The 41,972-nt window shown below is 46.5% G+C and carries 48 protein-coding genes and 1 other annotated feature (1 of these 49 only partly in view); of the genes, 3 read left to right on the forward strand and 45 right to left on the reverse strand.

Going from position 1 to position 41,972, the window contains the following annotated elements; genetic code table 11:
• The 18 genes from trpA to mtrB form a co-directional block, all read right to left on the reverse strand.
• Positions 1-232, reverse strand: the 5' portion of a protein-coding gene (gene trpA, locus ACTHPG_RS13320; RefSeq protein WP_440389876.1) for a tryptophan synthase subunit alpha. It extends 575 nt beyond the left edge of the window; the window shows 232 of its 807 coding nt (coding positions 1-232); it begins with the start codon at positions 230-232; the stop codon falls past the left edge of the window.
• Positions 229-1,428, reverse strand: a complete 1,200-nt coding sequence (gene trpB, locus ACTHPG_RS13325) for a tryptophan synthase subunit beta (RefSeq protein WP_440389877.1) — start codon at positions 1,426-1,428, stop codon at positions 229-231. Before trpB ends, trpA begins: the two co-directional genes overlap by 4 nt.
• Positions 1,425-2,126, reverse strand: coding sequence for a phosphoribosylanthranilate isomerase (locus ACTHPG_RS13330; RefSeq protein WP_440389878.1), 702 nt, complete (start codon positions 2,124-2,126; stop codon positions 1,425-1,427). Before ACTHPG_RS13330 ends, trpB begins: the two co-directional genes overlap by 4 nt.
• 35 nt (positions 2,127-2,161) lie before the next feature.
• Positions 2,162-2,950, reverse strand: a complete 789-nt coding sequence (gene trpC, locus ACTHPG_RS13335) for an indole-3-glycerol phosphate synthase TrpC (RefSeq protein WP_440389879.1) — start codon at positions 2,948-2,950, stop codon at positions 2,162-2,164.
• Positions 2,940-3,980 carry an anthranilate phosphoribosyltransferase gene (gene trpD, locus ACTHPG_RS13340; protein WP_440390243.1) on the reverse strand — a complete coding sequence of 347 codons (1,041 nt, stop codon included), beginning with the start codon at positions 3,978-3,980 and terminating at the stop codon, positions 2,940-2,942. Before trpD ends, trpC begins: the two co-directional genes overlap by 11 nt.
• Positions 3,981-4,048: 68 nt before the next feature.
• A complete protein-coding gene (gene trpE, locus ACTHPG_RS13345) occupies positions 4,049-5,617 on the reverse strand; it encodes an anthranilate synthase component I (protein ID WP_440389881.1) in 1,569 nt (522 codons plus the stop codon).
• Between the two features lie 499 nt (positions 5,618-6,116).
• Complete coding sequence (gene aroH / locus ACTHPG_RS13350) at positions 6,117-6,494, reverse strand: chorismate mutase (protein WP_036607677.1); 378 nt, start codon at positions 6,492-6,494, stop codon at positions 6,117-6,119.
• Positions 6,495-6,499: 5 nt separating this feature from the next.
• The gene (gene aroB / locus ACTHPG_RS13355; protein ID WP_440389882.1) at positions 6,500-7,594 is read right to left on the reverse strand and encodes a 3-dehydroquinate synthase; all 1,095 of its coding nucleotides are present in this window, start codon (positions 7,592-7,594) and stop codon (positions 6,500-6,502) included.
• A 1-nt stretch (position 7,595) separates the two neighbouring features.
• Positions 7,596-8,765: a chorismate synthase gene (aroC, locus tag ACTHPG_RS13360; protein WP_017687707.1), complete on the reverse strand. Its 1,170-nt coding sequence runs from the start codon at positions 8,763-8,765 to the stop codon at positions 7,596-7,598.
• A gap of 178 nt (positions 8,766-8,943) precedes the next feature.
• Complete coding sequence (locus tag ACTHPG_RS13365) at positions 8,944-9,738, reverse strand: CheR family methyltransferase (protein WP_339307322.1); 795 nt, start codon at positions 9,736-9,738, stop codon at positions 8,944-8,946.
• Between the two features lie 25 nt (positions 9,739-9,763).
• Positions 9,764-10,207 carry a nucleoside-diphosphate kinase gene (gene ndk / locus ACTHPG_RS13370; protein ID WP_017687704.1) on the reverse strand — a complete coding sequence of 148 codons (444 nt, stop codon included), beginning with the start codon at positions 10,205-10,207 and terminating at the stop codon, positions 9,764-9,766.
• Positions 10,208-10,361: 154 nt separating this feature from the next.
• Entirely contained in the window at positions 10,362-11,336 is a 975-nt protein-coding gene (locus ACTHPG_RS13375) for a polyprenyl synthetase family protein (protein ID WP_017687703.1), read from the reverse strand.
• 344 nt (positions 11,337-11,680) lie between these two features.
• Positions 11,681-12,301, reverse strand: a complete 621-nt coding sequence (locus ACTHPG_RS13380; protein ID WP_440389884.1) for a UbiX family flavin prenyltransferase — start codon at positions 12,299-12,301, stop codon at positions 11,681-11,683.
• Positions 12,302-13,168: a UbiA-like polyprenyltransferase gene (locus ACTHPG_RS13385; RefSeq protein WP_440389885.1), complete on the reverse strand. Its 867-nt coding sequence runs from the start codon at positions 13,166-13,168 to the stop codon at positions 12,302-12,304. It lies immediately after the preceding gene.
• On the reverse strand, positions 13,161-13,889 hold the full coding sequence (locus ACTHPG_RS13390) for a demethylmenaquinone methyltransferase (RefSeq protein WP_264927490.1): 729 nt from the start codon (positions 13,887-13,889) through the stop codon (positions 13,161-13,163). Before ACTHPG_RS13390 ends, ACTHPG_RS13385 begins: the two co-directional genes overlap by 8 nt.
• A gap of 15 nt (positions 13,890-13,904) precedes the next feature.
• Entirely contained in the window at positions 13,905-14,768 is an 864-nt protein-coding gene (locus ACTHPG_RS13395; RefSeq protein ID WP_440389886.1) for a heptaprenyl diphosphate synthase component 1, read from the reverse strand.
• 101 nt (positions 14,769-14,869) lie between these two features.
• Positions 14,870-15,421, reverse strand: a complete 552-nt coding sequence (locus ACTHPG_RS13400) for a hypothetical protein (RefSeq protein WP_440389888.1) — start codon at positions 15,419-15,421, stop codon at positions 14,870-14,872.
• Positions 15,422-15,542: 121 nt separating this feature from the next.
• Complete coding sequence (gene mtrB / locus ACTHPG_RS13405) at positions 15,543-15,764, reverse strand: trp RNA-binding attenuation protein MtrB (protein ID WP_017687697.1); 222 nt, start codon at positions 15,762-15,764, stop codon at positions 15,543-15,545.
• A gap of 147 nt (positions 15,765-15,911) precedes the next feature.
• Here mtrB and ACTHPG_RS13410 point away from each other — a divergent pair, with 147 nt between their 5' ends.
• Complete coding sequence (locus ACTHPG_RS13410; RefSeq protein WP_440389890.1) at positions 15,912-16,073, forward strand: hypothetical protein; 162 nt, start codon at positions 15,912-15,914, stop codon at positions 16,071-16,073.
• A 66-nt stretch (positions 16,074-16,139) separates the two neighbouring features.
• Here the strand turns inward: ACTHPG_RS13410 and ACTHPG_RS13415 are convergent, their stop codons facing one another.
• From ACTHPG_RS13415 to ACTHPG_RS13525, 23 genes are all read right to left on the reverse strand, one after another.
• Positions 16,140-16,412, reverse strand: coding sequence for an HU family DNA-binding protein (locus ACTHPG_RS13415; RefSeq protein ID WP_024630670.1), 273 nt, complete (start codon positions 16,410-16,412; stop codon positions 16,140-16,142).
• 216 nt (positions 16,413-16,628) lie between these two features.
• A complete protein-coding gene (locus tag ACTHPG_RS13420) occupies positions 16,629-17,615 on the reverse strand; it encodes an ABC transporter permease (protein WP_062835197.1) in 987 nt (328 codons plus the stop codon).
• Positions 17,612-19,129 carry a sugar ABC transporter ATP-binding protein gene (locus ACTHPG_RS13425; protein ID WP_440389892.1) on the reverse strand — a complete coding sequence of 506 codons (1,518 nt, stop codon included), beginning with the start codon at positions 19,127-19,129 and terminating at the stop codon, positions 17,612-17,614. The genes ACTHPG_RS13420 and ACTHPG_RS13425 overlap by 4 nt, the downstream gene beginning before the upstream one ends.
• 110 nt (positions 19,130-19,239) lie before the next feature.
• Positions 19,240-20,337: a sugar ABC transporter substrate-binding protein gene (locus tag ACTHPG_RS13430; protein ID WP_440389894.1), complete on the reverse strand. Its 1,098-nt coding sequence runs from the start codon at positions 20,335-20,337 to the stop codon at positions 19,240-19,242.
• Between the two features lie 217 nt (positions 20,338-20,554).
• Complete coding sequence (gene spoIVA / locus ACTHPG_RS13435) at positions 20,555-22,033, reverse strand: stage IV sporulation protein A (protein WP_017687692.1); 1,479 nt, start codon at positions 22,031-22,033, stop codon at positions 20,555-20,557.
• A 452-nt stretch (positions 22,034-22,485) separates the two neighbouring features.
• Complete coding sequence (locus tag ACTHPG_RS13440) at positions 22,486-23,265, reverse strand: hypothetical protein (RefSeq protein ID WP_440389897.1); 780 nt, start codon at positions 23,263-23,265, stop codon at positions 22,486-22,488.
• Between the two features lie 46 nt (positions 23,266-23,311).
• Entirely contained in the window at positions 23,312-23,662 is a 351-nt protein-coding gene (locus tag ACTHPG_RS13445; RefSeq protein ID WP_440390244.1) for a 2Fe-2S iron-sulfur cluster-binding protein, read from the reverse strand.
• Between the two features lie 17 nt (positions 23,663-23,679).
• Complete coding sequence (locus ACTHPG_RS13450) at positions 23,680-24,297, reverse strand: hypothetical protein (protein WP_440389899.1); 618 nt, start codon at positions 24,295-24,297, stop codon at positions 23,680-23,682.
• A gap of 83 nt (positions 24,298-24,380) precedes the next feature.
• On the reverse strand, positions 24,381-24,560 hold the full coding sequence (locus ACTHPG_RS13455; RefSeq protein ID WP_036607705.1) for a DUF2768 family protein: 180 nt from the start codon (positions 24,558-24,560) through the stop codon (positions 24,381-24,383).
• Between the two features lie 173 nt (positions 24,561-24,733).
• On the reverse strand, positions 24,734-25,009 hold the full coding sequence (locus tag ACTHPG_RS13460; protein WP_017687687.1) for a stage VI sporulation protein F: 276 nt from the start codon (positions 25,007-25,009) through the stop codon (positions 24,734-24,736).
• A gap of 103 nt (positions 25,010-25,112) precedes the next feature.
• Positions 25,113-26,153 (reverse strand): NAD(P)H-dependent glycerol-3-phosphate dehydrogenase, encoded by a 1,041-nt coding sequence (locus ACTHPG_RS13465; protein ID WP_253438642.1) that lies wholly within the window; start codon positions 26,151-26,153, stop codon positions 25,113-25,115.
• Positions 26,146-26,769, reverse strand: a complete 624-nt coding sequence (plsY, locus tag ACTHPG_RS13470; protein ID WP_076209908.1) for a glycerol-3-phosphate 1-O-acyltransferase PlsY — start codon at positions 26,767-26,769, stop codon at positions 26,146-26,148. Before plsY ends, ACTHPG_RS13465 begins: the two co-directional genes overlap by 8 nt.
• Before the next feature lie 11 nt (positions 26,770-26,780).
• On the reverse strand, positions 26,781-28,103 hold the full coding sequence (der, locus tag ACTHPG_RS13475; RefSeq protein ID WP_440389902.1) for a ribosome biogenesis GTPase Der: 1,323 nt from the start codon (positions 28,101-28,103) through the stop codon (positions 26,781-26,783).
• A 185-nt stretch (positions 28,104-28,288) separates the two neighbouring features.
• On the reverse strand, positions 28,289-29,503 hold the full coding sequence (gene rpsA, locus ACTHPG_RS13480) for a 30S ribosomal protein S1 (protein WP_062835205.1): 1,215 nt from the start codon (positions 29,501-29,503) through the stop codon (positions 28,289-28,291).
• Positions 29,504-29,645: 142 nt separating this feature from the next.
• A complete protein-coding gene (locus tag ACTHPG_RS13485; RefSeq protein WP_433744824.1) occupies positions 29,646-30,233 on the reverse strand; it encodes a lysophospholipid acyltransferase family protein in 588 nt (195 codons plus the stop codon).
• The gene (gene cmk, locus ACTHPG_RS13490; RefSeq protein ID WP_091028913.1) at positions 30,230-30,934 is read right to left on the reverse strand and encodes a (d)CMP kinase; all 705 of its coding nucleotides are present in this window, start codon (positions 30,932-30,934) and stop codon (positions 30,230-30,232) included. The genes ACTHPG_RS13485 and cmk overlap by 4 nt, the downstream gene beginning before the upstream one ends.
• Positions 30,935-31,037: 103 nt before the next feature.
• Positions 31,038-31,262, reverse strand: a complete 225-nt coding sequence (locus ACTHPG_RS13495) for a hypothetical protein (protein ID WP_440389904.1) — start codon at positions 31,260-31,262, stop codon at positions 31,038-31,040.
• Between the two features lie 62 nt (positions 31,263-31,324).
• Positions 31,325-31,978 (reverse strand): flagellar brake protein, encoded by a 654-nt coding sequence (locus ACTHPG_RS13500; RefSeq protein ID WP_440389906.1) that lies wholly within the window; start codon positions 31,976-31,978, stop codon positions 31,325-31,327.
• Between the two features lie 148 nt (positions 31,979-32,126).
• Positions 32,127-33,473, reverse strand: a complete 1,347-nt coding sequence (ypeB, locus tag ACTHPG_RS13505) for a germination protein YpeB (RefSeq protein ID WP_440389908.1) — start codon at positions 33,471-33,473, stop codon at positions 32,127-32,129.
• Positions 33,474-33,594: 121 nt separating this feature from the next.
• Positions 33,595-33,765, reverse strand: coding sequence for a hypothetical protein (locus ACTHPG_RS13510; RefSeq protein WP_165980215.1), 171 nt, complete (start codon positions 33,763-33,765; stop codon positions 33,595-33,597).
• A 113-nt stretch (positions 33,766-33,878) separates the two neighbouring features.
• The gene (gene prsW / locus ACTHPG_RS13515; protein ID WP_440389910.1) at positions 33,879-34,574 is read right to left on the reverse strand and encodes a glutamic-type intramembrane protease PrsW; all 696 of its coding nucleotides are present in this window, start codon (positions 34,572-34,574) and stop codon (positions 33,879-33,881) included.
• 42 nt (positions 34,575-34,616) lie between these two features.
• Positions 34,617-35,231 carry a genetic competence negative regulator gene (locus ACTHPG_RS13520; protein ID WP_076209900.1) on the reverse strand — a complete coding sequence of 205 codons (615 nt, stop codon included), beginning with the start codon at positions 35,229-35,231 and terminating at the stop codon, positions 34,617-34,619.
• A gap of 187 nt (positions 35,232-35,418) precedes the next feature.
• Entirely contained in the window at positions 35,419-35,772 is a 354-nt protein-coding gene (locus tag ACTHPG_RS13525) for a hypothetical protein (protein WP_440389913.1), read from the reverse strand.
• Positions 35,773-35,866: 94 nt separating this feature from the next.
• Here ACTHPG_RS13525 and ACTHPG_RS13530 point away from each other — a divergent pair, with 94 nt between their 5' ends.
• Positions 35,867-36,763 carry a polysaccharide deacetylase family protein gene (locus tag ACTHPG_RS13530; RefSeq protein ID WP_440389915.1) on the forward strand — a complete coding sequence of 299 codons (897 nt, stop codon included), beginning with the start codon at positions 35,867-35,869 and terminating at the stop codon, positions 36,761-36,763.
• A gap of 68 nt (positions 36,764-36,831) precedes the next feature.
• On the opposite strand, the gene ACTHPG_RS13535 is transcribed toward ACTHPG_RS13530, so the two are convergent.
• Genes ACTHPG_RS13535 through ACTHPG_RS13545 form a run of 3 tightly spaced genes read right to left on the reverse strand, consistent with a single transcriptional unit; the run spans position 36,832 to position 38,677 of the window.
• On the reverse strand, positions 36,832-37,608 hold the full coding sequence (locus ACTHPG_RS13535) for a metallophosphoesterase (RefSeq protein ID WP_440389917.1): 777 nt from the start codon (positions 37,606-37,608) through the stop codon (positions 36,832-36,834).
• A gap of 26 nt (positions 37,609-37,634) precedes the next feature.
• On the reverse strand, positions 37,635-38,087 hold the full coding sequence (locus tag ACTHPG_RS13540; protein ID WP_440389918.1) for a hypothetical protein: 453 nt from the start codon (positions 38,085-38,087) through the stop codon (positions 37,635-37,637).
• Complete coding sequence (locus ACTHPG_RS13545) at positions 38,084-38,677, reverse strand: lysostaphin resistance A-like protein (protein WP_440389919.1); 594 nt, start codon at positions 38,675-38,677, stop codon at positions 38,084-38,086. The genes ACTHPG_RS13540 and ACTHPG_RS13545 overlap by 4 nt, the downstream gene beginning before the upstream one ends.
• A 335-nt stretch (positions 38,678-39,012) precedes the next feature.
• Positions 39,013-39,243, forward strand: a binding site (T-box leader).
• 199 nt (positions 39,244-39,442) lie between these two features.
• On the opposite strand from ACTHPG_RS13545, the gene serA reads away from it, so the two are divergent.
• Positions 39,443-41,038, forward strand: coding sequence for a phosphoglycerate dehydrogenase (gene serA / locus ACTHPG_RS13550; protein ID WP_440389921.1), 1,596 nt, complete (start codon positions 39,443-39,445; stop codon positions 41,036-41,038).
• A 64-nt stretch (positions 41,039-41,102) separates the two neighbouring features.
• Here serA and ACTHPG_RS13555 read toward each other — a convergent pair.
• The coding region (locus tag ACTHPG_RS13555; protein ID WP_440389922.1) for a BclA C-terminal domain-containing protein at positions 41,103-41,972 on the reverse strand (870 nt) is incomplete at its 5' end.

A 41,972-nucleotide genomic window follows, 5' to 3' on the forward strand; every position in this document is an offset into this window, starting at 1 on the left:
TCGTAATCTGGCTTTTCAGCGCACGTTCGGAAGCACGCTGAATGACTGGGCCATCTGCCAGTGGATCGGAATAGGGAACACCCAGTTCCAAAATATCCGCTCCCGCCTGTTCAAGCTCTTTGATGATATCAATCGTTGTATCCACATCCGGGTCTCCCACGGTTAAAAATGGAATAAGTGCCGTGCGATTCTGTTGCTTCAATTGCTGGAAGGTCTGGTCCATCAGATTCATCCCAAGTCGCCTCCCGTGTATTTCATAATGGATTCAACGTCTTTGTCTCCACGTCCCGACAGACAAATGACTACAAGATCATCTGCTGTGAGTTCAGGCGCCAGTTTGACAACCTGGGCTACCGCATGTGCTGACTCCAGAGCAGGAATGATTCCTTCCGTCCGACATAGGAGTTGCAGGGCATCCAGTGCTTCCTGGTCCGTGATCGGTACATACTTTGCCCGTTCAATATCCTTGAGATAGGAGTGCTCTGGACCAACACCCGGATAATCAAGTCCGGCCGAGATGGAATGCGCTGGCTGAACCTGTCCATACTCATCCTGCAACAGGTAACTCATAGATCCCTGGAATACACCGTGCGTACCTTTGCTCATCGTCGCCGCATGATACTCGGTATCTACCCCTTTACCTGCAGCTTCAACGCCAACAAGCTTCACATCCTGATCACCGATGAATGGATAGAACATACCAATTGCATTACTTCCTCCACCCACAGCTGCTACAATTACATCCGGCAAACGTCCTTCGATCTCCTGAATCTGACGACGGGTCTCATCACCAATCACACGTTGGAAATTCCGCACCATCATCGGATATGGATGAGGTCCAACCACTGATCCAAGTACATAGAACGTATCCTCCACATTGCTGACCCAGTAGCGAAGCGCTTCATTACCAGCATCCTTCAGTGTCCGTGTTCCGGACGTAACCGGAATCACTTCTGCTCCAAGCAGCTTCATCCGAAATACGTTTAACTGCTGACGCTCTGTATCTTCTTCGCCCATGAATACTTTGCATTCCAGTCCAAGCAATGCGGCTACGGTTGCCGTTGCAACGCCATGTTGACCTGCACCTGTTTCGGCAATAACTTTCTTCTTACCCATCCGTTTGGCAAGCAAACCTTGTCCAATGGCGTTATTAATTTTGTGCGCGCCTGTATGATTGAGATCTTCACGTTTCAGATAAATTTTCGGTCCGCCTAATCGGCGTGACAATTGCTCTGCATGATACAATGGCGTTTCACGTCCAGAATACTCGCTCAGCAAATAGTTCAGTTCCTTATTGAATTCCTCGTCTTCAGAGAAGTGGCTATATGCCTCCTCAAGTTCAATGAGTGCGTTCATTAGTGTCTCAGGTACAAAGCGGCCTCCGAAGTGACCGAAACGCCCGTGTTGATCCGGCAATTGATGTGTCATGCCTGCTTCACCCTTTCTACGAATGCTGTAATTTTGGTCATATCTTTCACACCTTCAGTCTCAACGCCACTGGATACATCGACGCCGAAAGGTGCATATGTCTGTATTAGTTCTTGTACATTGTCCGGGTGCAAACCTCCTGCAACGAACAGAGAGATTCCGCGCTTTTTCGACCATTCAACATAAGCAGGTATTCGCTCCCAGGCAAACGTTTTCCCGGAGCCCCCTCCATATAGAGGATCATGGGTATCGAGCAATATTGCATCCACGAATTTATCATAAGCATCAAGAGTCCTTATGGCTGCATCATCAGCCTCCGGACCCGTTTCATCTTTGGGGAAAGAAAAAACCTTGAATACTTTGGCATTCCACCGCTGCTTCACCTGCCGGCAGAACTCCGCAGTCTCCTGTCCATGTAGCTGGATAACATCCAGGTGAGCAATCTCCATAATGTGTTCCAGCTCTTCCAGCGTAGGATTCACAAATACCCCCGCAAGCTTCGGCCGATCATAGACAGACCATTCGAACAACACCGTTCTTAATGCAGCAGCCTGCTCGGGTTCGATTCGGCGGCGTGATTTGGCAAAAACAACACCAATGTAATCCACAGGCAAGTTTATTATCGATTTTAGCACTTCAACGTCCTGAAGTCCACATATTTTTACGGCCGTTGCCAGCCCGTTTCTCCGTTCTGACATACGATCACCTGTGCCATCGTGTATGGAAGTATTCATCATCTGGGTCCCATCAGATCAGTTACAGCCGCCTCAACATCATCTTTGCGCATGAGATGCTCACCTACGAGAATACCATGAACACCGGCCTGGATCAGAGGTACTGTTGATTCTGGACCATCAATACCACTTTCGCTAATCAGGGTGACGCCACTTGGAATCAATTCCATCAAATCCAGGGTTGTGTTCAGACTGGTTTCGAAAGTTTTCAAATTCCGATTATTGATGCCCACAAGTGTTGCCTGCGGAATTGCCAAGACCTGCTCCAGTTCTGTTCGATCGTGTACTTCAATCAAGGCATCTAGCCCCAAACTTTTGGCGAATTCCAGATATTGACGAATCTGTTCTGGTGTCAGAATGCTGGCAATCAACAGTATCGCGTCCGCACCTATTAATCTGGCCTCGGCAATCTGTCGTTCATCTATAATAAAATCCTTGCGTAATAGCGGAATGTTCACCGCCTGATGAATAGCCTGCAAATACTCGTTGCTCCCTTGAAAATACGACACATCTGTTAATACAGAAATGCAGTCTGCACCCGCTCGCTCATAAGCAGCAGCAATCTCTACCGGATGAAAATCAGGACGAATTAACCCTTTGGATGGCGACGCCTTCTTCACTTCAGCAATAAGGCCTAGGTTGCGATTGCGTCCGCTCGATAGTGCTCGTTCAAACCCCCGGGTTGCGGGTAGTTGTTCGATTTTTTGGATAGCTTCATCCATGCGAAATGTCTGTGCCAGAATTTCAACTTCTTTATGTTTGGTTGCAACGATTCGATCAAGATACATGACTGTACGCCTCCGTTGTATGAATTAACTGTTCAAGCTTCCCGGCAGCTTTGCCCGAATCTACCGCTTCTGCAGCAAGTGTCACCCCTTCCGCAATGCTATCTGCTAGACCAGACACATAGATGCACGCTCCGGCGTTCAACAGAACGACATCACGGTAGGCACTCTGCTCACCCTGGAAGATTCTTTTAATAATTTCGGCATTCCGTGCCGCATCTCCTCCAAGTACCGCTTCGAGCGGATGCAAAGACAAGCCCATATCACGCGGATCAATATCATAGGTGTGCACTTGACCATTGCGAAGTTCAGATACCTGAGTCGGCGCTGAGATACTGATTTCATCCAGACCATCATGGCTGGCTACGACCAACGCTCTTTTGAGACCAAGACGATTCAGTACTTCAGCAATCATCGGCGTCCGGGAACGATCATACAGGCCAAGCAATTGGCGATCTGCTCCTGCAGGATTGGTTAATGGTCCGAGCATATTGAAAATGGTCCGCACCCCCAGTTCTTTTCTCGGTCCCGCCGCATGTCGCATGGAAGGGTGGTATACCTGGGCAAAACAGAAGCAGATTCCGATATCATCCAGACATTGTCTGGCCTGCTCCCCGTTCAGATGGATATTTACACCGAGTGCCTCTAGTACATCCGCACTTCCCGCTTTGCCTGAAGCAGAACGGTTGCCATGTTTGGCGACCCGAACCGAAACAGCCGAAGCAATGATTGCGGATGCAGTGGAAATGTTGAATTTGTGAATTCCCGATCCGCCTGTTCCACACGTGTCCAGCAAACCGCTGCCATCGGTGAGAATTCGTCCGCCCTGACCACGCATGGCTTCAGCAAATCCGGTGATTTCATCCACCGTTTCCCCCTTCATTCGCAGCGCCATTAACAAACCTCCGATTTGAGCCGGCGTTGCCTCACCTCTCATGATCGAATACATCAAATCTCGTGCTTCGGCTTGCTCCAGATGACTGCCCTCCAAAATCTTCGCCAAACCATTCTTCATGCCATCCTCGCGAGTAATCTCAGCCATCGGGGTTACAGGGTTCTCATTCATTATCGGGTTTATGTTCATCTCCGGTCTCTCCTCTCTCAGTTCTTGGCGGCCGCTGGTGTGACAAAGTAGTCTGCATTGGCCAGTCTCAATGTGCTGTTCTTTTCTTTGGCAGGAAACATGGCTTCTGCTGTTCGAATCGCTTTGAGCAATGCTTTAGCTTTATTAACCGTTTCCTCATATTCATTCTCCGGCACAGAATCCCATACGATTCCTGCTCCGGCCTGTACATATGCTTTTCCTTTTTTGAAAATGATCGTACGAATTGTAATACAGGAGTCCATGTTACCCGAGAATCCAAGATATCCAATTGCTCCTGCATAAGCACCACGTGCCTCTTTCTCCAGTTCTGCAATAATCTCCATTGCCCGCAGTTTCGGTGCACCGGATACGGTACCCGCTGGCAAGCATGAGAGGAACGCATCGAAGAAATCTTTGTCTTCTCTAAGCTCGCCTGTCACGTTGGACACCATGTGCATCACGTGAGAATAACGTTCGATCTCCATGAACATGTCACACTTCACACTGCCGAAATTGGATACCCGGCCTAGATCGTTACGGCCCAAATCAACAAGCATCAGATGCTCCGCACGTTCTTTCTCATCCTGGAGCAGATCAGCAGCGTGTGCACGATCTTCCGCTTCTGTTGCTCCTCTTGGACGTGTGCCTGCAATTGGTCGTGTCTCCACACGATTTCCGTCCACCTTGACCAGCGCTTCAGGCGAAGTACCTACGATAATCTCATCATCCATTTTGAGATAGTACATATAAGGTGAGGGATTCAGGGTACGAAGCACACGATACACGTGAAGCGGAGAAACTTCCGTATCAATATGGAAACGCTGGGATAATACCACTTGAAAAATATCACCTGCGCGAATGTAATCTTTGGCTTGCTCCACATTACCGATAAATTGCTCCTTCGTGAGGTTGGAGCGAATATCCCCCAGTTCAATGTCTCCCGGAATGGAACGCGGATTCAGGTTCTCCCCTGGTCCTTGCTGTTGCAAACGTTCTGCAGCCTGCTCCAGCTTCTCCGAAGTCACTGCATACGCTTGACGTATCTCGTCATCCGTTGCACCGTCCTTGATGTGTACATTGCCGACGAGCAGCATCTGCTGCTTCACATGGTCAAACACGATAATCTGGTCACAGAACATAAAGCGAATGTCATCCATATTCAGGTCATCCAGCGCATGAGCTGGAAGTTTCTCATAATAGGACAGCAGATCATATCCGAAGAAACCAATGGCCCCACCTGTGAATGGTGGCAGTTCATCATCTTTGGGACTGCGATACTTACGCAGCAATGCTTTCAGTTCTTCGATCGGTTTCCCTGGCAATTCACGAGTTTTCCCTGCTTCTTCTACAACGATTCGACCCTTCTTGGCCGAGATCATCAGGAACGGATCTGTACCGATGAACGAGTATCTTGCCCACTGGATTCCCCCCTCTACACTTTCCAACAGGAATGCCCTGTCGTTGTCAGCATAACGGCGGAATATTCGAATCGGAGTCTCCATATCTGCCAGAATCCGTTTGACTACCGGAATCAGATTATACTCATTAGACATTTTCAGTACTTGATTAACGTTTGGCGTTATCATCAGATCACGTCCTTTCAGATTTGGTAGAAGAAAAGGTTATATGTACAAAAAAACCTCTACCATCAGGTAGAGGTTGGTTATAAGCTGTATTTAACAGGGTGATGTTTCATAAATAACAAGTCCTTATACTTCGCTCTCGGATTATTCACAGGTCGCTGAATGGATGCATCTCACCTCATCCAGTTTGGGAACATAAATCAGTATACAACACTTCAACTACTTCATCCGATATTCAAAATATGGGAGAGTCATTGATTGTGTAAGTACCAAAATATATCAAAACAAAAAATGTCCTTTGACAAATTTGTTCGCCCTGTTCCTGTTACAACTTCCGTAGCACGACGTACCGTGAATCAGTTGACCGGTTTCTGTTGCACCGGTTACCACCCACTGGACTCTGCTATATACTCAACTAGCTCAGCTGCTCTCAGCTCAATCTCTACTCTACTCAACTGGTTCTCACTATACATCATTATGTTCCGTTTGACAACCCACTTACTTATGAGCCTGAAGGTGTTGCCAAATCCGGACGTAATGCCTGTGCACCGTTCAGATACACATGGTTGATTTCATTCTGAGCTTTGTTCGTATTCACATGTACCATGAAACGAATGCACTGCGCCAAGGCACCTTTAACAGGAACTTCCAGTGCACACATTAGGGGTACGAGCTCCCAGCCATCCAGCTGGCGGATAGCTTTTGCCGGGAAAGCAGCATCCAGATCCCCAGTTAATGTAATCCACACACTGCAGATATCTTCCGGTTGGATCTCATTGCGATCCACGATCTCCTGCAACAATACAGCCGTTTCCTTCAAAATCTGTTCTTCATTGTTCTGCGTGACTGTTGTAGCCCCGCGAATTCCCCGTGTGACCATTGCTGTTATTCTCCCTTCCTGAGCAATTCAATGACGTCCCGAACTGCCGAGACAGGTACGTCCTTCACTATTCTTGCAGCCCCGATCCGATCAGGAACGATAAACACCATATGACCTTCACGGAACTTTTTGTCATGCATCATCGCTTGCATCAATGCATCCGTGTCCAGATGCGCAGGCATCGTTGTAGGAAGGCGGAGTGAACGCAGCATGCGGACTGTATCTGCATAGAGTCCTGCTGGCGCACCAAGCTTCTCACCAAGCAATGCTGAACCAGCCATACCGATGGAAATTGCTTCTCCGTGCAGGAATTCTCCATAACCGGCAATCGCTTCAATGGCATGACCAATCGTATGTCCCAGGTTCAATAACGCACGTTCTCCATTTTCACGTTCGTCTCTGGAAACAATCTCTGCCTTAATACCACACCCGCGCTCCAAGCCGTATTCCAGTGCTTCCGGATTAAGCGCAAGCAACTCTTCCGCATGCTCCTCACACCAATGTGCAAAAGCCTCATCACGGATCAGCCCGTGCTTCAGCATCTCTGACAAACCTGCCGAAACATCTCGTGGCGGCAAAGATTGAAGTGTGTCCACATCATAAAGTACAAGCTCAGGCTGGTGAAATGCACCAATCATATTTTTGGCCAGCGGATGATTGACAGCCACCTTGCCGCCCACACTGCTGTCATGCGCCAAAATCGTCGTAGGTACTTGAACAAACTTGATTCCACGCATATATGTAGCGGCAACAAAGCCAGCCAGATCACCTACGACCCCACCACCTAGGGCCAGAATCGCAGAACTCCGATCCAGTTTGCCTTCGATCGCGACTGTCATCATATCCTGGTATACCGAAAGGGATTTCGATGTTTCACCAGAGGGGACAACCGCCGATACGACTGTATAACCAGCCGTACGCAGCGTTTGCTCCAAACCTGACAAGTATTTGGGAGCTACATTTTCATCTGTAATGATGAGTAACGGACTTTTTTGGGTTAAGCCATATTGCTCAAAATATTGAGGGGCTTGTGCCAATAGGCCGCTACCAATCAGAATCGGATATGAGCGTTCCTCCAACTGTACCGTCAGCTGACGCATATTAGTAATTCTCCAGTTGAGCGTTATAGCTAGCAACGTTAGCACGGATCTCTTCCATGGAATCCCCGCCGAATTTCTCCAGGAATGCCTTGGCAATTTCCCAAGCAACAACATGCTCCATAACCACACTCGCTGCAGGTACAGCACAAGCGTCTGAACGCTCAACCTGAGCCGTAAATGCTTCTTTCGTATCAATATCGACACTTTGCAGTGGCTTATACAGCGTTGGGATTGGCTTCATCACACCACGTACAACCACTGGCATTCCGTTCGTCATACCACCTTCGAACCCACCCAGACGGTTGGTTGCCCGGTGGTAGCCGCGCTCATCCGTATGCATAATTTCATCATGCACCTGTGATCCTCGAATGACTCCGGCTTCGAATCCGATACCAATCTCTACACCTTTGAATGCATTAATGGACATGACCCCTTGAGCGATTCGTGCATCCAGTTTGCGGTCGTATTGAACATAACTCCCCAAACCAATAGGCACACCTTCAACGATACATTCCACGATTCCTCCGATGGAATCGCCTTCTTGTTTAATCTGGTCGATATAGGCTTCCATCTTCTTCTCTGTCTCAGCATCCGTAACACGTACAGAGGAAGCTTCTGTCACCGCGATCAGTTCGTCAATCGGAAGGTCCTGATACGGAGCTTCGATCTCGCCAATACGAAGTACACGTCCAGCTACCTTGATTCCGAATTCTGCCAGGAATTGACGTGCAATGGCACCACAGGCCACACGTACCGTTGTCTCACGTGCACTGGAGCGCTCCAGTACGTTACGCAGGTCTTTGAGATTGTACTTGAGTCCACCGTTCAGATCAGCGTGTCCCGGACGAGGACGATGAACGCGACGTTTCTCTTCGTCACTACCTTCGATCGGCTCAATATTCATAATATTCTGCCAATGTTTCCAGTCATTATTTTGAACAACCAGCGCTACCGGAGCACCTGTTGTATATCCGTGACGGATACCACCAACGAAATTCGCCTGATCCTTCTCGATCTGCATCCGGCGTCCACGGCCATATCCCTTTTGGCGGCGGTGAAGCTGGAAATTCAGTTCTTCAAAATCAATCGTCAAATTACTTGGCAATCCTTCAATAATAGCGGTCAATTGGGGTCCGTGCGTCTCCCCTGCGGTCAAATAGCGTAAACTCATAATACGTTCCCCCTTTAAACTGTTAAACTTCACATTGCTAAAATCCCATAATTTCTTTGCTTATTATAGTATAGCTGACCGGCTTTGACAAGAAAGTCGGCTCTTTCTTGTACTTGCTATACAAATAACCGCCTGAACACATGTACATGTGCTTCAGACGGCTGAACAACCATTATCATTATTTTTTCCGATAGAAGAATGTCTCTGCTGTCTCCAGACCATATTGTCCCGGCGAGAAGATCTGCTCCGTACTGCCTACAAACAAAATACCACCTGGACGCAAACTTGCTGCAAATTTGTGATACAACAGGTTTTTGGCTTCCTCGGTAAAATAGATCATGACATTCCGGCATACAATCAGATCGTATCCATCATCAAAACGGTCCACGAGCAAATTTTGTTTCATGAACTTGATCGAATTCTTGAGTTGCTCATCAATACGGTATACCAAGCCATCCTGCTTGAAGTAACGGTTCGCCGTTTCCTTTGGCACATCCTTAAGTGAGCGTTCCATATAACGCCCTTCCTTGGCTTTGGCCAATGCACCTTCATCCAGATCACTTGCCGTAATCGAGCTTTCTTTCAGAATACCCATCGTGTCCAGAATCATGGCGAGTGTATAAGGCTCTTCTCCTGTTGAACATGCTGCACTCCAGACCTTCACACGGCGCTTGGAGCCCAACAGCTCAGGCAGGATCTCGTCCCGCAGGACTTCCCAACGATTGGGATTACGCCAGAATTCCGACACGTTAATGGTCATACGATCAAGGAACTCGTAAAACAATGATTTATCTTTCTGCATAGCATCAAAAAAGTTAGAAAATGTATGAAACCCGTTTTTGTTGCGAAGTGTGGTCAGCCTTCTTTTCATTTGGCCTTCCTTGTATTGAGCAAGATCAATGCCTGTGCTCTCTTTGATTTTACGAATGAATCCGGTGTAATCCGGGTCTAGTAGTTGTTCTTGCTCCAGCATCGTGTATCACCCTTTTGGCTAATAATTACAACCAGGCTGCGATGCTCTTGTCGTATACCACCAGTTCATCTGAAGCGAAGAAATTGGCTGCTTCACGGGAAGCACTTTCCGGTGAATCTGCCCCATGAATCAGATTATGTGGTGTGTGGCTGGCGAAGTCTCCGCGAATGGTACCCGGAGCCGCTTCCTTCACATTGGTTTTTCCGATGACAATGCGCGCAAGCGCCACAATGTCGTCCCCTTCCCACACCATGGCAAACACAGGCCCTGATGTGATAAAACGAACCAAATCATCGAAAAACGGTTTGCCCTCATGTTCAGCATAATGGCGTTTGGCCTGATCCTCAGACATCTGCACCAATTTGCCTGCCACCAACTTAAATCCTTTGTCTTCCAGACGGCTAATAATACGACCGATCAATCCACGCTGCACACCATCCGGCTTCACCATCAAAAATGTACGATCCATTAGCTCACTCCTCACTCACGGTTCAAAGTTAATCACTATGTAAACGCAATCCCTCTGATTGTAACATACATGTCCAAATCCTCCCAATGAGGAATCTCACAGGTCTGTTCATCTTTGGGTATGAGCAAACTGAGAGTCGAAGGTCATACAATGTTTAATGCGTGCGTTTAACCACAAAATGAGCGATATCACGCAGGTTTTTGGTCGTCTTGATGTTAGGTAGCTGATCGAGAGCATCGAGCGCTTTCTTCATATATCGGTCAGCAAGGGCTTCTGCTTTAGCAATTCCTTGACTTTGGCGAATCATTCCAATGGCATCCGATGCACTTGCCCGCCCTTCTTCATGCTGGACACGGGAAATCTCCTTAAGCAAAGGTTCCCGCAGATCGGATTCTTCTAGGGCATAAAGTACAGGAAGAGTGATATTCCCTTGCTTCATGTCACTGCCAGGTGGTTTGCCGAGTTGTTTCTCGGTACCTACCAGATCAAGTACATCATCTTGAATCTGGAAAGCCATTCCCACATTATATCCATACGTATACAGCAGGGAAGATACATGCTCAGGCGCACGTGTGGCCAATGCCCCTAGCTGACAGCTAACGGCAATCAGAAGTGCCGTTTTGCGGCGAATCCGCAGCAGATAGTTACGAACACTTTGTCCCGTATTGAAAAAGTCGCGAATTTGCTCCATTTCACCAATGGACATCTGTACCATGGCTTTGGCAAGAATACGATGAATAGCTGGATCAGATAATCCGGCAGTCATTTCAAGTGCCTTACCATAGATATAGTCTCCAGTGTACATGGCAATCCGATTATCCCATTTTGACTTCACCGTGGGCTTGCCTCGGCGTGTTTCCGCATTATCAATCACATCATCATGAACGAGGGACGCGGAATGAATGAGCTCCAGTGGAACCGCAACCAGCTTCAGACGTTCAATGTCATATGTACCAAATTTCCCGCCAAGTAACACAAAAACGGGCCGCAACCGTTTTCCTCCTGCTTTGAGCAAATGTAGTGACGTTTCGCTCAGCAGCTTCTGTTCTCCTCGTACACTGCGATACAACTCTTTCTCAATGTAATCCATGTCCTTTTTTAACAACCCGAAAATGTCCAATAGTTTCATTCGTTCACCCGTATCAGCGTATTGTCAGTCCATAAATCCATGCTTACCTTCCCCTCCAGCAAGTCGGGCCTGCAGGCATTACGAAAAACCCGTCTTACCGTTCTTGCTTGTGTTTTTCTATAAGGTAATCTAACGTAATCTTCTTCTCCGAATGTCATGGCCGACACCCGGGAATTAAACTCTGCGACTTGTTCTGAAACAAAATACAGAAGTTGCCGGAGCATGGGTCAAGACTGTGGTTCATGAAGACTCCCCATCAGCACTCACCAATACCCCGGGATTCGGGGGACAAATAAACCGAGTAATACTTTGGCAAAAAAACTGCCTTGTATCGGACTCAGTCATTATCCCCTTTCATCCGGTTCTCCCCATCTTGTAAACAGTTGATGTGGGATGCGCAAGCTATCCAGCACTTTCCCCACCAAAAACAAAATCAACTCATCCATCGTCTGAGGTTTGTAATAAAAAGCAGGCATAGCCGGTATCATCCGTACACCAAGACGAGAAAGCTTCAGCATGTTCTCCAGATGGATTGCATGAAGAGGCGTCTCACGTGGCACGAGAATCAATGTTCTTCCCTCTTTCATCATCACATCGGCTGCCCGGGACATCAGATTATCCGATGATCCCTGCGCGATGGACGAAAGAGTTCCCATAGAACATGGCATGATAATCATGCCGTCGGCCAGATAAGAACCACTTGCAATGGAGGCCCCTATATCATTCACAGGATGATAGATCAGAGAACCGGCGCGGTTGCCGAATTTTTCTTCAAGCACCGCGTCCCGATTCGTCACATCCCAATCCAATTCTTCTTTCAGTACACGCCACCCTGCATTGGATATGACCAGATGAACGTTATATTCCAAATCAAGCAGCGTTTCAATTAATCGAATGCCGTATATGCTGCCACTCGCTCCGGTAATTCCGACAACCAGTCGTTTATTGTCCGGCTGCTGCACCATTTATTTCACCGCCAGATCAATCAGAGTGAACGTAAATACGATTAAACTAAGCAAACTGTTCATGGTAAAAAATGCGGTTTGAACACGGCTCATATCATTAGGCGATACAATATAATGTTGATAGAAAAGAATACCATACGTTACCAACATACCTGCACCATACCACCAGCTCAGATCTGTTATCAACAATAAAACAAGAAAACCAACTGCAGTAATTACATGGAAGAACTTAGCGATCTGCAATGATTTGACCAGGCCAAAACGGGAAGGTATCGAATGAAGGCCTTCTCCTTGATCGAATTCCAGATCCTGACACGCATAGATAATATCAAAGCCCGCTGTCCAGAACACAATCGTAACGTACAGCACAATCGCTGTCCAATCCATCGTACCCGTTACAGCTACCCAGCCACCAAGTGGCGCCAAACCAATCGTCATCCCAAGAACGACATGGCATAACCATGTGAATCGTTTGGTATATGAGTACAGTACAAGCATAAACACAGCAATAGGCAACAGCTGCATGGATAATACATTAAGATTGGATGAGGCCCAGAATAACAATATAAATGAGATAATGACAAATATAACAACTTCCCCATTTTTCAACAGTCCTGCAGGGATTGCTCTCATCGCGGTACGCGGATTTTTGCCATCAATCGCTTGGTCAATAATCCGGTTCAAACCGAATGCTGCACTACGTGCGCCAACCATCGCAAGCAATACCCACATAATCTGCATCCAGCTTGGGAAGGTATCATTCACTACCATGGAGCCGAGAATGGCCCCCATAAATGCAAAGGGTAAAGCAAAAAGCGTGTGTTCAATCTTGATCATTTCTAAAAAGATGCGAATTTTCCTAAACATGCTGATTCTCCTTGGTTCCAATATGCAGTGCCGCGATACCTCCGGTCAGAGGGTAGGCCTGCACTTGCTGTAATCCAGTCTCCGCAAAAATGTCTGCCAGTTCCTTCCTTCCCGGGAAAATGGCAAGTGAGTCCGGCAACCATTTGTACTGCTCAAAACTTTTAGCAAAAACTTTGGCCAGATTCGGTAAAACCTTCTCAAAATAAAAATAATAAATGCCTTTAAACGGCTGCCAAGTTGGCTTGGACAATTCCAGACACACAACCATACCGCCCGGTTTGACCACACGTTTCATTTCAGATAACACTTGTCTGAGATCAGGTACATTGCGAAGACCGAATCCAATGGTCACATAATCAAATGAATTGTCTTCAAAAGGAAGTGACATGGCATTTCCCTGTGTCAGGGTAATCTGCTTCTGACGTTGCACCGCATTAATCTTCGTCTGTCCGACCTCCAGCATGTTACTGCTGAAATCTAGTCCGTGCATGTGCCCGGTTTCACTTGCCTCTGCCATAGCAAGCGTCCAGTCACATGTGCCGCAGCACAAATCAAGACCGGTATCGCCTTTGGACATATTCATCTTTTTCATGGTGAATTTGCGCCAAGCCTTGTGTCTGCGGAAACTTAGAATATCATTCATGACATCATATTTTCCGGCTATACTCTGAAAAACCGAATGGACATATTCTTCTTTCGGTTTGGTCTCTCCGCTCCCCATTCGTCTGTCTCCCCCTCAATCTTCCCTTACTGCCGCATGTGAAGGTTGCAAATATGCCAGGTAAGGCTCAAGAATTGCATGGATCTCATGCAAACCCATCCGCCCTTCCTCGTCTTGCAACAACAGTTGAATGCGGTGTGTACACTCGCGAAGCTTGTCCAGCAAAACCTCGCTAACCCTATGCTTCAGCACCATAGCGTTCCATGCACGTGCATCCGGTTCAGACTGGCGGAGCACATTGCGCTCATCGTCATTACCATGCTCGTAGATGTGCCAGTATGCATAGCTGTGAAGATATTGTTTTTCGTCATTCATCCGCTTCAGTTCTTCCACGATCGTTTCGCACAAACTGAATTCGGTCAACAGGCTGTTCCATAGTGACTCTTCGTTCTCTCGAATCATGCCTGTAAATGAAAGAAACAGCTGCATCCTCAGCTGTACCGTTTCACGCAAGTATTCGTCAGCCGAAACGAGAAGCTTCTTCATCCGTTCATACAGCGTCATCTTGCGTGCGTTCACTTCGGATACAGCACCACTGAGTTTGCCAATCATTTCAATTCTGCCCGCTTGGGCAAGCAATTGATAAAAACGGCTACTTAAATAATCTCCGGCGAGTACATTCAACTGGCGTGAACGCATCTCCTGCTCTCTCCGCTCACCGGAAATGGTATCGATTCGATCATGCGTATCCATGGCCAACTGAACGAGCGAAGTTGCAAGAGCATATAACTCTTGATGCACCTTTTCGTCTGTGCGACCCACAAATACCTGCAACAGACGTGCCCGGCTATCCGGAAATGATGGGATTTCCGTATGTTGTCGAATCATGTCGTAATCCGTATATTTCTTTGCTAGTTGGGGTACGCGATATGAATTCATTCTCAGCCTCCGAGCCTTAACATTGTTAAACCATTTCTGCACTACAATCTTATATATTATAGCATATGTTGATCAGCCACGCACTGAATCCTGCTATTCTATTACCCCTGACTTGTCATTTCGAACTGCTTCTTCCAGAGTTCGGTCTCCATCAAGTGAAACCAATCCTTTAATTCATCTGAAAAGGTTGCACTTTTCCAGTTCCGTAATGTTTCAATCGCATACAGGGGCCACTCTCCACGCCGAATGTCAGCAGCAAGCAACAGATGTCGTTTATGCATCCATTCATCTTCTGCCATCACACGCAGCAGCACCTGATCCACGTTATCGAGACTCCGAAAGCCCAGATCTGCCACAGCTGCCATATTCTCGTAGATTTCAGTGTAACTTGTACCCGTTCCTTTAACTTTGAGGTCCAGCCTCAAAATGGACTGTTTCCATTCCACTCTTGCAATGGGTGTAGAGAGTTTCATGGAGCTTAGCACATCAACGAGATTGTCATTCGTTAGTTGAACTGGATGGTGTGATGCAGAGGCAGGTTGTACGTTTTCCCCACCCCATGTACGCATATGTAAGTTTTGTATCGCAACAAGCAGAAAGACCGCCGCAACCGTTGCCAGCACTGAAGCAGTAACAATCATCCGCGGTTTCATATACGCCTCCCTGCCTTTACCTGTTAGTGTAGTCTGTCCGGTAAAGGCTCATACCTCATTGTACAATGAAAAAAAGCAGGCTATGCCTGCAATCTTCACTTGAATGTACATATTCTGTCCATTACTCCGATTCAATCTGTCCATGCTTGGTTATCAGCGTGGCTTTGCCCCGGATTTTAATAGCTGAAGTATGAGTGGTAAATTGCGCAAACATCACTTCACCCTTGTCCAATTTCTCGGTGTGGTGAAAACGTGTATCCTGACCTCGGGTTAATCCGATCACCTGGACACCATTTTCCTCTGCCTTAATTACAATATAATCATTGCCGGTTGGATGATCCATCACGCATGTCCCCTTCTTTCGTTCGATAGCGTTAATGATGATTAAGATTGTTTCATTTGTCAACCTGCACCTTATACGAATGAACCGCAAGAATCGGCTACCCTCGGGTCATACTAAAGTTGGACAGCCACAGAAAGGAGAATCTACATGAAGTACACCCCTGCCGCACTTACAGACAAGCATATTCAACAGTTAAAAGAAATTGAACAGCATCTGTCTGCAGCTGCTGGCGAAGAACTGATTCTGGTTGCTTATACCGGGCAGCCGGATGCTCCTGAGTACTCGGATAGCCGCAAGGACCTTCGTTAAAGGGCAAAAGAAAAGGCCGTGAACAAGTCACGGTCTTTTTGTCGACATATGGAATATGTAGAAATCTTATTTAATTCCGTCTTTGAGCGCTTTACCTGGTTTGAATGCAGGAATTTTGCTCGCAGGAATTTCGATTTCTTCACCTGTTTGCGGGTTGCGTCCTTTACGTGCGGAGCGCTCGCGAACTTCGAAGTTCCCAAAACCAACCAATTGTACTTTATCTCCGCTTTGAAGAGCCTCAGAGATTGCTTCGAATACGGCATCAACCGCTTTCGTTACATCTTTCTTGGACAATTCAGTTGCTTCAGATACGTGTGTAATCAAGTCTGATTTGTTCATTTGTTTTCACCTCCTGTATCAATGTCCTGAATGTTATACTGTGTTTCCGTTTTATAGCGAAATATACGTTCATACGCAAAAAATCTACGTACATCTTGAGCGCTGAACACAAATCTCCGCCTGCGGTCAACAGTCATTTTCGGCAGAATGTCGTCTGAAACCACGGGCATTTCAGACGCCGAACAAATTTCATACTAATACAGACAGCCCACAATTTCAAGTCCGGTTGCGGTTTAAGACGTAAAATGTAACCGCCAGGGCAAGCACGAGAACCCCACCTTTTACAATATCATGGGTGAAATACTGTACGTTCATCATCGTTAACCCGTTCACAAGAACACCAATCAGAACCGAACCGATGAAGGTTCCGATGACATTCGGTTTACCCGCACCGAACACAGAGAAACCGACAAATACTGCAGCTACGGATTCCATTAACAACGGTGATCCCGCATCAATTTGCCCAGATCCCACTTTGGAAGCATAGATGATACCACCGATTGCTGCAAACACTCCAGCAGCTACATAAGCGAGTGTACGCACCTTTTTCACCTTGATTCCAGACAAACGTGCAGCTTCCTCATTACCGCCTGTAATGTACATTTGGCGCCCATATTTCGTATACGTTAAAAAGATATGCACACCTATTACCGCAATAAGCAGCAGGATAACCGATATCGGCATACCCAGCCATTTGCCCTGCCCTATCAGCAGGAATGTCGGGTCCATCTCTCCTGCAGCTTTGCTCCCATCAGGGAACTGCATGTGATTGTAAATGGTATATCCCTGTGCATACGTTTTGTGAATCCCTCCAATGATGTACATTGTCGCAAGGGTTGCCAGCAAATCCGGGATACGCAATTTTACAATGAGCAGTGCGTTCAGCAAACCAATAACAGCACCGATAATCAGTGGCACGATAATGACGATTGCTAGCGGTTGTTGATACCATATCATTAACGAAGCAGTAACGACGGTGGTCAATGAGACCGTCGCCCCTACCGAAAGATCAAATCCATCAACAATGAGAGATAACGTAACACCGATCGCTACAAACGTGACGATTGAAATCGAGCCCAAAATATCGGTCAAGTTACTGTACGTAAAGAAATAAGGCAATTTAATGCCGAAAAATGCGATAACACCAATAATGACTATAATCGCCCCGTAACGGAACGCAAAATCCAGTGATTTATCCTTCATGACTGCACCTCTTGTCCACCGCTTGCATAGTATAGCAGCTGTTCTTGATTAGTCTCGCCTCGTTTGAATTCTTTCACGATAACACCTTCGCACATGACAGCGATTCGGTCGCCAATTCCCATGCCTTCATCCAGTTCACAGGTGAAATAGATTACACCCTTGCCCGCCAAAGCCAGTTCATTGATGATGCGGAAAATGTCACTTTTTGCTCCAATATCTACGCCTTTGGTTGGCTCATCAAATATAAATACATCCGCATCCGCATTAAGCCATTTACCAATGGCTACCTTCTGCTGATTACCACCGCTTAGGTATTTCACTTCCTGCTTCACTGACGATGTTTTAATTCCAAGCTGTTTCACCAATGACTCTGCGTTCAGCCGTTCTCGCTTGCGGCTTACGAAACCTAATGTACTAAGATGGCTTAGCAAAGGCAGACTTAAATTCCGTTCCACGTTCTCCTGAATCAGGATTCCCTGCTTACGCCGCTCCTCCGGTACAGAAACAATCCCCAGAGCCGCCGCATCCGCAGGCTGAGACAGGCTGAGATTGCGGTTGTTAAGCCGGATCTCGCCTCCCTCCAGCCGATCTGCACCAATCAGCAATCGAGAGCTTTCCGTTTTACCCGCGCCTACCAGACCCACCACAGCGAGAACTTCACCTCGGCGTACAGAGAGATCAACACCTTTAACCTTCACTCCACGACGAAGTCCACGTGCCTCCAATAGCAGCTCCCCCACGGGTGCTTCCGTCTTCGGAAACTCTTCTTCAAATGGTTTGCCCAGCATCTGAGTAACCAAATCGTTGATCGTCAGTCCCTTTGCTTCACTGGTAAATACATGTTGCCCATCTCTCATAACCGTAACGCGGTCACAGTGACCTGTCACTTCAGCAAGGCGATGGGTAATGAAAATGCAGGCTACCCCCCGCTCCTTCAGCAGATGTACAATTCGGAAAAATGCGTCCGTTTCTTCCTGACTCAGTGGTGCAGTAGGTTCGTCAAAAATGATAACCTTGGCGTCCTGAATCAAAATCCTCGCCAACAGTATCATCTGTTTTTCTGCTAGCGTCAGATCGGCCACTTTCTGGTGAACGGATATGTCCGCCCCTAATTGCTTTAACGCCTCAACCGCACGCTGTTGCAGCTTCCGCGGACTTTTCCACCATCCCCCGGCAGGTGAAGCCAGCTGATCCAACATAATGTTCTCCGCAGCCGTCAACTGTGGCACCAGTGCCGCATCCACTTCCTGATACACACAGTGAATCCCACTTGCCTTCGCGTCTCCCGGAGAACTTAAATGAAGTGCTTCTCCACTCAACTGAATCGTACCCTGATCCAGTGGATAGGCACCCGACAAGATTTTCATTAATGTGCTCTTACCAGCACCATTGGCACCCAACAGCGCATGAATCTCCCCACCTTTTACAGAGAAATCCACATCCTTCAGTGCAGGAATACCTGAAAACTGTTTGTGGATATGTTCCATTTGAAGCAGGATTGGTGCAGTGCTCATGATGTTACCTCCAATCGTTCCCTTCCGGGAGCTTTCCCTTTTTCATCCAAACTCCATATCTTCATTATGTTTGAAAAAGCGCGCCTTGCGGCGCGCTTCCCATACGCTGCTTATTTAGCAGTGATTCCGTATTCGTTCATCCAGTCCTTGATTCCTTGTGTGCTGCCACCCCAACCTTCAACGAACTCTGACAGCTCCGAAGTAGAGATTTGTTTATCTGGCAGAGCTTCACGTTGAACGTAGACCGGGTTAAGCACAACTGCATCTTCAGTCTCGTCCCCGTTCAGTTTCTGATAAGCATAACGGACTTGAACACGACCAATATCCGTTGGATCAACAGCAGCAGAAGCGACCCAAGGATTTTTAGGGTCCTGAATCATTTGCAGATCCTCGTCACTCATATCGATGCCATACACTTTAATCTCGTCACGTCCAGCCTGTTGAATCGCGCGCGCTGCACCTTTGGCGAACTCGTCCCATGCAGCCCATACGGCTGTAATTTCACCTTTTGGATATTGCTTGAGAATTGCTTCCATTTTGGCTTGAGTATCCAGTGCCGGGTTCTGGGCAGAACCGAATGTTGCTATTTCCTTGATGTCCGGATTGGCTTTCATGAATTCACCGTATGCAATCTGCCGGCGTTCCATCGGTGCGAAACCAGCTACCCATACTTTGACAATATTACCTTGTCCATTGATATCTTTTTTCATCTGCTCCAGCGTCAGTTCAGCCATCTTCTGGTCATCCTGTGACAGCACTGTAGCTCCCGGGACACTAATGGCTGCGTCGAATACAACGACTGGAATATTCTGTTCTACTGCCTTCTTCACGCCTGGCTCTAATAGGGAATCCCCGTGATCCGTAAGAATGGCATCGAATTTCTGGTTAATTGCGCTATCAAGCAAGGATACCATCTTCGCTTTGTCATTATCGGCAACAAACGTCGTCAGTTCGCCACCGAATTTTTCGATTTCTTGCTTGACTCCTTGTACATATTGCTGCGAGAAGGTACCTGTATTGAATTCCATAATAAGTGCGATCCGTTTGCCACTTAGAGGGCCTGTAACTGCTTCCGTTTTTGGAGTATCCTCTGCTGCACCCGAAGCCGGAGTTGCTGCTGGTTCTTTTTTGATTCCGCAAGCGGACAGCGCCAATGTAAATACTAATAGCACACTCAACCATAGCCATTTTGTCTCTTTTCTTTTCATCTCTGTCTCCCCCTGTCCACTCTCTGTGATCTCGATCACAATAGTTGAATATTAATATAACGGCTAATTCCTAGTATGTAAATGGGTTTTAGCAATTTAAAGCTAAAACTCGCTAAGTTTTTTTGAAAGCACCATTCTTCCCATCCATTTCATCCAAAATAAAGAAATCACATAAAAAAGACCGCAAGGGGATTCCCCCTTACGGTCTTTTGATGTCTTACAGAATGATAGCGATCAAGCCACCTGAACCTTCGTTAATGATTCTTCCCAGCGTCTCTTGCAATTTGTATCTTGCATTATCCGGCATCATGGCAATCTTGCCCTGAATTCCTTCTCGCACGATGGAGTGCAGTGAACGGCCGAACATGTCTGAATCCCATACCTTGATCGGATCGTTCTCGAAGTCCTGCATCAGGTACCTCACCAGTTCCTCACTTTGTTTCTCCGTACCAATGATTGGAGCGAACTCCGATTCCACATCGACCCGGATCATATGAATGGACGGTGCCGTTGCTTTCAGGCGTACGCCGAATTTGGTGCCCTGACGAATAAGCTCAGGTTCATCCAGAGCCATCTCGGCGAGAGATGGAGCAGCTATGCCGTATCCGGTCGTTTTGACCATTTCCAGCGCTTCTGCGAAGCGATCGTATTCTCTCTTCGCATGCGAGAACTCCTGCATTAATTGCAGCAGATGATCCTTGCCGCGAATCTCGATGCCGACCACTTCCACGAGGATCTGATCATACAGTTCATCGGGCGCATACAGATCAATTTCGGCTACTCCCTGCCCCATATTCATACCGCTCAGGCCTGCTCGATCAATGAATTCATATTCCATGAACTGAGCGACAACCCGATCCACATCGCGAAGTCTGCGAATATCCTTCACGGTATCCCGCACAGAGTTTTCGTAGTTGCTGCGCAGCCAGTGAGTCTCGTTCAGCACCATAACCCAGCTCGGCAGGTTTACATTCACTTCATGCACAGGGAACTCATAGAGCACTTCACGAAGTACACCCGTCACATCATCTTCCGTCATCGTGGCAGCACTGAGTGTCATCACCGGGATGTCGTATTTGGCAGCAAGTTCACTACGCAATTGCAGGGCTTCTTCACTGCGAGGGCGTGTGGAGTTGATGACCAGGACAAACGGTTTACCCACTTCTTTCAACTCCGCAATAACCCGTTCTTCGGATTCCACATAGGAACTGCGGGCAATTTCGGCGATGGTGCCATCTGTTGTGACCACAACACCCAGTGTGGAATGCTCCTGAATGACTTTGCGAGTACCAATCTCTGCGGCTTCCTGGAATGGAATTGGCTCTTCGAACCAAGGCGTGGAGATCATGCGCGGGCCATTCTCATCCTCGTATCCTTTGGCTCCTTCCACCGCGTAACCTACACAATCCACAAGGCGAACATTGACATCAAGTCCTTCTGCCACCTTGATCTGGACTGCGTTATTTGGTACGAATTTCGGTTCGGTAGTCATGATGGTTTTACCCGCTGCGCTCTGTGGAAGTTCATCCACTGCACGGGCACGATCAGCCTCGCTTGCGATGTTAGGTAATACGATCGTTTCCATGAATCGTTTAATAAATGTTGATTTTCCCGTCCGGACTGCGCCGACAACCCCGAGATAAATATCCCCTCCGGTCCGCTCAGCTATGTCCTTAAAAATGTCCACTTTCTCCAATGAAATCCCCTCCCTAAATTACTCCGAAGGAAAAATGCTAAAGAGCATCCGCTTCGTTTTTTCAATCAGAAGACTGAAATCCCTGCAACGGTAGAGCCGCCTTTGTGAGTGCCCGGAAGTCGTCCGCCGCCGAACGTTGCATTCTGATGAAACCGGCGAGAGCGGCGTTAACTCGTACATGCAATTGGACTAGTATCATCTTATGTATCCGTATGCGGCAATATGACGCGTATTTTTGTTTTTTTATCTTATGGTGATGACATTAGGAGAATCCCCCGATCTCGGACTGTGCGTCTTTATTTCAATCTACTTTATGTGATCCGTGAAGCTTTTATGACTGTTACTGCTCATTGTAACTAAAGAAAAGAGATACCCCCTATTTGGAATACCTCTTTTTGAACCATTAAAGCTACAGTGGTCATACAGCCAGATCATTTGAATGGAACCCATGCTTATTTAATTGACTGTGCAACCGGTGCATTATTTTTCCAAGTGTAGAAAACAGATTTTACAGGTACGAAGTACGAGTGCTCCAACAGAAACCCCCGAACATCTTCGGTCTCAGCTGGAGACACGTCAGACTTCTCCACGGCCTGCATAATGTCAAAAGCATAATCCACATAGACTTTGCCCTGGTCATCCATCATAAAAGGTAACGCCTGACCCGAATATACACTGTTCAACGTAATGGAAGGATTGCCTGCCTGTGCAGCCTGATCCATATCAACTGCATATAACCCCGGATACAGTTCTTCCCCACTTGGCAGCTTATTGTTATGTACGGACTTATATTGATTAACCATTCGCTGTACATCATTCACTTTCTGCACGGTCAGAAGATCCATCACTTTAACGGTGGGATTCACTTCTTCATCCTGAATCAGGAAGTAAGCGCTACCACCGCTTTCAAAAGCCGTTCCCGGTATTTCATCCAGATACCCCAGTTGCTTTAACTTGGGCAGATCCACTCTGAACTTTTCGTATTTTGGCGTTTCCATATCTGCATTGATGATTGGCAAAATCCCCTCATCTTGCTGGAATGCCTCTACCGCGCTCTGGATACGGCTCACGCTTTCCCGATAGGCTACCTTAGGGTCCGAATTGCTCTGCGATGGATACATGCAACCACTTGCTGTAAAAGCAAACAACAGGAATAACAGCAGACCGCCCATCTGATGCGTCAGACGCTGCCGTTTGTTTCCTTCCACACATTTCGGTTTCTTCCTAATCATCCATGTCCTCCTTGAATAACTCATTAGAGAATCAATTTCAAACCGCTCAGAACCAGTCATCATCCTGTTGCTGACGTTCCAGTTGTTTCCGAATGGCTGCCTTCAGCGGGTCCTCTGGAACATGAACTGATAGAGATCCACATACCTTGGCCTGACAGGACAGTCGTGTACCTGCTTCCAATAGCGAACCCAGCTTCCGCTTTTCTGCATCCGTTGGCGGGTACAGTTCCGCCCGATATTCTTCGTCCACATTCACTTTGCACATCAGGCAAGCCGCTTTCCCATCACATCGGGTCGTAATCTTGACTCCGGCACGTCGTGCTGCATGCAGAAGTGTTGCCCCTGGTTTGAGCGATATCGATTTGTTCATCGGTAAAAAAGTAACTGTATAATCCATCATTTTCCTCCCTCAACCTAAGGTGACCATGCAAAGCCAACAAGGTCTTCCACTTCGGTTCTGAAGCGGCTTGTCCATACATTCTGTTGACTCAAAAGCATCATTATAGGTTGATGAACATGTGGTTGCTGACGCATCTGTGAAGCAATGGGTACATAACGATCTTCACGGCCTCGCAGCAGATTAAACAACAGCTCATGTGCAAGCGGCATCAGTCGCAGGGTATATGAACCCACTTGTGCTACTGGAGCATGCGGAGCAAGTACATGTTCAATCTCGATACGGTACCAACTTTTGCGAGCCCATATTTCGAAACCTCCCACCAGTTCCAGCGCACATTCACCCACCTGATAGTGACTTAACAGAGAAGCATACGGTCCTGTTTTATCCACTGTAGGCTCATCAAGCATTTCCCCCGGAGCGATTCGGTGAAGTTCCTTAGCTGCTGCAACATCAGCATAAATATCAATATCTCTCGGAGCTTGTTGTAGCTCTACCCCCTGAAGCAGCAACCCACAGCTCCCTCCAAGCAACCATGTCTGTGGCTGTGTGTTCCAGGCTTTGGCCGTTTCCAGCAAAGCCGCGTGTAATTCCGGATAACGCTCAGTCCGACTCTCCGTATCATGCGGCCTCATAGGCTCACACTCCCCTCATCCGTGTTCATTGTGTCAGGTCTTATGATGTGCTTATGCGGATGTTATCCTTCAGGCATAGGAAATCAGGTCAGAGAAGCGATTCCACCGAACAAGCCAATCAGCATAATCAAAAATGCAATTAAGGAAAGAATCCCCCGTACTATACCTTTTGTTTTGGCACGAGCAAACGTAATCAGGAATACAGATAGTCCCATAATGAGGATGGCCACCAATGACAGCCACATCTTGTCCATTGCGCTCATAATCCAACAGTCTCCCCTTCAGTCCAATATTCATCACTGACACTGTGACAATTGCAACCATTATAACACGAAATTCAGTTCAACTTTTCAAAAAAAAGACAAAAAAGCAAGCCGGCAGGAGCCGACTCGTCTTTTTGTCTTACTGGATCACCTGCACAAGCAGGCGTGATCTATTATTTTTTCATCATCATTTTCATTAACGATTCCATACTGCTCGGATTCAATCCGCTTTTCTTGACCGCACTCACAATATCCTTAACCGTATCCTCAGATACCGGAACTTTCGCCATGGCGGATACTTGTTTGATCAATTGGCGCAACTGAGCTTCATTCTGAATCGTCGTTGGTTTCACCGTGCTAGCCAATTTCTTGACGGCACCTTCTGTAATTGTTTTACCCGTTTTCTTGTTGATTGCATTCAGCGCATCTTTAGAAATGTTGTTACCCATTCGTCTCCCCTCCTCCGGCAATACTCATGTGTATAGTATGAGTCAGCGACAGAAAAGGTGAATAAGCTTCTTATTTCACAAGGTACGTTTAGGCTGATTACAATCAGGAATGCCACTGTTCCCAGGTTTCAAGCTTCATGACTTCCATTTCAGTTTTCGGGTCACGTCCCATCAAGGCTTCAACCGCATCACGCGGCTGTCTCTCCTGGAATAAAACGTGATACAACTGGTCCGCAATCGGCATTTGCACGCCGTATTTTTGCGAGATGAAATAGGCAGCCTGCGTAGTTCGAATGCCCTCTACCACCATGCCCATGGACTTCAGGACATCATCCAGCTTCTGTCCCTGACCCAACATGGAACCTGCTCTCCAGTTCCGGCTGTGCTGACTTGTAGCCGTTACAACCAGATCCCCGATTCCAGCAAGTCCCGAAAACGTTAGCGGATTTGCTCCCATCTCAACACCGATACGTGTGATCTCTGCCAGACCGCGTGTTAGCAAAGCAGCTTTGGCATTATCACCGAATTGAAGACCATCCGACATGCCTGCACCAAGAGCAATGATGTTTTTGAATGCACCAGCCAGCTCAACGCCGAGCATATCCCGATTGGTATAAACCCGGAAATAGGCATTCATAAACAAAGCTTGTGCAGCCTCGGCAGATGACTTATCGAGTGAAGCTACAACCACAGTGGTCGGACAACGTTTCACTACTTCTTCCGCATGGCTTGGGCCAGAAAGTACAACAACACGGCCTTCTTCACATTCAAGCTCTTCTGAAATGACTGTGGACATCCGTTTGAGGCTTTCTGTCTCGAAACCTTTAGTGGCATGAATAACTAACATTTCAGGCTTATAATAAGCCTTAAGCTGGTTCGTAACGGCACGCATGGCTGAGGAAGGCGCAACAATTAACACAGCTATGGCGCCTTCCACTGCCGCTTCCATATCACTTGTTGCTTGAATCCGTGGTGAAAGTTCCGCATCCGGAAGATAGCGAGTGTTGGTGTGCTTACTATTGATTTCGTTAGCCTGGTCTTCGCCACGTGTCCACATCATCACGTCCAACTGATTGGCAGCGAGTACACTGGCCAGAGCCGTTCCCCAGCTCCCTGCAACCAGAACAGCAACTTTTTTAGACAACTCGTTTACCCCCTCCAGGGTTTTTCGATCCCAATTTATTTTCCTGTCCTTTGGCGAGCTTCGCAATATTGGTACGATGTCTCCAGAACGCAAACAGACAAATAATCAGACTCCCCCAGAAGATATTCATGGAATATCCGGGTAATACCAAGATAAAGATGGGTGTGAATGCTACAAAAATCAGGGACCCCAACGAAACATATCGTGTCAATACAATAGACAGAATAGCGATCACCCCAGCACATAACGCAGGCAGGAAAGCAAGACTCACCAGAACACCAATAGCCGTGGCAATCCCTTTTCCTCCACGAAAATGGAAGTAAAGCGGCCAGTTATGTCCTGCAATGGCTGCTATACCGCTAAGCGCAGGAATCCATGCTGAACCGTCGCTCAGCCAGATTCCAATCCATACAGCTGCAACACCCTTAAGTACATCAAGTAGCAGAACAGCAATTGCCGGTCCTTTACCCAAAATACGCAACGTATTGGTCGCTCCTGCGTTTCCGCTTCCGTGCTGACGAATATCGATCCCCCGTATCGCTTTTGCAAGGAGGACACTAAAGCTGATCGAACCGAGCAGATAACTCAGTACAATCGCTGCGATTTGTAAAATCACACACTTCTCCCCTAACTTTCGTCGGACTTCTTCCGAGTAAATATGCGAATTGGTGTTCCTTCGAAATCAAACGCTGAACGAATTTTATTCTCCAAATAGCGCTCGTAAGAGAAGTGCATCAACTCAGGGTCGTTCACAAAAATAACCATGGTCGGCGGTTTAACTGCCACCTGAGTTACATAGTTAATTCTCATTCTCCGTCCTTTATCTGTTGGCGGAGGGTTAATCGCCACCGCATCAGATACCACGTCGTTAAGCAGATGGGTCTGCACACGCAATGAATGTTGCTCTGCTACCCGTTGCACAACCGGCAACAGTTTTTGTAAGCGTTGTTTTGTGAGGGCTGACAAGAATACAACCGGAGCATAAGTCATAAACAGGAAATGATCCCGAATTTTTCTCTCAAACTCTTTCATTGTTTTGTCATGCTTCTCTACCACGTCCCATTTGTTCACGACAAACAATGACGCTTTACCAGCTTCGAAGGCATAACCTGCAATATGCTTGTCCTGTTCAATAATGCCTTCTTCACCATTAATGACAATCAGAACAACATCTGCACGCTCAATCGCACGCATCGCACGCATTACACTATATTTCTCAGTTGTTTCATATACTTTACCACGCTTACGCATACCTGCTGTATCAATCAACACGTAACGTTGGCCGTCTTTTTCAAAAGGTGTATCAATCGCATCCCGGGTCGTTCCAGCCACATCACTTACAATGACACGCTCTTCCCCCAGAATAGCGTTCACCAGTGAAGATTTACCCACATTAGGACGTCCGATCAGAGCTACACGAATGACATCTTCATCGTAAGTCTCTTCCTCAAGTTCTGGCAACTTCTCCACAATAGCATCAAGCAAATCACCTACACCAGTACCGTGACTTCCGGATACGCCGATGGGATCACCGAATCCAAATCCGTAAAACTCATAAATGAGCTCACTTCGGCCGATATTATCCACTTTGTTAACGGCTACAACAATAGGCTTGCCTGAGCGGTAGAGCATCTCTGCTACCTCTTCATCCGATTGCGTAATACCTGCTTTTGCATCACACATGAATACAATAACATCCGCTTCTTCAATAGCGAGCTCTGCTTGCATTCGAATCGATTTTAAGATTACATCTTCACCATCAATTTCGATACCACCTGTATCAATAATACTAAATGGTTTACCGTTCCATTCACCGATTCCATATATGCGGTCACGGGTAATGCCCGGCTTGTCTTCCACAATGGCCAGTCTGTCGCCGATGATCCGATTGAAAATGGTGGATTTACCCACGTTCGGTCGTCCGACAATTGCCACAACGGGTCTTGCCATACATTCCACTCCTCCTGTCCATACTTACGATACTCATCATAGCAAAAAAGATATGTCTTGGCTAACGTTTCATGCCAATTTACTCGCAATAAAAACAATCGGCGAACCCGCCTTGGGCTCGCCGATCTTGCTTTTGTTATTCAGCAAAATATGCAGTATATAACTTAGAACCATGCATTGTTAACTTATTTGAATTTGCTGAGTTTGTCACCAAACAGTTCGCCGAGCGTAGTGCTCATTCCTTGATTGTTCAAGGAAACGTTTGGATTGTTGATTTCTTCACGCGGAGCGTTGTTTCTAGCTGGACGCTCTGATTTTTGTGGTTGAGCAGGAGCTTCTTCAGTTTCTTTGATGCTCAAGCTTACACGTTGCTCAGAAGGGTTCATGTCCAAGATTTTAACTTGAACTTCTTGTCCTTCTTTCAGCACTTCATGAGGCGTGCCGATGTGTTTGTGGGAGATTTGAGAAATATGCACAAGTCCCTCAACACCAGGAGCGATTTCAACAAATGCACCGAAGTCTACCAGACGTTTTACAACACCTGTTACGATATCGCTGGAATTGAATTTTTCGCTAGCTGTTTCCCAAGGACCTGGTTGAACAGCTTTCATGCTCAGGCTGATTTTGCCTTTTTCAGGGTCAACTTTCAGCACTTTCACACTAACTTTATCACCTTCAGACAGTACGTCGGATGGTTTTTCAACGTGAGTCCAAGCCAGCTCGGATACGTGAACCAATCCGTCAACTCCGCCCACATCAACGAATGCGCCGAATTGAGTCAAACGTTGTACTGTACCTTCGATCACTTGACCTTCTTGCAAACCAGCCATTACTGTAGCTTTGTTTGCTTCGAATTCTTGCTCCAATACGTCTTTTTGGGAAAGGATCACTTTGTTGTTCTCACGGTCGATCTCTTTCACTTTAACACGCAGTGTGCGTCCTTTGTAGTCGCTGAAGTCTTCAACGAAATGGCGTTCAACCATGGAAGCCGGGATAAATCCGCGTACGCCCACGTCTGCTACCAGACCGCCTTTAACAACATCACCTACAACAACTTCGAATACGTCTTGGTCTTCAAAATGCTTTTGCAATTGATCCCATGCGTTTTCGCTGTCGATTGCACGTTTGGACAGAACGAGTTTTTCTTTCTCGTCGTCGATGCTAAGAACTTTAGCTTCAACTTCTTGTCCAACTTCTACTGCATCAGACGCGCTGTCAACATGCAATGAAGACAGTTCACGAATTGGAATGACACCGTCATATTTATATCCAATGCTCACATAGGCTTGGTTATCTTCCAATTTGACGATGGTTCCTTTTACGGTATCTCCTTTTTTCAAGGAAACGAATTGATCCAACTCATCTTGGGTTGCTTCTTGATTTTTCATTTCTTCCGACATGTCAAATACCCTCCTCAATTCAAAAACCCCATTATATTCAAACCTGCCTATAGCAGAGTTCAAAACACTTTCATCACTGAGTGCTACAACATTAGTCTCCCTCAAATATATGGAAACATGCACTCAGCTAGCGACGAAGCCATTACTTGCTTGGCACGCCCGTCTGCACCATTTCGTTAATCTTGGACATAATCTTTTCAGTCGCCTTCTCCAGAGCTTCTCCGGATGGGTCTTCCTTGAACTCGTCCAAATTCACTGGTGCTCCATATACAACTTTCATCTTACGAAAAACTTTGTAGTTACCGATAATAGCAGTAGGAATAACTGTAGCGCCACTGCGGAGAGCAAAACTCGCTGCCCCTTTTTTGCCGATACCTCCATCATTGTGACGGCTTCCCGAGGGGAAGATCCCAAGCACTTGGCCATCACGCAAAATATTGAGTGAGGTTTTGATGGATTCCTTGCTGACACCTCCACGTTTAACGGGGAAAGCGCCCACGGCTTTAATAATTCGGCCGAGTACCGGGATTTCAAACAATTCGCTTTTGGCCATGAAACGCACCTGACGACGAATTTTGATACCAACGGTTGGAGGATCGAAGTTACTAATATGATTGGAACATAAAAGTACGCCGCCTTCTTTCGGAATATTCTCCCGTCCAACGGCCTCCAAGCGGAAAAGAATGGTGTAAATGATCCGCAGTAATGTGCTGCAAAATGTGTAAATCATAGACCGATCTCTCCTCTGACCATTGTGCAATAAGATACGATTTTGTCAACCACTTCATGAATGTTCATCTCCGTTGTATCAAGGACGATAGCATCCTCAGCGCAACGCAGCGGGGAAATTTCCCGATTCTCATCCAATCTGTCACGGGTGGCAATGTCTCGCTCCAGTTGTTGCAACGTCAGTCCTTCAGAGGGGTCCAGTTCTTTGAAGCGGCGAAGCGCGCGCTCCTCCACACTGGCAGTCATGAAGATTTTCACTTCCGCATCGGGCAGTACTGTCGTTCCGATATCGCGTCCATCCATGACGACGCCCTTGCGCAAAGCCATTTGCCGCTGAGTATCCACTAATTGCGTACGCAGCCCCTCGATTTGCGCATATCGGGACACGATTCCCGTCACTTCACGGGAGCGGATTTCCGAGGTTACTTCTTCCCCATTACAGAACACTTTCTGTCCGTCGGGATCCGGTTGTAAATCAATGACCAGCTTTTGGGCTTCCTGAAGTACCTGTGTCACTTCTTCCGGCGCAATATCTTTCCGAAGCATGTGCAAGGTTACCGCACGGTACATTGCGCCTGTATCGACGTATACATACGCGAGCGCCTCTGCAACCAATCGGGCCACCGTGCTTTTCCCGGCACCGGCAGGTCCGTCAATTGCAACGTTCATTTTCCCGTTCTCTGATGTGTTCTGGCTTGCCAACGGGGCATTCCTCCTCAAACGATAAACCTCAATAAAAAAACAGGCATTGCCTGCATCGTGAAAATTATACCACACTCTACACATGGATGCAAAAACAGACAAATCACGAATGTTCGTAATCATATAACGACTGGACTTGAATCGGTGTACCTTCCAGGCGGTCAATAGTAGTCAAATTCTTTTTGAAGCCTGGTACCAACAGCATTAATTGATACACCACAAGCAGGATTAGAAGGGCTGCAATCAGAATCATAACCCTTCGTTCCATTCGCCTGGAAAAAACATAATAAAGCCGTTCATATCTGCGGGATGCATGACGATGATTCATGGCAATACCTCCGTTTTTTCATTACGGTACCCGCAGTTCACTCTCTTTATGCCACAACATTCCTATTTCGTGCGATAGTCCAGTTGCCGTTCGAAACAAAACTTGATAATTTTCTGGCGCTCCGAATCCGAGATCTGCACAAATTTCAGCATGCATAACAGTCTTCCGGTTTCCAGCGTTTTGATCCGCACAACTTCAGCTTCAAAGTTTACATGTTCAATGGTTGAATTCCGGTATGGAACAAGCAACCAGCATTTCAGTTTTTGACCTTCAGCTATCGAAAACCCTGTTTCGCCGTAGATGGACAATCCACCCCCGCCAATATCTTCAGTCAATCCGACGACACGGGTCAGATCTTCAGTCTGGATGGCCAATTCGAGGTTTGCATGAACACGAAGAAAGCTGCGACGTTGTATTTTGGATATATCGCTCGGAAGCGGTTTGCGGATACGAACAAGACGAACCACATCTTCTTCAAATCCTGTGACATAGGTATTAAAATAATGCCGGACTCCATCCTCTGTAATATATGAAATCGACAATTCCTCTCCGAAAAAGAGTCTTTTCAGACGGCTACTTCCTTGTTGCATCGGAACCTCAATTAGAAAACTGCTGTCATCCATATCTGCAATGCGTGATTTGTACTCTTTGTGTTCCTCTTTTTCATCTGCCGAAGCAATCTGGATGAATAAAATTTCATTTATTTTAGGAAACAAGCTGTTCACCGCCACTTTATGTATTTATCTTCGTATGTACAAGGACTATTATACCATGACCTTTCTCACATTAAACAAGAAAAAAACAGACCACATTGTGGTCTGCTGCAATTATGCGTTCAATTTAGAAATTGGGAATACCGTCTTTTTAAGAGGTTGCATTGACTGGTTTAATCTCTTCTACAGCTTCTTCAATTCCCGTATTCGCGTTAATATATATCCGGTATCGTGAACCATTTATTTTGCCTCCGAATTCATAACACAGCACTTCTTTGCTGTAATCATTCTCAATCAGGGATTTGCGTACATAATTTTCTTCAAAGTCCGAGTTGAGCTTTTGACGTGCCTGTTGCTCCGTCAGTGTTGCTTTCGGAATTTTGCGTTTGTCATTATGTTCGTATACAAAGTCACTCGCCTGAAATCCGGTTACTTCTCCTGTATCCAGTCCTACACGAACGGACATTTTCTCAGGATAAATCAACGTGTCCCCTTGCTTACGCACATAAGTAAGGTTACCCAGATTACCAAATTCATCGTAATTAACGGCTTTCATATCTTTGTAACCTTTATTCGTTAAGAATTGATCTGCTTTTGCCATGGCATCCTGACGAGATACTTTTTTGGTTCCAATCGGACGAGTGTCACTGTAGGAGATAAGCATCCCCCCATTACGGGTGAAATCCATCATCAGTTTGCCATTGTTGGCATGATCGACCGTCGCAGTATACGATTCCCAGTCCGTTCCTTTACCGTTCTCCTGCACTTTGATTTTGCTACTGTCCGCATCAGAGAATTTGGCAGCCTTGTTCTGAATCTGTTCTTTGGTCACTGGCAACCCGTCCAGTTTCTTGACTGTTCGTTTTGCGAAGATATTGGATACAGAAGGACCCCAATCAAGCTCCGGGTATTCCTGCACCTTTTTGTTCACTGTACGGAAACCATCAACAATCGTGTTGTCCATGGTTTGCTCTTGTGTTGCCATGGCAGTCTCCGCGTCCATCCAGCGCAAACGATCCGTCAGCACTTTCTGCTGTACATCTTTCAGATTCTTGGTAATTTCGGATGAATTCTGATACAGCTTTTTCAAGTTGCCCATTTCCTTCTCGTTTAGCGGCTCGTTCGTCAAGTCACGCATCGACGCCCGATAAGCAAAGTTGGAAATACGCGAGAGAAACTCCTCTGTCTCGTTAAATGGCAGCATGGTGAGTGGCAGTTGGTTGATCTCATTCTGCGCTTCACTGGTGAGTCGCCATACATTCATCAAACCTTTGCGATGCATCCCCTGTGATGTGGAGTGAACCGCCAAGGTGTTGCCAATCTCCGAATGTAATTTATCCATATGAAAAGATAAATCGTGAAAGGCACGCTGATATTGGTTCTCTGCCTTGATCAAAATTGCATTCTTCTCCTGATTCTCCTGATAGCCCCACACGAGCGCACCGACCAGCAGAACCGCAAATATCGGAAACATAACTGAACTTAAACGTTTATACATCGGTAGAGTCTCCTTTCTTCTAAACCACTACCTCTATTGTGGATCGAAGAAAGATCTCTTATGCATGCGATTTCCAGTCCTTACACAAGCAGGCTGCTGAAGAACCGTTTGGGTCATCCTTTTAATTCAACTGAATCCCGGTTGCCATGCCCTCTTCTTCAATTTCAAACTGGTCTCTGTTATCACAGAGGCACTGCTTGAATCCCGTCTCAATCCGGCCCCGTTCTTTCTTGCCTCGTAACGTAAACCGTTCACCACATTGTTTGCATCTGATTTTAATTTTAATTCTCATCACAACGATCTCCGTTTCTGTTGGTCATTCCCCGGGAGTTTAACCGTAAAATAAAAACACACCGGAGCCATAGGCGCAATATGCGCTTTATGTCCACCAGTGTGTCCGTATTTTTATAATTTAACCTCTTCCTCCCGCTTCACAAAACGAAAAGGAGAACGATTGTTGGCACGTGTGATTTTCCCCATTGCCCCATACCACAGGCCAGCCATTAGTGGTGCTACAAACCACAACCAATGATTCACCATGGTATTCATGATGACATCGTACAATGCATGCCAGAAAAAGGGTAACGCAAGGGAAAGAAACAAGTACCATTGCTTTTTCTTACCACCGATAAACTTGGCCTTGCCCATGTAATAACCCATAATTACCGCAAACATGGCATGACCTGAAACAGGCAGCAGTGCCCGGAAGAACATGGCTGAGACGGATGCATTCCCCGCAAAGGCATACAACACATTCTCCACTGTGGCAAATCCAAGTGAAACAGCAACTGCGTATAAGATCCCGTCATACGGCTCATCAAATTCGGTGTGATTATAGATGATATGATAAAGTACGAACCATTTGACGAATTCTTCCACGCCACCTGAGATCAGAATGGATTCAACATAAGGATTATCCCCGAGCCACATCATCATGCCACGCTGAATAATCATCACAGGCAGTACCATCAGAATCCCCATGAGGAAAACCCGCAATACCATATGAAGCGGCTCATAATCATAACGGTCTTTCAGGTAAAAGTATGTTAACAAGGCGAGACCCGGAGCAACTGCTGCCGCTAAGACCGAAAACAAAAGCACCGAAATTCCCTCCTCTGACTAAGACGCGATTACAACTAGAGATTAATCCTGGCGTTTGAAGTGGGTGCAGATAACATCAATCGCTTGTGCAGGAATAACAACCTTACCATACTCCTCCATAACTGCCGGAGTCACGGATGAGCCTTCACCAAATTCGGCAAGCAAAGCAATCAATGCCGCATGTTTGGTGGAATCCACCTCATCTGGCTCCAAATGCAAGAACCACTTGTCTTTATAAGAATAAAGTCTCCCAGCATCCGTAACATGCTGACGCAACATATGTGCAGCTTCAATGAGCACTTCAAAGTCCTTGAACGCATAAACGATAGAATCGCTCTGCTCGAGTGTAACTTCCATTTCATATACTTCTTCAGGAAGATCATCTTCATGACCTGAACCATATTGTTGCGGATCATATTTTCCACGTGTGACAATGACAACCATCCCTTGAGCGGGAAGTGCGAATACTTCGACAGCAAGTGGACCTGTGGCATCAAATCCAAGTTCGGAATAGGCCTGATCCATCATTTCAGTGAACAGTTCATGAACCTTAGGTATTTCCTGCCACATATCTTCTTTTTGTATTCCGCGCTCGCTCAGATCGTCAAAGGTCAGGAAAATCCGTATCTTATCGTGACTTAGTCGTTCTATTTTCATACAGGATCTCCCCTTTATAAGCAAGTCTTATAACAGATTATGAAGCACAAAACAATATGTGCTGAAAATAAATCTATGTAGTTATGTTATCATTTTATACCTCTAAATGCACGAAGTAAAATCGACAAAAAAAGAATCATTCCACAGCATATCAAGACTGTGGATGATTCTAATTGGAGGTTTTGGTTTATAAACCCGGTACTGTTGTGTTTGTTTGGCTTAAAATTTGCTCTACTTCATGCTTCACATCGGGATTGGTGCGAATAAAATCTTTAAGCATGCTCATATTCGCTTCTTTTTCCTGCGGTGTGATTGTTCTTGTGCTTTTTGCTGCTGGAGTTTTGTGTGATTCACCATGTTGATTTTGCTTGTTTGTGAACCCATCCATACCCGGGAAAGTCATCTCCATCATCTTATGTTTTGCCTGATCCATCATGTTACGTGACGAACCCGATGACATCATGGGCAATTTGCCTTTGGACAACCATGAACTGGCTGCAACACCAATGACGATGCCCCAAAAAAAGGATGACGTCTTCATTACACCAACCTCCTTCAAGTGTTAAAATCATACTTAGTGTTTGCGGTAGTGAGCGATCTCATTCCGCATAAATACAGGAAAGTGAGTTGAAATCATGTTTAGACATACCGCAGCATTGATTATGGCTGCAAGTTTGCTGCTATCAGCCTGTGGGGCAGCGGAGGAAAAAACATCAGAGAATTCGGCGCCGATGAACGAACCCACGACCACTACTCAAGAAGAGCAAAGTCATTTTAATCCTGCTGAAACAGAAGAACCCGAGACGGGTGTGACCGAACCCTCAATGGGCGAAACCGCTGCGACGGAAAAAGAGTCCGAACCTACGAAACAGCTTTCGCCAGAAGTGAATGTGGGTAAGACGTATCATATGAATGAAAATTATTATATTAAACCGAATGATGACAAGAGCCCAAGCAAAGTGGTTTTGTTAACGTTTGATGACGGACCCAAAGAAGAAGAAATGATTAGTTCACTAATCGACACTTTAGATAAACATAACGCTAAAGCGATATTTTTCGTCAATGGTTATCGGGTGAAAAGTCATCCTGAATTGCTCAAACTCATCCATGAACGGGATCAGATTGTAGGCAATCATGCCTGGGATCATGAGGATCTCAAAAAAATGTCTAACGCTGAGGCGGCAAAACAGGTTACAGATGTCCAAAAAATAGTGAAAGACACCATCGGTGAGGAACCGCAATTTTTCCGCCCACCTTTTGGATCGGGTAATGATACTCTGAAGGCTACTGTAAAGAAAAACGGGATGTTATACATGACATGGTCCAATGGTTCACTCGATTGGGATAAAAGCACCAAAAACAAACCGGAAAAAGTCATTCAAAATGTACTGGACCAGTTAAATCCAGGGAGCAATATTTTGATGCATGAATTGCCATGGACGGTTGAAGCATTGGATGAATTGTTGACCAAGCTCGAAAAGAAAGGCTATTCCTTTGTCGATCCACGTGCTATTGAATTGGAAGCTCGTTAAATCATTCTTTTCGCGTCACAATGAAACAGCCTTGATCCAATGGATCAAGGCTGTTTCATTGTGAGTGATTATTCCGCGGGCACTCTTAACGTAATGATATGCATCTCCGCAGGACAACCTAGTCGCAGCGGAAGATGATTCGTACCGTATCCTCTGCTAACCAGCATTTTGCCTTCTTGACGAACATCCTCTGGACTACGCTTCAGGGAGTACCACCCATTCGATATGGGACGATACGCTTTACTCAGAAACACAGGTCCAAAAAACGGTAATACCAATTGTCCGCCATGTGTATGACCGCTTAAGATAAGATCTGCATTTTGCTCCAGACGAAGGGCCTGCAAAGGATCATGAACGATGGCAATTTTGCATATACGGTTACCGACCTGTTCCAGTAACGCATCCCCCTGTTTGGAGCGATAGTCTATACCGACTAGGCTTACTCTGTCGTTGCCCCTACGCAGATATACGACATTATCCTCAAGGAGCTGAACGCCCGATTCCCGAAGAATTCGAGCAAGTTGAGCAGTACCCGCCCGTTTGTCATGGTTTCCATACACTGTAAAAGAAGGAGCAATGTTCGATAAGAGTTTCATATTATTTCTAACGAGAGACCAAGAGATCCCTTTTTCCGCAACATCCCCTCCGATCAGAACCCAGTCCACCTTATTCTTAAAGTTTTCCAAGTCCTTCTGCTTCAGCTTGCGCTTGTGAGTGTCGGATACGTACAAAATCATGGCCCCGTCAAAGGATGGGGGCAGATGAGGAACTTCTACCTCTTCCTCAATCACATGATGAATATGGGCTTCATGCCACATATGAAAAAGTAGTAAAACTCCTATCAAAATGAATACTCCTGCGAGTAATAACATTACCACGGCAAAGGGAGGAACGTATTCAGAGCGGGTGCCCCTTCTATCCCCCACCAAACCAGGCTAATTGTTAGCAGGACAAAAATAAATATGAGTGAATTGACAAATCTTTTGCTCAATTTTAATCGACGTGAAGGATGTAATTCCGTCCGTGTAGGAAGAGAACCGGCTTCGGGAATCGATTCTTCCGTTGATTGTGACGTTTTTTTGGAGCGAGATGGTGCTCTCTGTGGTAATACCGGACTTTCCAGTTTTTCTGTATATGGCTTGCGCTGTGATCTAGGTAAAGAAACGGAAGTAATTGGTGTCATTCCGCCAACCTCAGCAGCAGCTGCCGTTTCAGCAACAATGCTTACTTGAGAAGCCACCTGACGCTCGGATGTCTCTTTTTTATCCGATTGACGATGGCGCTGACTGCCATATGTCTTCATTCTACTTAATGGCTGATTCATGATCCCCTCCGAAAACGTATCGCTAATCCGGACACCAAATCAATAATAAAGTGACATAATATAGGCGCCCATAATGTGCCGGATTGCATGTAAATCCAACCCAATCCATAACTTGAGACAAACACCCAGCCTGTTGGAATCCAGTGGCGCAAATAACGAATGTGAATAACTGCAAATAAAATACTTGTCCAGTAAGGACCGATGGCATGCTGGATGGCTCCACGGAATAATAATTCCTCACACACAGCCACAATGGCTGCAATACATACAATGTGCCAGATCGGACGCCCACGGAACAGCAACTCGTTAATTCCACCGTCATCCATGCTTTCCTGAGGTATAACATACGACAGTACCAAGTCCATAACAAGCATAATGCCAGCAAGACCAAGACCCCACCATACAAATTGGTAATTGTCAGGCCATGCGAGTACATCTAACAAGTTTCGTTTTTGCAATAAGACCCACACAACTCCGATAATCAGTGTCAGACCTTGTGTAAAGTATAGATTGATTAAAAGCAAACGCTCGGTAAGCTGCTGTGGCTCAGCCTTCTGAATTTTGAACTTGGGAAACTTGAATTTTTTCATCGGATGTGTCTGTCCTCTTGAGTTAAATTTGATGGATAACAATTACGTTGTCCAATCGGATAGTATACTAAATGATAGCCAAAAAACCAAATTGGTTCAAGACCTGCCCCAAGTCCTGGTTTTGTGTGCGTGCCATTACTTCATTAATGCAGTAAAATCGAGTTCGCCAAACAGCACATATTCCATCTTCTCGTGGTATGTTCAGTAACTGTTGTATTGCTTATGGTGACTCACTTTTCTCATGAATCAAAAGACATTCGCAAAACAATTTAAAACATTTAAGCCTATTGACATGCTCATGTCAGCCATGATACATTATGAAAAAATTAGTCACGTTAAACACGATGATGGAAAAAAGACGTTGCTTCGTCTTGCAGAGAGCCGATGGTAGGTGTGAATCGGTGGCAGGCAAATGGTCTTGAGCGCTCCTGAGTTATTGCATTGAAATTGGAGTAGGTGCAATCGGTTTAGACCCGTTATCCTCTTCGGTCTTCATTGACCGCTAAGACTGTCGTTGCGAAACGGCGGTGAATTAGGGTGGTACCACGACAACTCTCGTCCCTTATTGCGCAAGCAGTATGTGGATTGAGAGTTTTTTGATTTATTTTAAAGGATATCTGTGGAATCACCCTATTTGCTTCACCTTCCCCCTCTGCTGCGACACCGCGTTGTTGGGCGGAAGAATGAATCCGGTTTTAAGGAATACCTCTTCGCTGAGGTCAAACCTTGACGATATAGATACACATACCTAAGGAGGAAGAAACCATGTACAAAGTGTTAGTGTCGGACCCAATCAGTGATCTAGGTATCCAGCAACTGGTGGATGCAAATGATGTTGTTGTTGAGAAGAAAACCGGTCTTAGTGAAGATGAACTTGTTGCCATTATTGGTGATTATGATGCCCTCTTGGTTCGCAGCCAGACTCGTGTTACAGATCGTATTATGACGGCTGGTACCAACCTTAAAGTGATCGGACGTGCAGGTGTAGGTGTAGATAACATTGATCTGGAAGCTGCTACACAGCGAGGCATCATCGTTATTAATGCACCTGATGGCAATACCATTACAACTTGTGAACACACGTTTGCCATGATGATGGCACTGGCACGACACATTCCTCAGGCATACGCCAAAACCATTCAAGGTACATGGGATCGTAAAACCTTCCTGGGTGTGGAATTAAGAAATAAAACGCTGGGTGTACTGGGCATGGGACGGATCGGTAGTGAAGTTGCCAAGCGCGCCAAAGCATTCGGAATGGACATTCTTGCATACGATCCGTTCCTCACGGAGGAGCGTGCGGAGAAGCTGCAAGTGAAGCTGGCTTCTGTTGATGACATCATTCGCAATGCAGACTTCATGACCGTTCATACGCCATTAACACCGGAAACACGGCACATGATCTCGCGTCCACAATTCGAAGTTATGAAAAAAGGCATGCGTATCATCAACTGTGCCCGTGGCGGTGTAGTTGACGAGATGGCACTCGTGGAAGCCATTGACGAAGGCATTGTTGCGGGCGCTGCATTTGATGTATTTGAGAGCGAGCCACCTGCTTCGGACCATCCATTCCTGAATCACCCTAGCATCATCGTGACACCTCACCTTGGGGCATCCACTGTTGAGGCACAAGAAAATGTAGCGATTGACGTATCCGAACAAGTTCTTCATATTTTGCGCAATGAACCGTTTAAGAACGCAGTTAACATGCCGGCTGTTGCACCAACCGTAATGAACAAATTGCAGCCTTACTTCAAATTGGGTGAAACGTTGGGGAGTTTTGCAGCACAAATTACACAAAATGCTGTGCAGGAGATTCGGATCGACTATGCTGGGGAACTTTCTGAAGTAGATACATCTCCTCTTACGCGTTACATTGTGAAGGGTATTCTCGCCAGACATTTGGGTGGGGAAGCCAACATCGTCAATTCAATGCATTTAGCCAAAATCCGTGATCTGAATGTCGTTGTGAGCCAAACTTCCGCAACCAAAGGATTTACTAACCTGATTACGGTAACATTGGTTACAACTCAGGATGCTGAGGAACGCCGTGTAGCGGGTACATTGCTTGCAGGTTATGGAGAGCGTATCGTTCGTCTGGATAAATTCCCGGTAGATATCGCTCCGGAAAGTCATCAAATCTTGATCTCACATAACGATAAACCAGGTATTATCGGTCGTGTAGGTACATTGCTTGGACAAAATGAGGTCAACATCGCATCCATGCAAGTGGGTCGGAAAATCATTGGTGGTGCTGCCATCATGATCCTGACCGTGGATAAAGCCGTTCCAAAAGATGTGCTTGTGCAGCTTGCTGCGCTGCCTGAAATTAATACTGCTGTTGAAATCGTGCTGGAATAATTATTTATCCCTCAGTAGGAATCAAAAGAGACGAACCCCAAAGGGTCCGTCTCTTTTTTTGTAATTAGCTTAAGCGGATAATGTTGAGTGTCGCACCAGGCGGTGATAGAACAGCTGTGGCTACTAAGCCGAACAATTGAAGCTGAATGGTCGAACCAGCCGTGACCGTGATAATAAAATCGGTTGCCAGTTGACTCAGAGAAAGTACAGGTGAGATTACACTCGGCGGGACTACTGCCCCATTAAGCAATATCCGTGATTGTACTGCGAGTGCTGCTGTTAGATTAACTTTGTAACTGATATAATATCTGCCTGCAGTAGCGAGGGTAAAGGTATCATTGGTGCCATTTACCGTAATCCCCGTTCCAATGTTCTGGTTAGCAGGAAGAGCAACGAGTGTTCCGCCTAAAATAATAACTATGGTACCATTCGTATTCTCTGCGTACGAAGAAGCTGCAGTTACCGACGTTCCGGTTGCGCCAGTGGCTCCTGTACTTCCAGTTACACCAACCCCGGTGGCTCCGGTAGCCCCTGTCGCACCAGTCAACCCTGCTATACCCGTTGCGCCTGTTTCACCCGTGGCTCCTGTCAATCCCGTACTTCCAGTTACACCAACTCCGCTGGCTCCGGTAACCCCTGTCGCACCAGTCAACCCTGCTATACCCGTTGCGCCTGTTTCACCCGTGGCGCCTGTTAATCCCGTACTGCCGGTTACGCCAACTCCGGTGGCTCCGGTAACCCCTGTCGCACCAGTCAACCCTGCTATACCCGTTGCGCCTGTTAATCCCGTGCTTCCGGTTACACCTACTCCGGTGGCTCCCGTTTCACCAGTGGCTCCTGTTAATCCCGTGCTTCCGGTTACGCCAACCCCTGTGACTCCAGTAACCCCTGTCGCACCAGTCAACCCTGCGAGTCCTGTCGCTCCCGTTTCACC

The organism is Paenibacillus sp. SAF-068 (assembly GCF_051967555.1).
Taxonomy (GTDB): Bacteria; Bacillota; Bacilli; order Paenibacillales; family Paenibacillaceae; genus Paenibacillus.

Excerpts from the sequence above, each read along its gene's own strand:
- trpB (WP_440389877.1), bottom strand. The coding sequence starts at position 1,428 with ATGACACATCAATTGCCGGATCAACACGGGCGTTTCGGTCACTTCGGA.
- ACTHPG_RS13330 (WP_440389878.1), bottom strand. The coding sequence starts at position 2,126 with ATGTCAGAACGGAGAAACGGGCTGGCAACGGCCGTAAAAATATGTGGA.
- trpC (WP_440389879.1), bottom strand. The coding sequence starts at position 2,950 with ATGTATCTTGATCGAATCGTTGCAACCAAACATAAAGAAGTTGAAATT.
- trpE (WP_440389881.1), bottom strand. The coding sequence starts at position 5,617 with ATGATAACGCCAAACGTTAATCAAGTACTGAAAATGTCTAATGAGTAT.
- aroH (WP_036607677.1), bottom strand. The coding sequence starts at position 6,494 with ATGGTCACACGGGGAATTCGCGGGGCTACAACAGTCACGCAGAACAAT.
- aroB (WP_440389882.1), bottom strand. The coding sequence starts at position 7,594 with ATGCGTCAGCTGACGGTACAGTTGGAGGAACGCTCATATCCGATTCTG.
- aroC (WP_017687707.1), bottom strand. The coding sequence starts at position 8,765 with ATGAGTTTACGCTATTTGACCGCAGGGGAGACGCACGGACCCCAATTG.
- ACTHPG_RS13365 (WP_339307322.1), bottom strand. The coding sequence starts at position 9,738 with ATGCTGGAGCAAGAACAACTACTAGACCCGGATTACACCGGATTCATT.
- ndk (WP_017687704.1), bottom strand. The coding sequence starts at position 10,207 with ATGGATCGTACATTTTTGATGGTGAAGCCGGATGGTGTGCAGCGTGGA.
- ACTHPG_RS13375 (WP_017687703.1), bottom strand. The coding sequence starts at position 11,336 with ATGAAACTATTGGACATTTTCGGGTTGTTAAAAAAGGACATGGATTAC.
- ACTHPG_RS13380 (WP_440389884.1), bottom strand. The coding sequence starts at position 12,301 with ATGGTGCAGCAGCCGGACAATAAACGACTGGTTGTCGGAATTACCGGA.
- ACTHPG_RS13385 (WP_440389885.1), bottom strand. The coding sequence starts at position 13,168 with ATGTTTAGGAAAATTCGCATCTTTTTAGAAATGATCAAGATTGAACAC.
- ACTHPG_RS13390 (WP_264927490.1), bottom strand. The coding sequence starts at position 13,889 with ATGGGGAGCGGAGAGACCAAACCGAAAGAAGAATATGTCCATTCGGTT.
- ACTHPG_RS13395 (WP_440389886.1), bottom strand. The coding sequence starts at position 14,768 with ATGAATTCATATCGCGTACCCCAACTAGCAAAGAAATATACGGATTAC.
- ACTHPG_RS13400 (WP_440389888.1), bottom strand. The coding sequence starts at position 15,421 with ATGAAACCGCGGATGATTGTTACTGCTTCAGTGCTGGCAACGGTTGCG.
- mtrB (WP_017687697.1), bottom strand. The coding sequence starts at position 15,764 with ATGGATCATCCAACCGGCAATGATTATATTGTAATTAAGGCAGAGGAA.
- ACTHPG_RS13410 (WP_440389890.1), top strand. The coding sequence starts at position 15,912 with ATGAAGTACACCCCTGCCGCACTTACAGACAAGCATATTCAACAGTTA.
- ACTHPG_RS13415 (WP_024630670.1), bottom strand. The coding sequence starts at position 16,412 with ATGAACAAATCAGACTTGATTACACACGTATCTGAAGCAACTGAATTG.
- ACTHPG_RS13420 (WP_062835197.1), bottom strand. The coding sequence starts at position 17,615 with ATGAAGGATAAATCACTGGATTTTGCGTTCCGTTACGGGGCGATTATA.
- ACTHPG_RS13425 (WP_440389892.1), bottom strand. The coding sequence starts at position 19,129 with ATGAGCACTGCACCAATCCTGCTTCAAATGGAACATATCCACAAACAG.
- ACTHPG_RS13430 (WP_440389894.1), bottom strand. The coding sequence starts at position 20,337 with ATGAAAAGAAAAGAGACAAAATGGCTATGGTTGAGTGTGCTATTAGTA.
- ACTHPG_RS13440 (WP_440389897.1), bottom strand. The coding sequence starts at position 23,265 with ATGATTAGGAAGAAACCGAAATGTGTGGAAGGAAACAAACGGCAGCGT.
- ACTHPG_RS13445 (WP_440390244.1), bottom strand. The coding sequence starts at position 23,662 with ATGGATTATACAGTTACTTTTTTACCGATGAACAAATCGATATCGCTC.
- ACTHPG_RS13450 (WP_440389899.1), bottom strand. The coding sequence starts at position 24,297 with ATGAGGCCGCATGATACGGAGAGTCGGACTGAGCGTTATCCGGAATTA.
- ACTHPG_RS13455 (WP_036607705.1), bottom strand. The coding sequence starts at position 24,560 with ATGAGCGCAATGGACAAGATGTGGCTGTCATTGGTGGCCATCCTCATT.
- ACTHPG_RS13460 (WP_017687687.1), bottom strand. The coding sequence starts at position 25,009 with ATGGGTAACAACATTTCTAAAGATGCGCTGAATGCAATCAACAAGAAA.
- der (WP_440389902.1), bottom strand. The coding sequence starts at position 28,103 with ATGGCAAGACCCGTTGTGGCAATTGTCGGACGACCGAACGTGGGTAAA.
- rpsA (WP_062835205.1), bottom strand. The coding sequence starts at position 29,503 with ATGTCGGAAGAAATGAAAAATCAAGAAGCAACCCAAGATGAGTTGGAT.
- ACTHPG_RS13485 (WP_433744824.1), bottom strand. The coding sequence starts at position 30,233 with ATGATTTACACATTTTGCAGCACATTACTGCGGATCATTTACACCATT.
- ACTHPG_RS13495 (WP_440389904.1), bottom strand. The coding sequence starts at position 31,262 with ATGAATCATCGTCATGCATCCCGCAGATATGAACGGCTTTATTATGTT.
- ypeB (WP_440389908.1), bottom strand. The coding sequence starts at position 33,473 with ATGTATAAACGTTTAAGTTCAGTTATGTTTCCGATATTTGCGGTTCTG.
- ACTHPG_RS13510 (WP_165980215.1), bottom strand. The coding sequence starts at position 33,765 with ATGAGAATTAAAATTAAAATCAGATGCAAACAATGTGGTGAACGGTTT.
- ACTHPG_RS13520 (WP_076209900.1), bottom strand. The coding sequence starts at position 35,231 with ATGAAAATAGAACGACTAAGTCACGATAAGATACGGATTTTCCTGACC.
- ACTHPG_RS13525 (WP_440389913.1), bottom strand. The coding sequence starts at position 35,772 with ATGAAGACGTCATCCTTTTTTTGGGGCATCGTCATTGGTGTTGCAGCC.
- ACTHPG_RS13530 (WP_440389915.1), top strand. The coding sequence starts at position 35,867 with ATGTTTAGACATACCGCAGCATTGATTATGGCTGCAAGTTTGCTGCTA.
- ACTHPG_RS13540 (WP_440389918.1), bottom strand. The coding sequence starts at position 38,087 with ATGAATCAGCCATTAAGTAGAATGAAGACATATGGCAGTCAGCGCCAT.
- ACTHPG_RS13545 (WP_440389919.1), bottom strand. The coding sequence starts at position 38,677 with ATGAAAAAATTCAAGTTTCCCAAGTTCAAAATTCAGAAGGCTGAGCCA.
- serA (WP_440389921.1), top strand. The coding sequence starts at position 39,443 with ATGTACAAAGTGTTAGTGTCGGACCCAATCAGTGATCTAGGTATCCAG.